At 40.9% G+C, this 57,250-nt stretch carries 65 protein-coding genes and 1 riboswitch (2 of these 66 only partly in view); of the genes, 4 read left to right on the forward strand and 61 right to left on the reverse strand.

Annotated elements, in window-relative coordinates:
• The 5 genes in view from bshA to NST24_RS10510 are tightly spaced (at most 17 nt apart) and all read right to left on the reverse strand, a layout consistent with a single transcriptional unit that may run on beyond the window.
• Window positions 1-1,026 carry the 5' portion of an N-acetyl-alpha-D-glucosaminyl L-malate synthase BshA gene (bshA, locus tag NST24_RS10490; protein ID WP_135009193.1) on the reverse strand. 120 nt of this gene lie to the left of the window's left edge, so only the first 1,026 of its 1,146 coding nucleotides appear in the window; the start codon lies at window positions 1,024-1,026; the stop codon falls past the left edge of the window.
• A gap of 2 nt (window positions 1,027-1,028) precedes the next feature.
• Complete coding sequence (bshB1, locus tag NST24_RS10495) at window positions 1,029-1,733, reverse strand: bacillithiol biosynthesis deacetylase BshB1 (RefSeq protein ID WP_024718519.1); 705 nt, start codon at window positions 1,731-1,733, stop codon at window positions 1,029-1,031.
• Window positions 1,720-2,139, reverse strand: coding sequence for a methylglyoxal synthase (gene mgsA, locus NST24_RS10500; protein ID WP_035702930.1), 420 nt, complete (start codon window positions 2,137-2,139; stop codon window positions 1,720-1,722). Before mgsA ends, bshB1 begins: the two co-directional genes overlap by 14 nt.
• A gap of 17 nt (window positions 2,140-2,156) precedes the next feature.
• The gene (dapB, locus tag NST24_RS10505; RefSeq protein ID WP_058336705.1) at window positions 2,157-2,960 is read right to left on the reverse strand and encodes a 4-hydroxy-tetrahydrodipicolinate reductase; all 804 of its coding nucleotides are present in this window, start codon (window positions 2,958-2,960) and stop codon (window positions 2,157-2,159) included.
• Window positions 2,961-2,965: 5 nt separating this feature from the next.
• Window positions 2,966-3,301, reverse strand: a complete 336-nt coding sequence (locus NST24_RS10510) for a nucleotide pyrophosphohydrolase (protein ID WP_008344575.1) — start codon at window positions 3,299-3,301, stop codon at window positions 2,966-2,968.
• A gap of 137 nt (window positions 3,302-3,438) precedes the next feature.
• Between NST24_RS10510 and NST24_RS10515 the strand changes: the two genes are divergently transcribed.
• Entirely contained in the window at window positions 3,439-4,311 is an 873-nt protein-coding gene (locus NST24_RS10515) for a YitT family protein (RefSeq protein WP_003215598.1), read from the forward strand.
• A gap of 30 nt (window positions 4,312-4,341) precedes the next feature.
• Here NST24_RS10515 and ypjB read toward each other — a convergent pair whose 3' ends face one another.
• The 36 genes from ypjB to NST24_RS10695 all read right to left on the reverse strand — a co-directional run bounded on the left by ypjB (window position 4,342) and on the right by NST24_RS10695 (window position 36,040).
• Window positions 4,342-5,148, reverse strand: a complete 807-nt coding sequence (gene ypjB / locus NST24_RS10520) for a sporulation protein YpjB (protein ID WP_342461754.1) — start codon at window positions 5,146-5,148, stop codon at window positions 4,342-4,344.
• Between the two features lie 65 nt (window positions 5,149-5,213).
• Window positions 5,214-5,807: a DUF1405 domain-containing protein gene (locus tag NST24_RS10525; RefSeq protein ID WP_058214026.1), complete on the reverse strand. Its 594-nt coding sequence runs from the start codon at window positions 5,805-5,807 to the stop codon at window positions 5,214-5,216.
• 102 nt (window positions 5,808-5,909) lie between these two features.
• Window positions 5,910-6,677 carry a menaquinol-cytochrome c reductase cytochrome b/c subunit gene (locus tag NST24_RS10530; RefSeq protein ID WP_008344567.1) on the reverse strand — a complete coding sequence of 256 codons (768 nt, stop codon included), beginning with the start codon at window positions 6,675-6,677 and terminating at the stop codon, window positions 5,910-5,912.
• Between the two features lie 41 nt (window positions 6,678-6,718).
• Window positions 6,719-7,393, reverse strand: a complete 675-nt coding sequence (gene qcrB / locus NST24_RS10535) for a menaquinol-cytochrome c reductase cytochrome b subunit (RefSeq protein ID WP_003215804.1) — start codon at window positions 7,391-7,393, stop codon at window positions 6,719-6,721.
• A 2-nt stretch (window positions 7,394-7,395) separates the two neighbouring features.
• Window positions 7,396-7,902, reverse strand: coding sequence for a ubiquinol-cytochrome c reductase iron-sulfur subunit (locus NST24_RS10540; RefSeq protein ID WP_007500911.1), 507 nt, complete (start codon window positions 7,900-7,902; stop codon window positions 7,396-7,398).
• 144 nt (window positions 7,903-8,046) lie between these two features.
• Window positions 8,047-8,493 (reverse strand): YpiF family protein, encoded by a 447-nt coding sequence (locus tag NST24_RS10545; RefSeq protein ID WP_024718515.1) that lies wholly within the window; start codon window positions 8,491-8,493, stop codon window positions 8,047-8,049.
• Between the two features lie 61 nt (window positions 8,494-8,554).
• A complete protein-coding gene (locus NST24_RS10550) occupies window positions 8,555-9,094 on the reverse strand; it encodes a ReoY family proteolytic degradation factor (RefSeq protein WP_008344562.1) in 540 nt (179 codons plus the stop codon).
• A 75-nt stretch (window positions 9,095-9,169) separates the two neighbouring features.
• A complete protein-coding gene (locus NST24_RS10555; RefSeq protein WP_024718514.1) occupies window positions 9,170-10,441 on the reverse strand; it encodes a tetratricopeptide repeat protein in 1,272 nt (423 codons plus the stop codon).
• Between the two features lie 289 nt (window positions 10,442-10,730).
• Window positions 10,731-12,017, reverse strand: coding sequence for a 3-phosphoshikimate 1-carboxyvinyltransferase (aroA, locus tag NST24_RS10560; RefSeq protein ID WP_047945938.1), 1,287 nt, complete (start codon window positions 12,015-12,017; stop codon window positions 10,731-10,733).
• Between the two features lie 10 nt (window positions 12,018-12,027).
• On the reverse strand, window positions 12,028-13,143 hold the full coding sequence (locus NST24_RS10565) for a prephenate dehydrogenase (protein WP_342461755.1): 1,116 nt from the start codon (window positions 13,141-13,143) through the stop codon (window positions 12,028-12,030).
• 117 nt (window positions 13,144-13,260) lie between these two features.
• A complete protein-coding gene (gene hisC, locus NST24_RS10570) occupies window positions 13,261-14,358 on the reverse strand; it encodes a histidinol-phosphate transaminase (RefSeq protein ID WP_342461756.1) in 1,098 nt (365 codons plus the stop codon).
• An 11-nt stretch (window positions 14,359-14,369) separates the two neighbouring features.
• Window positions 14,370-15,173 carry a tryptophan synthase subunit alpha gene (gene trpA, locus NST24_RS10575; RefSeq protein ID WP_159145780.1) on the reverse strand — a complete coding sequence of 268 codons (804 nt, stop codon included), beginning with the start codon at window positions 15,171-15,173 and terminating at the stop codon, window positions 14,370-14,372.
• On the reverse strand, window positions 15,170-16,369 hold the full coding sequence (trpB, locus tag NST24_RS10580; RefSeq protein ID WP_007500937.1) for a tryptophan synthase subunit beta: 1,200 nt from the start codon (window positions 16,367-16,369) through the stop codon (window positions 15,170-15,172). The genes trpA and trpB overlap by 4 nt, the downstream gene beginning before the upstream one ends.
• Window positions 16,350-17,018 (reverse strand): phosphoribosylanthranilate isomerase, encoded by a 669-nt coding sequence (locus NST24_RS10585; protein WP_159145781.1) that lies wholly within the window; start codon window positions 17,016-17,018, stop codon window positions 16,350-16,352. Before NST24_RS10585 ends, trpB begins: the two co-directional genes overlap by 20 nt.
• Entirely contained in the window at window positions 17,015-17,767 is a 753-nt protein-coding gene (gene trpC / locus NST24_RS10590) for an indole-3-glycerol phosphate synthase TrpC (RefSeq protein ID WP_159145782.1), read from the reverse strand. Before trpC ends, NST24_RS10585 begins: the two co-directional genes overlap by 4 nt.
• Complete coding sequence (gene trpD / locus NST24_RS10595) at window positions 17,760-18,782, reverse strand: anthranilate phosphoribosyltransferase (protein ID WP_342461757.1); 1,023 nt, start codon at window positions 18,780-18,782, stop codon at window positions 17,760-17,762. The genes trpC and trpD overlap by 8 nt, the downstream gene beginning before the upstream one ends.
• Window positions 18,754-20,301 carry an anthranilate synthase component I gene (trpE, locus tag NST24_RS10600; RefSeq protein WP_342461758.1) on the reverse strand — a complete coding sequence of 516 codons (1,548 nt, stop codon included), beginning with the start codon at window positions 20,299-20,301 and terminating at the stop codon, window positions 18,754-18,756. Before trpE ends, trpD begins: the two co-directional genes overlap by 29 nt.
• A 232-nt stretch (window positions 20,302-20,533) precedes the next feature.
• Entirely contained in the window at window positions 20,534-20,917 is a 384-nt protein-coding gene (aroH, locus tag NST24_RS10605; protein ID WP_008344549.1) for a chorismate mutase, read from the reverse strand.
• On the reverse strand, window positions 20,914-22,005 hold the full coding sequence (aroB, locus tag NST24_RS10610) for a 3-dehydroquinate synthase (RefSeq protein ID WP_342461759.1): 1,092 nt from the start codon (window positions 22,003-22,005) through the stop codon (window positions 20,914-20,916). Before aroB ends, aroH begins: the two co-directional genes overlap by 4 nt.
• The gene (gene aroC / locus NST24_RS10615; protein WP_007500947.1) at window positions 22,005-23,177 is read right to left on the reverse strand and encodes a chorismate synthase; all 1,173 of its coding nucleotides are present in this window, start codon (window positions 23,175-23,177) and stop codon (window positions 22,005-22,007) included. The genes aroB and aroC overlap by 1 nt, the downstream gene beginning before the upstream one ends.
• A gap of 76 nt (window positions 23,178-23,253) precedes the next feature.
• A complete protein-coding gene (locus NST24_RS10620; RefSeq protein ID WP_342461760.1) occupies window positions 23,254-24,030 on the reverse strand; it encodes a protein-glutamate O-methyltransferase CheR in 777 nt (258 codons plus the stop codon).
• 144 nt (window positions 24,031-24,174) lie between these two features.
• Entirely contained in the window at window positions 24,175-24,621 is a 447-nt protein-coding gene (gene ndk / locus NST24_RS10625; RefSeq protein ID WP_003216015.1) for a nucleoside-diphosphate kinase, read from the reverse strand.
• A 129-nt stretch (window positions 24,622-24,750) separates the two neighbouring features.
• On the reverse strand, window positions 24,751-25,713 hold the full coding sequence (gene hepT, locus NST24_RS10630; RefSeq protein WP_007500951.1) for a heptaprenyl diphosphate synthase component II: 963 nt from the start codon (window positions 25,711-25,713) through the stop codon (window positions 24,751-24,753).
• 24 nt (window positions 25,714-25,737) lie between these two features.
• Window positions 25,738-26,442: a demethylmenaquinone methyltransferase gene (locus NST24_RS10635; RefSeq protein ID WP_007500957.1), complete on the reverse strand. Its 705-nt coding sequence runs from the start codon at window positions 26,440-26,442 to the stop codon at window positions 25,738-25,740.
• A gap of 3 nt (window positions 26,443-26,445) precedes the next feature.
• The gene (locus NST24_RS10640; RefSeq protein ID WP_024718505.1) at window positions 26,446-27,213 is read right to left on the reverse strand and encodes a heptaprenyl diphosphate synthase component 1; all 768 of its coding nucleotides are present in this window, start codon (window positions 27,211-27,213) and stop codon (window positions 26,446-26,448) included.
• Window positions 27,214-27,328: 115 nt separating this feature from the next.
• Window positions 27,329-27,559: a trp RNA-binding attenuation protein MtrB gene (gene mtrB, locus NST24_RS10645; protein ID WP_008344541.1), complete on the reverse strand. Its 231-nt coding sequence runs from the start codon at window positions 27,557-27,559 to the stop codon at window positions 27,329-27,331.
• A 23-nt stretch (window positions 27,560-27,582) separates the two neighbouring features.
• On the reverse strand, window positions 27,583-28,152 hold the full coding sequence (gene folE, locus NST24_RS10650; protein WP_003215789.1) for a GTP cyclohydrolase I FolE: 570 nt from the start codon (window positions 28,150-28,152) through the stop codon (window positions 27,583-27,585).
• Window positions 28,153-28,342: 190 nt separating this feature from the next.
• Window positions 28,343-28,621, reverse strand: a complete 279-nt coding sequence (gene hbs / locus NST24_RS10655; protein WP_003215863.1) for a non-specific DNA-binding protein Hbs — start codon at window positions 28,619-28,621, stop codon at window positions 28,343-28,345.
• A 374-nt stretch (window positions 28,622-28,995) separates the two neighbouring features.
• A complete protein-coding gene (gene spoIVA / locus NST24_RS10660; protein WP_008344534.1) occupies window positions 28,996-30,474 on the reverse strand; it encodes a stage IV sporulation protein A in 1,479 nt (492 codons plus the stop codon).
• 205 nt (window positions 30,475-30,679) lie between these two features.
• Complete coding sequence (locus NST24_RS10665) at window positions 30,680-31,405, reverse strand: hypothetical protein (protein WP_007500961.1); 726 nt, start codon at window positions 31,403-31,405, stop codon at window positions 30,680-30,682.
• A gap of 18 nt (window positions 31,406-31,423) precedes the next feature.
• Window positions 31,424-31,627, reverse strand: a complete 204-nt coding sequence (locus NST24_RS10670; protein WP_024718503.1) for a DUF2768 domain-containing protein — start codon at window positions 31,625-31,627, stop codon at window positions 31,424-31,426.
• Between the two features lie 266 nt (window positions 31,628-31,893).
• Complete coding sequence (locus NST24_RS10675) at window positions 31,894-32,931, reverse strand: NAD(P)H-dependent glycerol-3-phosphate dehydrogenase (RefSeq protein WP_178930300.1); 1,038 nt, start codon at window positions 32,929-32,931, stop codon at window positions 31,894-31,896.
• A gap of 14 nt (window positions 32,932-32,945) precedes the next feature.
• Window positions 32,946-34,256, reverse strand: a complete 1,311-nt coding sequence (gene der / locus NST24_RS10680; RefSeq protein WP_008344528.1) for a ribosome biogenesis GTPase Der — start codon at window positions 34,254-34,256, stop codon at window positions 32,946-32,948.
• 159 nt (window positions 34,257-34,415) lie between these two features.
• Window positions 34,416-34,610: a hypothetical protein gene (locus NST24_RS10685; RefSeq protein ID WP_008344527.1), complete on the reverse strand. Its 195-nt coding sequence runs from the start codon at window positions 34,608-34,610 to the stop codon at window positions 34,416-34,418.
• 6 nt (window positions 34,611-34,616) lie between these two features.
• The gene (locus tag NST24_RS10690; RefSeq protein WP_007500964.1) at window positions 34,617-35,501 is read right to left on the reverse strand and encodes a YIEGIA family protein; all 885 of its coding nucleotides are present in this window, start codon (window positions 35,499-35,501) and stop codon (window positions 34,617-34,619) included.
• Window positions 35,498-36,040 (reverse strand): hypothetical protein, encoded by a 543-nt coding sequence (locus tag NST24_RS10695; protein WP_160757557.1) that lies wholly within the window; start codon window positions 36,038-36,040, stop codon window positions 35,498-35,500. The genes NST24_RS10690 and NST24_RS10695 overlap by 4 nt, the downstream gene beginning before the upstream one ends.
• Window positions 36,041-36,218: 178 nt before the next feature.
• Between NST24_RS10695 and NST24_RS10700 the strand changes: the two genes are divergently transcribed.
• Window positions 36,219-36,350, forward strand: a complete 132-nt coding sequence (locus tag NST24_RS10700) for a YpzI family protein (RefSeq protein WP_008344525.1) — start codon at window positions 36,219-36,221, stop codon at window positions 36,348-36,350.
• A 175-nt stretch (window positions 36,351-36,525) separates the two neighbouring features.
• Here NST24_RS10700 and fni read toward each other — a convergent pair whose 3' ends face one another.
• From fni to NST24_RS10785, 17 genes are all read right to left on the reverse strand, one after another.
• Entirely contained in the window at window positions 36,526-37,593 is a 1,068-nt protein-coding gene (gene fni, locus NST24_RS10705) for a type 2 isopentenyl-diphosphate Delta-isomerase (RefSeq protein ID WP_046527082.1), read from the reverse strand.
• A gap of 14 nt (window positions 37,594-37,607) precedes the next feature.
• Window positions 37,608-38,759: a 30S ribosomal protein S1 gene (rpsA, locus tag NST24_RS10710; protein WP_008344519.1), complete on the reverse strand. Its 1,152-nt coding sequence runs from the start codon at window positions 38,757-38,759 to the stop codon at window positions 37,608-37,610.
• A gap of 223 nt (window positions 38,760-38,982) precedes the next feature.
• On the reverse strand, window positions 38,983-39,660 hold the full coding sequence (gene cmk / locus NST24_RS10715; protein WP_017359766.1) for a (d)CMP kinase: 678 nt from the start codon (window positions 39,658-39,660) through the stop codon (window positions 38,983-38,985).
• A gap of 71 nt (window positions 39,661-39,731) precedes the next feature.
• Entirely contained in the window at window positions 39,732-39,914 is a 183-nt protein-coding gene (locus tag NST24_RS10720) for a YpfB family protein (RefSeq protein ID WP_008344514.1), read from the reverse strand.
• A 63-nt stretch (window positions 39,915-39,977) separates the two neighbouring features.
• The gene (locus tag NST24_RS10725; RefSeq protein ID WP_007500975.1) at window positions 39,978-40,625 is read right to left on the reverse strand and encodes a flagellar brake domain-containing protein; all 648 of its coding nucleotides are present in this window, start codon (window positions 40,623-40,625) and stop codon (window positions 39,978-39,980) included.
• A gap of 102 nt (window positions 40,626-40,727) precedes the next feature.
• The gene (gene ypeB, locus NST24_RS10730; RefSeq protein WP_008344510.1) at window positions 40,728-42,077 is read right to left on the reverse strand and encodes a germination protein YpeB; all 1,350 of its coding nucleotides are present in this window, start codon (window positions 42,075-42,077) and stop codon (window positions 40,728-40,730) included.
• A 16-nt stretch (window positions 42,078-42,093) separates the two neighbouring features.
• Window positions 42,094-43,005: a spore cortex-lytic enzyme gene (gene sleB, locus NST24_RS10735; protein ID WP_008344509.1), complete on the reverse strand. Its 912-nt coding sequence runs from the start codon at window positions 43,003-43,005 to the stop codon at window positions 42,094-42,096.
• Between the two features lie 132 nt (window positions 43,006-43,137).
• A complete protein-coding gene (prsW, locus tag NST24_RS10740; protein ID WP_342461761.1) occupies window positions 43,138-43,794 on the reverse strand; it encodes a glutamic-type intramembrane protease PrsW in 657 nt (218 codons plus the stop codon).
• Between the two features lie 155 nt (window positions 43,795-43,949).
• Window positions 43,950-44,921, reverse strand: coding sequence for a YpdA family putative bacillithiol disulfide reductase (locus NST24_RS10745; protein ID WP_024718498.1), 972 nt, complete (start codon window positions 44,919-44,921; stop codon window positions 43,950-43,952).
• A gap of 124 nt (window positions 44,922-45,045) precedes the next feature.
• Window positions 45,046-46,320: a Glu/Leu/Phe/Val dehydrogenase gene (locus NST24_RS10750; protein ID WP_007500982.1), complete on the reverse strand. Its 1,275-nt coding sequence runs from the start codon at window positions 46,318-46,320 to the stop codon at window positions 45,046-45,048.
• A 196-nt stretch (window positions 46,321-46,516) separates the two neighbouring features.
• Window positions 46,517-47,095, reverse strand: coding sequence for a genetic competence negative regulator (locus tag NST24_RS10755; RefSeq protein WP_007500984.1), 579 nt, complete (start codon window positions 47,093-47,095; stop codon window positions 46,517-46,519).
• A gap of 164 nt (window positions 47,096-47,259) precedes the next feature.
• A complete protein-coding gene (locus NST24_RS10760) occupies window positions 47,260-48,048 on the reverse strand; it encodes a metallophosphoesterase (protein ID WP_007500986.1) in 789 nt (262 codons plus the stop codon).
• An 87-nt stretch (window positions 48,049-48,135) separates the two neighbouring features.
• Window positions 48,136-48,588 carry a DUF2663 family protein gene (locus NST24_RS10765; RefSeq protein ID WP_007500988.1) on the reverse strand — a complete coding sequence of 151 codons (453 nt, stop codon included), beginning with the start codon at window positions 48,586-48,588 and terminating at the stop codon, window positions 48,136-48,138.
• A gap of 64 nt (window positions 48,589-48,652) precedes the next feature.
• Entirely contained in the window at window positions 48,653-49,417 is a 765-nt protein-coding gene (locus tag NST24_RS10770) for a LysM peptidoglycan-binding domain-containing protein (RefSeq protein WP_342461762.1), read from the reverse strand.
• On the reverse strand, window positions 49,362-50,003 hold the full coding sequence (locus NST24_RS10775; protein WP_017359770.1) for a CPBP family intramembrane glutamic endopeptidase: 642 nt from the start codon (window positions 50,001-50,003) through the stop codon (window positions 49,362-49,364). The genes NST24_RS10770 and NST24_RS10775 overlap by 56 nt, the downstream gene beginning before the upstream one ends.
• Window positions 50,000-51,508, reverse strand: coding sequence for an ATP-dependent DNA helicase RecQ (locus tag NST24_RS10780; RefSeq protein WP_024718496.1), 1,509 nt, complete (start codon window positions 51,506-51,508; stop codon window positions 50,000-50,002). Before NST24_RS10780 ends, NST24_RS10775 begins: the two co-directional genes overlap by 4 nt.
• Window positions 51,501-52,553 carry a helix-turn-helix domain-containing protein gene (locus NST24_RS10785; protein WP_335352218.1) on the reverse strand — a complete coding sequence of 351 codons (1,053 nt, stop codon included), beginning with the start codon at window positions 52,551-52,553 and terminating at the stop codon, window positions 51,501-51,503. The genes NST24_RS10780 and NST24_RS10785 overlap by 8 nt, the downstream gene beginning before the upstream one ends.
• Before the next feature lie 268 nt (window positions 52,554-52,821).
• Between NST24_RS10785 and NST24_RS10790 the strand changes: the two genes are divergently transcribed.
• Window positions 52,822-53,070 (forward strand): ferredoxin, encoded by a 249-nt coding sequence (locus tag NST24_RS10790; RefSeq protein WP_008344492.1) that lies wholly within the window; start codon window positions 52,822-52,824, stop codon window positions 53,068-53,070.
• Window positions 53,071-53,104: 34 nt separating this feature from the next.
• Here the strand turns inward: NST24_RS10790 and NST24_RS10795 are convergent, their stop codons facing one another.
• Window positions 53,105-53,686, reverse strand: coding sequence for an ECF transporter S component (locus tag NST24_RS10795; protein ID WP_008344490.1), 582 nt, complete (start codon window positions 53,684-53,686; stop codon window positions 53,105-53,107).
• Between the two features lie 149 nt (window positions 53,687-53,835).
• Window positions 53,836-53,968, reverse strand: a riboswitch (FMN riboswitch).
• Window positions 53,969-54,255: 287 nt separating this feature from the next.
• On the opposite strand from NST24_RS10795, the gene serA reads away from it, so the two are divergent.
• The gene (serA, locus tag NST24_RS10800; RefSeq protein WP_039165785.1) at window positions 54,256-55,830 is read left to right on the forward strand and encodes a phosphoglycerate dehydrogenase; all 1,575 of its coding nucleotides are present in this window, start codon (window positions 54,256-54,258) and stop codon (window positions 55,828-55,830) included.
• Window positions 55,831-55,862: 32 nt separating this feature from the next.
• On the opposite strand, the gene NST24_RS10805 is transcribed toward serA, so the two are convergent.
• Both NST24_RS10805 and NST24_RS10810 read right to left on the reverse strand, forming a co-directional pair.
• A complete protein-coding gene (locus NST24_RS10805) occupies window positions 55,863-56,510 on the reverse strand; it encodes a M23 family metallopeptidase (RefSeq protein WP_039165787.1) in 648 nt (215 codons plus the stop codon).
• 100 nt (window positions 56,511-56,610) lie between these two features.
• A protein-coding gene (locus NST24_RS10810) for a sigma X negative regulator (protein WP_342461763.1) crosses the window boundary here: on the reverse strand, window positions 56,611-57,250 show its 3' portion. The gene runs 467 nt beyond the window's last position; only the last 640 of its 1,107 coding nucleotides appear in the window; its start codon lies beyond the right edge, outside the window; it ends in the stop codon at window positions 56,611-56,613.

Consider the following 57,250-nt stretch of genomic DNA (forward strand, 5'->3'; position numbering starts at 1 on the left):
ATGGAGCGCATTGTCTTTCAGAATAGAGATGGCATGTTTTGCTGCTCCATCTACATCACCAAGCGGAACAAGGAATCCTGTCTCTCCATGTGCAATCACCTCTGGAATTCCTCCAACGTCTGTTCCTATACAAGGTACTCCGCATGCCATTGCTTCAAGTAGTACAAGACCAAAACTCTCTTTCTCAGAAAGCAGCAGCTTCAAATCACTAATCGAATAGAGCTCCTCCACCTTCTCTTGCTTTCCTAAAAATAACACGCGGTCCGTTAATCCAAGCTTTTTCACAAGCTCGCAAACAACCGATTTTTCAGGGCCGTCCCCAATCAGTAGCAGTTTTGCATTCACCTGTTCAGAAATCTGTTTAAACACATGGATTACGTCATACACCCGCTTCACTTTACGGAAATTTGATACATGGATGACGACCTTCTCATCCTGCAGAAGACCATAATGCGTCTTCAGCACTTCGTGATCTTCACGCAAATATACGCGCTCATCGACGAAATTATGGATCGTATCAATTTTTTTATTCGGTTTAATCAGATCGTATGTCTGCGCAGCTAATGAATGTGATACAGCCGTTACGCGGTCAGATGATTCGATCGCAAACCGGATGACTTCCTTTAAAGATGGGTCATAGCCTAAAACCGTAATATCCGTCCCGTGAAGGGTGGTGACGACTTTGACAGACTGTCCAGTCATTTGTTTGGCTAAGAACGCACAGACGGCGTGAGGGACCGCATAATGCGCATGAATAATATCAAGCTTCTCTCGTTTTGCGACTTCTGCGAGTTTACTTGCCAGTGCAAGGTCATAAGGCGGATATTGAAATACAGCATATTGATTGACATCCACCTCATGAAAATAAATATTCGGATACACTTTATTGAGTCTAAACGGAATACTTGAGGTAATGAAATGAACATCGTGCCCTTTTTCAGCTAAACGTTTTCCAAGCTCTGTGGCAATAATGCCCGAACCGCCAACACTCGGATAACAAGTGATTCCGATCTTCAATTTTTTCATAATTACCCCCCAAGTAAGTCATCGTCCATCAAAAGTGGCTTCTTTGTCAAAAACCCTTCTGCAAAAGGTTTATTGACTTCCCTTCCATACATCGACTCTCTCATTTTGACAAAATCGATATAACCATTTACAAGCGGTGTCTCCACTGAACTCTCTGTTTTGACAAATTGGCTTTTATACGCATGTAAGCTATCAATTTTTTGCTTCATCTCGTCTGAAATATCAATCACAAAATCTGGACGATGGTGGCCATTAATCATGTAATAATACATCTGGCTTATTTTATGCGCTGGCTGCTTGTATGAATCTTCAAATTTATGTATACCTGCAGAAAAAGCGGCCTCTTCTACAAGTGAACCCGCATGACCATGATCAGGATGCCGATCTTGGTGGTGCGGGGCAAAAATAAGTCTCGGTTTGTATGTTCGGATGACACCTGCAATTTCTTTCATCGCTTCGTCATTCAGATAAAGTCCTCTATCTGGCAGCGTGAGCTGGATTCGAGTCGTGACGCCTAAAATGGCAGCGGCTGCTCTGGCCTCTTCTTTTCGGCTTTCAACCGTTCCATTTGAAGATAATTCAGCCTGAGTCAAGTCACAAATCCCAACACGTGCCCCTTTTTTTACGTATTTTGCAATCGTTCCACCCATACCGATCTCTACATCATCGCTATGGGCACCGAATGCAAGGATATCAAGTGGTTTCATGCGTTCCTCCGTTTTTTGCTACATCTCGAAAATCAAACGTACCTTTATTTAAATTCCTGACTAAAATTTCAGCAGTCCCCATATTGGTTGCTAATGGGATGGCATACACATCGCAAAGCCGGATGAGTGCAGATACATCCGGTTCATGCGGCTGTGCAGTGAGAGGGTCTCTAAAAAAGAGCACAAGATCCATTGCATTATCAGCAATCATAGCACCGATCTGCTGATCTCCTCCAAGTGGTCCTGATTGGAAACGATGAATGGGCAGCCCAGTCGCTTCTTTCACTCTTAAACCTGTGGTTCCTGTTGCATAAAGTGTATGATCTGCCAAAAGATCTCGATACGCAATGGCGAATTGAATCATATCACTTTTTTTCTTATCGTGAGCGATTAAAGCAATGTTCATCAGGGGTCCACTCCTTATTAGTCGATAATATTTTCTAAGCCATAAACGAGTTGATCAATATGCATCACCTGTTCAACAGAAAGCTTCACACCTGACATAAAGGATGCACGGTTATAAGAATCATGACGGATCGTGAGCGTCTGCCCGTCCATTCCAAACAGCACTTCTTGATGAGCAATCATGCCTGGAAGCCTTACGCTGTGAAGGCGGATGCCATCATAATCTGCTCCTCGTGCACCTTCGATTAGTTCTTTTTCTTCAGGGTGCCCCTGCTTTTTGCTTTCTCTTACTTCAGCAATCATTTCAGCCGTTTTTAGTCCTGTACCGCTCGGAGCGTCCAATTTTTTATCATGATGAAGCTCAATGATTTCAACATCAGGAAAATAATTTGCTGCCATTTTGGCAAACTTCATCATTAAAACAGCACCAACAGCAAAGTTAGGCGCAATAATACAGCCTATCCCTTTTTCTTCTGTTAATTGCTGAAGTTCTTTTAGGTCGTCTTCTGAAAAACCTGTTGTGCCTACGACTGGACGTACGCCATGTTCAAGGGCTTTTTTTGTATGTACTTTCCCGATTTCTGGGGTCGTCAAATCAATTAATACATCCGGTGCTGTTTCTGAAAGACACACGTCAATATCCGTATAAATGGGCGCATCAGATGTTGTAAGAAGCACATCTGATAACTTTTTCCCCTCATGTGTGTGATCAAGTGCTGCTACTAGTTCAAAATGGCTTGTTTCTTCTGCCAGCTTGACAGCCTCTATCCCCATTCTTCCTCTTGCTCCAGCGATTACAACTTTGATGGTTTGATTCGTCATCTTCTCTACTTCCCTTCTTTTTTCGTCCAGCGGTCTTTGTCTCTTGTATTGAATTTATGCATCACACGATCATGGGCTTCTTCAAGTGATATATTGAGTGAATTGGCAAGGCATGTTAACACAAACAGCACATCGCCAATTTCTTCTTCCATGCTTTTTTCTGTTTCTGTTGTTTTTTTCGGCTTTTCTCCATAGTAATGGTTAACCTCTCTTGCCAGCTCACCTAATTCTTCTGTCAGACGGGCCATCATGGCAAGCGGGCTGAAATAGCCTTCTTTAAATTGTCCTATGTAATCATCGACTTCTTGCTGCACGTGACGCAGCGTTTTTTCATTCGTCATGAAGCTCATCCTCCTATCCATCTCTTACATGTTAGCGAAATCATAAATATTTGACAAATGTTTAAAACTCAGTTTGCTTGTTTCTCTTCCATACCATATAATATTATCGCTGTCTAAGCAAAAAAAGGAGTGATCTTTTGCTAAAAGAAATTCGTCTTAAAAATATCGTATTTATTTTAATAGGATCTGCGATTTTTTCTTTCGGCCTTGTTCATTTTAATATGCAGAACAACTTGGCGGAAGGCGGATTTACAGGTATCACACTGCTTTTATATTTTCTATTTCACATTGACCCATCTATTTCAAACCTTGTGTTAAACATTCCGATCTTTTTTATCGGCTGGAAAATGCTTGGAAGAACCATGTTTACATATACAATTGTCGGAACCGTCAGTCTTTCTGTCTTTCTAGCCATCTTCCAGCGCTTTCAAATACATATGCCTCTTCAGCATGATTTAGCCTTAGCCGCACTCTTTGCAGGTGTGTTTATCGGAACAGGCCTCGGAATCATCTTTAAATTCGGCGGGACAACAGGCGGCGTGGACATTATTGCAAGACTGATCAACAAACATTATCAAGTCGCAATGGGAAGAACGATGTTTATCTTCGACGCATGCGTCATTACCATCTCTCTCACCTATTTAAATTACAAAGAAGCCATGTATACACTTGTTGCCGTATTTGTTGCTGCAAAAGTCATCGACTTCATGCAAGAAGGCGCTTACGCTGCCAAAGGAGCGATGATTATTTCTGAAAAGGATGACATCATTCAAAAGAAAATCACAGAGGAAATGGAGCGCGGAGTGACCATTTTAAAGGGTGTCGGCTCCTATACGAAACAGGAACGCAACGTCCTTTACTGCGTCGTTCCAAAAAATGAGCTTGTCCACCTCAAGAGTGTCGTAACTTCCGTCGATCCTCATGCCTTTGTATCAGTGAGTGACGTGCATGACGTACTTGGTGAAGGCTTCACATTAGATGAACATAAAAAGCCGCTCAATCCCCACTAAAAAAGAAGCCCGATAACGGTGCTTCTTTTTTTATGACTTTGGATAATCGGCTTGTCGCTTTTGCTTTTTTTCTTTTTCAGCACGGTATTTCCTAAACCCAACATACGTTAAAGTGAGTAAAATCATACTTCCTGTTGTTAAGATGACCCATAAAAGCGATGGATCCGCTTCATCTTGATCAACGTTCGCAAACACACTTGATAAATCTTCTTCGAGTTTCGTGAGACGCTCAAGCTTTGTCCCACTCGATGCTTTTAAAAATTCACCTTGTTCAATTACTTCCATGTGCTGCTTAATCGTTTGCAGCTTTTCAGGCGAGATATCAATGGTTAAACTCGGATAAATCATATCATACAATGAAACCAGCTCATTCCAAGTTTCATAGAACGTCGTCGATTCTGGATCTTTTACTTCTTTCTTTAATGTGGGAAAAGACCCCATAATCGGCTTCTCGAGCGAACCCCAAAGAGGTTCCGAATTTGATTGTATCGCATCAAGAAGCATTCTAAACTGAGAGGCATACCGAAGTTTTTCGCGCTCATTTAAGTCTTCCTGCGGGAGTCCTTTAATGATATCTTGATAGCCAAGTGTAATTTGCCGAACCTGCGTATTCGTCAGAGTTCCACGCCAATTCTCAGCTTTAAATGTCTTTTCAGCATACAATGTGACTTGTAATGCCTCATCATATTTAGCTTGTCTCGTTAATTGAAAGATTGAATCTGATAGTTCCGTTAATTCTTGCAGCGCTTTAGCAGCTGTTGTTTCCTCACCTTTTGCAGCAGCTGGATGCAAGACGAGAAATAATAATAGAATCATCGCGATTGACTTTCGTTTCATGCAAGTCCCTCCTAGCCTTTCTCCATACAGCGTATGAAGAAAAGGACAAGGTTAGACCAACATTGTTAAGGGAGCTCAAGCTTGACCGATTTTTTCGAGAGGACAAGATAATACGAAACAAGAAGAACGGCAATACTTAACCAAAACGTCACGTAGCCGATCTCATTTGAATAGGCAGAAAGCATAGAATAACGCGGCATCATTCCAAATACATAATCAATCACATCATTATGTAAAATCCATATGCCTGCTACAACCAAATGACGCATGTGAAAACGATAATACGGCGCAAATAACACAGCCTGTACCGCCATCGCAAAGTGCGAACCAATTAGCATATATCCTTCCCACGGAAAATCATCAACAGAAACGAGCACGAAAAGATTCATCCCTACAGCCCATAATCCATATTTGATCAAGGTGACAAGGGCCAGTGCTTCAAAATAAGGAGCATGGCGTTTCATTAGAAAGGCTAGTAATACAAATAAAAAGAAAAAGCTTGCCGTCGGACTGTCTGGAACAAAAGGTAAAAAGATAGCCGGCGTCTCAACGAGCTGCGGGATATACCAGTAGTAGCCGTACACAGTGCCAAGAAAGTTGACAATGAGCACCAGCACAAGCATGTAGCGTGTGGCTAGCAGATATTGAATCCATCTCATATTTCTCTTCACTCACGATCTGTTAAAATCAGAAAAAAGCTGACAGCGCCAGCTTTTTTCTCCTTTTGAGTATATCCTTGTACTTGCATTTAAACAACTGAATTATTTAGATTTGACCTCAGATAAATATTTCGAGAGCTTTTCAAGTTCTTCATCGCTGCCTTTAAAAATGCCCTTAGGCATGTTGCCTTTTCCTTCTACAGCGATTTTCGCAATTTCCTCTGGTGCTAAGCCATTGTCAACAAGTGACGGTCCAGCTGCCCCGCCTTGCATATTATCTCCGTGACAGGAGATACATGTCTGCTCTTGATAGATTTTATACTCTTCAGCTGAGGTATCAATCTCTGCTTCTTTCTTGATTTCACCTTGCTTCGCTGCTGCTTCCCAGTCATGAGTAGCAACAGACTCCCATGTTAAATAGGTTGCTGCACCAACTGCAAGAATCATCATTCCAACTGCAATTGGTCTTCGATATGGCCTGCGTTCAGGACCAGAATCAAGAAATGGTGCGAGTAAAAGAGCACCAAACGCAATTCCAGGCATAATCATTGCGCCAACTACCGTATAGCTCCCTGCAGCAAACTCATATTTTAACAACTGGTACAAAAATAGGAAATACCAGTCTGGCAGCGGAATATAGCCCGTATCTGTCGGATCAGCCATCCGCTCAAGCGGAGGTGCATGAACAACAGTTAGGACAAGAAATCCAATTAAAAAAACAGCACCTACAAGCCATTCCTTTAAAAGAAAGTTCGGCCAAAAGGCTTCGGTTTTTCCCGGATATTCGGAATAGTCTTTAGGTATGTTAGGTTTTCTTTCTGCCGGTATTCTGGAATCTCCGACAAACTTCATCCCTTTTCCCCTATGCAAAGTCATCCCCTCCTCATTGAACATTCATCAAACGCAAAATTTTACAGCGGTCCAGAAATTCCTTGCTTACGAATCATAATAAAGTGGGCAGCCATCAGCCCAAATAATGCCGCTGGCAAGAAAAAGACATGGATAGCGAAAAATCTCGTCAGCGTTTGTGCACCTACAATGTCAGGATGACCTGCAAGCAGCGTTTTAATCTCTTTCCCAATGAAAGGTGTCGCCTCTGCAATTTGAAGACCAACCTTCGTCGCAAATAGCGCCTTCATATCCCACGGTAAAAGATATCCTGTAAAACCAAGTCCAAGCATCACAAAGAAAATGAGCACACCGACAATCCAGTTTAGCTCTCTAGGCTTTTTATACGCCCCTTGGAAAAAGACCCTCAGCGTATGTAAAAACATCATAACAATGACTAGACTCGCACCCCAGTGGTGCATCCCTCTAACAATCTGTCCGAATGCCACTTCATTTTGCAAATAATAGACAGATTCCCATGCGTTTTTAATATCCGGTACATAATACATCGTTAAAAACATGCCCGAAAGGACTTGAATGACCGTCACAAAAAACGTTAAACCGCCAAAACAATACACAAAAGCAGAGAAATGATGTGCTGGATTGACGTGCTCAGGCACTTCATGATCCGCAATGTCTCTCCATATCGGTGTGATGTCCAGCCGCTCATCTACCCAATCGTAAATCTTGTTAAGCATCGTTACCCTTCCCCTTTCGGCACAGCTTTTCCAAGATAGAGGTATCCGTCCTTCACTTGCTGCTTATAATGGTCAAGCGGAGCAAGCGGCGGAGTTCCGGGTACGTTTGTACCATCCTTGTCGTACAGCCCATAATGGCATGGGCAGAAAAATTTGTTTGGATTTTTCGGATCACTGTTCCAGTTCACTGTACATCCTAAATGTTTACAGATTGGCGATAAAGCGACAATTTCATCCCCTTCTTTGTACACCCATGCAGACCTAGATTCCTTTGACTCATACCATGCATCTACTTGATCAATTTTAAAGTCAAAGCGCTTCGGTTCTTTTGTCAGTTCATCTACACTGACAACTTGAACCATATCCTGATCCTCTGTTCCTTTTAGCACAGGGTCAAGCGCAAAGCGAACCATAGGCATGAGCATTCCAGCGGCCATAAATCCCCCCACGCCGGTCAACGTGTAATTCAAAAATTGACGCCTGGACACTCCATGTCTCTTCTCGCTCATTTTTTTCTCCCCCCCTCAGGTCGTCAGCTACTTTATAACTGAATTAGAAAAAATTTCATAAAACTAGGACACCCTCATAATATATCAATCTATTCACAAGGTCAACAGCCTAAAAAGCTATGTACAATGCAAATGTAAGGGTTTTTATGATGGGTTCCATTTTTGTAACAAAAAGTTCAAAATTTGTTCTACACTGTCTTGAATGACTTTTTGCTTTAAATTGACCTTTAAATGCTCAAGCGGAACAGACTGCAATATAAATGCCGATTCGCTCACTTCTAGCTGTTCTTTCCATTTGTTATCAGATGTGATAAACACAACATGCTGAAAATGTTCTTGCAATGATTGTTTTAGTGCAAGTATGTCTTCTTGCTTACGATTATTTACTTCTAAATATGTATATGGAGGAAAAAGAAACACTCTGCCTTTCAGTTGCCTTTCAAGATCCTCTGCCACAAGCATTGTAAACTCACCTAAAGACACGGTTTGTTTGATATGGCTTGCATTTATCCCAACCAATGGAATGATAGCGGTATCAATGTAATCTTTAGATTGTAAAAAGAGATCCGCGTCCTCCGCCTGAAACTTCATCTAGTTCCCCTCTTTCATCACATAAGCCCTGCCTGTATAGGGCAAGGCTTATTGGCTTGGTTTATGATAATAGGCTTAATTCTTTTGCTAACTTATTAAATGTTTCTTGATCATGACGGTCAAGCGCTTCATCGATTTCTTTCATCAGCCGTTCTTTTTGGAAAGTAGCGATAGAATGCTCTAGCACTTTCTCAGCAAGATCTTTATCTTTTTCATTTTCATAAAGATCTTTAGGAATATGAGGATTTGTTTCAAGTACAGCGGCATATTCCGGCGAACGATATGCAGATCGGAAATTCAATTGAATAAACAAATCTTGCTGTTTATTCAAACGAATATCATGAAATGATTTTTCTGCATCTGTCGTCATGATATTTTCTTTATAAAATCTAAAGGGAACTTCATCCACACAGTGTGTTGACATAATAATTCCCCTTGGGCAAAATTCTGCTTGCTCTACAAAATGAACCTTTTCCATCAAAGAGTCGTGACTCATTAAATAATTTAATATCCAAACACACTCTCTTCGCTTTAACTGATAATGGTTTAAGAACCACCGGATAAATTCCTTCTTTTCATTGACAGAAACAGGGGTCTGCATGTTATTCCCTCCTCTATCGTAAATTAAATTGCTATACATGAATTATTCAACAAACCAGTTCTTCATTCCTGCAAACTATAAGGAAATTTCGTCTTCAATTCTTAAAATCGTTTCTTCAATTTCTTCATTCGTGCCATCTTTCTGAAGAACTTTTCGTAATAACGGCAAGGCTTCTTTTTGTCTGCCTTCTTCTAAAAGGAACGAAGCATATTCATATAAAAAGTCACGTTCCTCATCAAAATCAGGCAGAGCAAGTTTGAAATACTCAGCGGCTTCATCGTATTCTTCTCGTCCGACAGAAGCAGAAGCAGCATACCAATTCCATTTTGGATCTTCTTCCCCAAAGCTTTTAACCTCTTTAATCACATCCAGAATTTCATCAAACAGCTCTTCATTTAAATAGATCGCAAGCAGCGTTTGAACCGCTTCAATATATCCTGGATCAAGAGCAAGTGCTTCTTGAAGCAATTTTTTCGCATCTTCCGAATGGCCATTTTTCAAATCAATCTTTGCCCCATATAAATATAACTCTTTGTTATACTCATCCACTTTAATTCCTTCTTTTACTATCTCTAAAGCTTCATGATATAGTCCTTCTTCCTCATAGCTTTTGGCTAAAGGCATATAAAGTGACGAATACGAAGGATCAATATCTTTTAGTTCAGAGAGCTGCTGAATAGCCGTTTTCGTTCTGCCAGCCCTCATCGCTGTAAATCCGTAGCCAAAAAGTGTATTTGGATCCGCTTGATCTTTTACAGCCTTTTCATACCATTCAAGGGCATCTTCAAATTCTCCAGCTGTGCTTAATGATTCAGCGAGCCGCTGATATACATTGACACCACCAATTTCATTTTGTTGATCGGCCACTTTGTAGAAATAGTCGGCTGCTTTCTTTGAAAGACCTTGGGAAAAATACAATTCCCCTAAAGCAAAATCAATGACGGCTTCATGAGGTAGTAACTCTTTCGCTTTTAAAAGCTTTTGTTCACTAACTTCAAATAGTCCTTGCATTTGATACAAATCTGCCATTAACAATAAACTCTCTGGATACGCATCGTCATCTTCAGGAATCGTTTCAAGAACTGCTATTGCCTTCTCTTCTTCATCAGAGTCTATTAACAGCTCTGCATAAAAACAGGTTAATCCTGTTTCTTCTGGATATAAATCATGTAAATCACTAATGAGATTCCGTGCTTTATCAATATCTCCCCAGTCATAATATAACTGAGCTGCCTGCGCTTTTTCTTCATCATGAAGATGCTTCTCTGCTTGAGCAAGTGTTTGGAGTCCCTTTTCAGTCTCACCCGCCTCAACTAATTTTATGGCTTCTTGTAATGAACTATTCAAATCAAACCGTTCCTTTCTGTTTCCAAAAACCTAAACTGTTGTTACTTCATATCATAATCGACAGCTGCATATCCAGCAAATATGTTGCTCTTTTAACATGAAGCCATTTTTGTGTTTTGAAGACTCTTTTTCAATCAATACTTTACTAAACTGATGATTTGTAAACCGAATACGCTAAAAAATTGTTTTTGAATCAGCAAAATGCTCTTTTTCAAGGTTTCACCTTGAGACAAGCTATGCTATAGTTCTTTCAAATATGCAAAAGGAAAGAAAAAGCCTGAGGAAATCCTCAGACTGTTTGCGTTAAGTATTCAATGTGTTCAAAGAAATTTGGGTAAGATACACGTACTGCATCTGTATCTTCAATCTCGATTGCTTGCTCTGTTATACATGCCGCAATTCCTAACATCATACCAATTCGATGATCTCCGTAGCTTGAGACGACTGCGCCGCCTTTAAGGCTCGTTTTACCATGAATCTTCATTCCATCATCTGTTGCTTCAATATGAGCACCTAGTTTTTTAAGTTCTGAAACGACTGTATCAATCCGATTGGTTTCTTTCACTTTTAATTCAGCGGCATCTTTAATGATCGTTGTTCCTTCTGCTTGAGTAGCTAGGAGCGCAATAATAGGAATTTCGTCGATGAGTCTAGAGATCATATCACCTGAAATGTCGATCCCTTTTAATGAAGAGGTAGAGATCGTTAAATCACCGTACGGTTCTCCGCCTTTAGCATCCACTTCTTGAATGTTGAGGTCTGCACCCATTTGTTTTAGCACATCTATTATACCAGTTCTCGTTTTGTTCAAACCGACATTTCTCAATACAATCCGGCTGTTTGGAACGATAGATCCAGCCACTAAGAAAAATGCAGCTGAAGAAATATCTCCAGGGACAAATACATCTGTTGCTTTTAACGTTTGTCCACCTTCAATTGAAACATTTTGTGCATCTTCATGTAGCGAGACACCAAACATTGATAACATTCTTTCGGTATGGTCTCTTGATTTATGCGGTTCAGTTAACGTCGTTGTTCCTTCTGCCTGCAGTCCAGCTAAAAGGACAGCCGATTTAATTTGCGCACTTGCAACCGGAGACTCATAAGAGATAGCTTTTAAATTGCCCCCACGTATAGAAAGCGGTGTATACTCGCCACTTGCTCTACCATCTATCTTGGCTCCTAATTGTCTTAGCGGACCTGTTACCCGTTTCATCGGTCTTTTGGCAATACTTTCGTCTCCAATCAGCGTACTGTGGAACTCACAGCCAGCCAAGATTCCCATCATTAAACGAATGGTCGTGCCAGAGTTGCCAACATCGAGAATATCACTCGGCTCTTTAAGTCCTTTTAGTCCCTTACCATGAATGACAACATCTGTACCTTTTTGTTCGATGTCGACACCCATCTTTCTAAAACAATCGATCGTGCTTAAACAATCAGCGCCAGGAAGAAAGTTTTTTACTACTGTAGTCCCGTCAGCAATAGCGCCAAACATCACAGATCTATGAGAAATGGATTTATCTCCTGGAATATGAATTTCTCCATTCATAGGAGCACTTTTATGAATTTTCATGTTCCTCACCTCAATCAGCATAAAATGTATCGTAATTTGCTCTATTTTTTATACAGAGTTCTGCCCTCTTTCGATCGTCATCTGTTTGAAAACTGATGCGTAAAATCCCGTTAATGTCTTCTCGCGTTTCAATAATACGGATATTTGTAATACTGATGTTTTCATTTGCTAGATATCCAGTAATTTCCGAAATAACACCTGGATGATCCGGCACATCGACATAAAGATCATAAAAAGCAGGGATCGCTCCTTTTTTCCTCAGAGGCAGGCCGTCGCGATATTCCTTGGCCTCTTGGAAATAAGAGAATAACCCCTCAGCATCTTCTTGTTGCACAAAGGATTCAATGCGGTCAATCTCTTTTTTCCATTCATGAAATCGGTCTAAAATCTTGTTTTTATTGTGCAAAAGGATATCGCGCCACATTGCAGGATTACTTGATGCAATACGGGTAATATCTCGAAAACCTCCAGCAGCAAACCGTTTTACAAGAGGAAATTCTTCTTCAAAATGATGCGCTTGATGCACAAGACTGGCAGCGACGATGTGTGGAAAGTGACTAATCACACTTGTCACAGCATCATGTTCTTCGGGTGTCATTTCAATGAAATGAGCATTGGTTCCCTTCAGTAGATCCTTCAAGCGGTCAACAGCTTGACGACTTGTTACCTTTGCTGGCGTTAAAATGTAGAATGCATTTTCAAATAAAAAGTCTTTTGCTGCAATGACACCTGACTTATGAGACCCTGCCATCGGATGCCCGCCAATAAATTGGTAATGATCAGGCAACGTTTTTTCAGCAAAGTGAACGACCTTTTGCTTTGTGCTCCCTACATCCGTAATCGTGAGCTCTCTTTCAATACCAGATTCTGCAATATCACTTAACATTTTGACGGTTTGTTGTACTGGCGTTGCCAAAATAATCGTTGCTGATGCTTTTAAGCCTTCCATCAAGGACTCGGCAGTCGCGTCGATGATTCCTAGTTTTGTTGCAGCAATCATTTGTTCTTTAGAGACATCATAGCCTACAATTTTTTTATGTGGAAATTCTTTTTTAATCGACAGTGCAATAGAACCACCAATTAAACCAAGCCCAGCGATTAATATGGTTTCGTTTGCTTCATTCATGTTCATCACCTGATTTTTCGCGTAAATTAAACAAGCTGTTTCAATAACTTATATGTATATTGGATGAGTTACAACGAAAGCCATATCCGATAAACAGGATATGACTTCATTGTTATGCTACGCACGAATGCCTTGTAATAAATCGGCAAGTGTAGTTAGGATTTCTTCATTTTGCTCCTTTGTTCCAACAGTAATACGTAAAGAAGTTGGGAATCCGAGAGCTTGACCAGATCGAACGATATAGCCCTTTTTCAAAAGTGCATTGAACAGCTCATCTGCATCTCTTTTAAAATCAATCAGCACAAAGTTTGTTTGAGATGGATAGATAAACAATCCAAAACGGTCTGCAAATTCTTGATATTGTTTAAGACCTGCTTCATTTTTTTGTCTGCACGATTGAATGAAGTCTTGATCTTTAATGGCTGCACGTGCAGCTGCCTGAGCGATACGACTTGTATTAAAAGGCTCTCTCGCAGGTTCAATGGCAGTAATCAACTCCTCTGAGGCAATCCCATAACCTACTCGAAGTGCCGCAAGTCCATATGCTTTAGAGAACGTGCGCAGTACAATGACATTTTGATAGGCTTTTAATAGAGATAAACTGTTCGGAAAGTCTTCAGCGCGAACATATTCAAAATATGCTTCATCTAGAACGACAAGCACGTGAGCAGGCACTTGATCTAAAAACGATACGAGCTCAGACTCTGACAAATGATTTCCTGTCGGATTGTTCGGGTTACACACCCAAACGACTTTTGTGTTGTCATCCATCGCATCCAGCATTCCCTTTAGATCATGAGCTCCACCATTTAGAAGTGGTACTTCTCTAATCTCTGCATGCTCAATCACTGCATTGTGACGGTATTGCGGGAATGACGGGGATGGGATCACCGTATTTGTATGTTGATCAAGGAATGCCCTAGCAATAATTTGCACAAGTTCATCTGAGCCATTCCCGAATATTAATTGTTTTTCATTTACTTGAAGAAACTCAGCCAGTTCCGTTCTTAAACTTGCGCTGTATCCGTCTGGATAAATCGCTAAATGTTCAAGTTCAGCTTGTATGGCCTCTCTTGCATGTGTGGAACATCCAAAAGGGTTTTCATTTGAAGCCAATTTCACAATTTTGTCTAATTGATATTCTTTTTTGACCTCTTCAATTGGTTTCCCAGGTTGATACGGTTTTAGCTGTTTTAATTGATCTTTGATTTGCAAAATGTTTCACCTCATTTGAATGAATAGAGGGGACTAAATGTTTTTGCATATGTTTCAAATTCTCTTAAAGCCTCTTGGCGTGTATCACTTGCTACTAATTGTTCTTGAAGCTCTTCAATTTTTTTGACAAGCGCACTGCCGACAACGACACCATCACTCATTTTATTCATTGAGTCTACTTGTTCTCTTGTTGAAATACCAAAACCTACAGCAACTGGTATTTGACTCAACTGTTTCACTTGTTGAATAAAATCTGTAATCGATGCGTCGAAAGATTGTCTAACACCTGTGACGCCGAGAGATGAAACACAATACACAAAACCTTCTGCCTGCTCTACAATTTTTTCTAATCGTTCCTTGCTTGTTGGTGCAACGAGTGATATATATGAAATGTCGTGTGCTTGACAGTTCTTCTGCAGCTCGCTGCTCTCTTCAAAAGGCAAGTCGGGTGTTAAGAGCCCCGAAATATGATTTTTGCGCAGTAAAGCGAAAAAGTATTCTGTGTCTAATTGTAACACAGGATTATAATACGTAAATAGAATTACAGGAATTTTTATGCCGTTTTTTTTCATCTTTCCTGCTAATTCTATCGCTTTTACGATATTCATACCATGATGAAGTGCTCTTTTAGAAGCTCTTTGAATGACAGGGCCGTCCGCTAACGGATCGGAATACGGAACACCTAGTTCAATCGCATGTGCCCCTGCTGCTTGAAGCGCGAGGGCTAAATCAATGGTGATCTCTTCTGATGGATCACCCGCTGTAATAAATGGAATAAATAATTTCTGATCTTGCTCTAATTGAAATGTGATCATTTTGTTTCACCCTCACTTTCAAGCACATTCATTAATGTATGCACGTCCTTATCTCCTCTGCCTGACAAGCAGACAAGGACAATGTCGTCTTCACTCATGTTCTGGCTCATTTCAAACGCTTTTGCTAAAGCATGTGCAGATTCGATCGCTGGCAGGATTCCTTCTTTTTCTGTGAGCAGCTTTAACGCATCTAGTGCTTCTTGATCTGTCGCACTCACATATTGAACCCGGCCGCTCGCATGCAAATACGCATGCTCTGGTCCGATCCCCGGATAGTCTAATCCAGCTGAAATCGAATAAGGCTCAATAATTTGACCAAATTCGTCTTGGATCAAGTATGTCAAAGATCCATGTATGACACCTTTTGTCCCTTTCGTGATGGTCGCTGCATGAAGCGGAGTGTCGATTCCTTTCCCAGCAGCTTCTACACCAATGATATCGACTTCTTCATCTAAGAACGCCCGGTACATTCCTATCGCATTGCTCCCGCCGCCAACACAGGCAACGACTTTATGAGGAAGCTGCCCTTCCTTTTCAAGTATCTGGGCTTTTGCCTCATCTCCGATCATCCGCTGAAATTCACTGACGATTTGAGGATACGGATGAGGTCCAACGACTGAGCCGATCATATAAAAGTGGTCACTGCAATGCTGGACCCAATAGCGGATGGCTTCATTGGTTGCATCCTTTAATGTTCCGTTCCCGCTTGTGACAGGTATGACTTCAGCGCCAAGCAGTTTCATTCGGAACACATTGAGTGATTGTCTTTCCACATCTTCTTTTCCCATAAATACAGTGCAGGATAAACCGAATTTTGCGGCCACCGTTGCAGCAGCTACACCGTGCTGACCTGCTCCTGTTTCGGCGATGATATTTGATTTTCCCATTTTTTTCGCTAGCAGTGCCTGCCCAAGCGCATTGTTAATTTTATGAGCGCCTGTATGGTTTAAATCTTCTCTTTTTAAATAGATTTTAGCACCACCGAGATATGCCGATAATTGATCAGCGTATGTGAGTGCAGTTGGTCTGCCTGAATAGTTTTTCAAAAGCGATATATATTCCTTTTGAAAAGCAGGGTCTTCTTTTAATTCACGAAAAGCTTGTTCGATCTCTTCTAGTGGCTGCATGAGCGTTTCAGGAACGAATTTCCCTCCAAATTCTCCGTATCTGCCAATCTCATTTGGATATGCGTACATGGTTCAACATCCTTTCTTCGAGCACTTTCATCTTTGTACTGCTTTTCTTCCCGTTTTCTTCTATACCGCTTGAAAGGTCTATGGCGTCTGGACCAAAAGCAAGCAGATCTATTATGGTATCTGGCGTGATCCCGCCAGCAATGGCGCAAGTTTTTCCCAGTTGTTTTGCGTGCTGAACATATGAAGGCACCGCCTCCCATGCAAAAGCTGTTCCAGAACCGCCTCTCATGCCTTTTACTTTCGCATCAATGAGAAAACCGTCGACACTTGGAGCAAATGCCGTCATATGTTCAAATGTGTCGTTTACATCGGGCTCGTGATGGAACACTTTCCAAACGAGCGCCTTCGTTTGTTGTTTGATGTCGCTTGCAACTTCTGGCGTCTCATCGCCATGAAGCTGCACAATATCTAAGGGGAGGTTGTTTGTGATCTCGCACACTTTTGGTGTTTTTTCATTCACAAATACCCCCACTATCTCTTTTTTGCATTTTACTTGTGACAGCCAGTGTTTCACTTGATCTGGATCAACTCGTCTTTTACTCGGCGCAAAAATAAAACCGATGGCATCCGCTTGAGATTGCGAGATGCATGCGACATCCTCTTGTGAGACAGCCCCGCAATATTTTAAGTAAGGCTTACTTTTCTTCATTCTCCGAACAATGCCTGAACGGCTTTCTCCTGTGATTGTTCCCTCATTAAAGATTCACCAACAAGAACGGCGTTTGCTCCGTGCTGTTTCACAAAGGTCAGATCATCAAATGTCTTTATCCCGCTTTCACTTACTAGTAATACGTCTTTTGGAACAAGTGGCGCGATCTCTTTTGTTTGTTCAACAGTTGTTGTAAACGTATTGAGATTCCGGTTGTTCACACCGATAATCTCAGGAGTGAATAGGTGTAAAATCTTTTCTAGTGTATGTGCTGCATGTACTTCAACGAGGACATCCAGTCCTTTTTCTTTCGCTTCTGTATAGAGCGCATACAGCTTTTGCGGCTCAAGCACCTCTCCAATTAATAAAATGGCATCTGCCCCTATCCGTTTCGATTCTTCTACTTGTATAGAGTCAATAATGAAATCTTTTCTTAAAATAGGACGTGTGATGTGTTCTTTAATAAGAGACAAATATTCGTTTTTCCCTTGGAAAAACGGTTCATCCGTTAAGACAGATAAACAATCTGCATTTGATGCTTCGTATGCTTTTGCTGTCTGTAAAGGATCAAAATGAGGCTGAATGATTCCTTTGGAAGGAGACGCTTTTTTCACCTCAGCAATCAGTCCGATCGAGCGGTGAGGATTCATAAGGGCTTCTTTAAATGATTGTCTTTCATAATGTCCTTCCTCAGGTAATTGCAAGGTTTGCACATGTTCTTTTTTACGGGCGATAATTTGATTAAGCATAGATCTCTTCCTCTTTCGTTTTTTGTTTTAGACGGGCTAATTGTTCTTTAGCTGATCCGTTTTTAATCGTTTCTACTGCTTTCATTGTGCCTGCCATCAGACTCTCTGCTTTTCCTGCCACATATAATGCGGCCCCAGCATTAAGCGCTGTAATATGAAGCGGTGCTCCACCCGCTTGATAATTCAATATATTCTGAATCAATTTGGCGCTTTCTTCTGGTGATTGAACCTGAATGTCTGATAAATGCCCTTTTTCAAGTCCGAAGTCTTCTGGGTTTAACGTATATTCTGTCATGACACCTTTTTTGAGTTCAATGATGTATGAATTTGCTGTAATGGTTAATTCATCCAGCCCATCATCTCCGCAAACAAACAGGACATGTTCTGGCTCTAAAGGAGCAAGAGCTTTCGCCATGAGCTTTGCCTTTTCCTTTGCATACACACCGATGATTTGCTTTTTGGCCTGCATCGGGTGGCAAAGCGGTCCTAATAAGTTAAATACCGTCCGAAATCCGAGCTGTTTGCGTACAGCGGCTACTTGTTTCATAGAAGAATGATAGAGCGGTGCAAATAAAAAGCCCATGTTTTTCTGCTGTATTTGCCGTCTTGTTTCTTCAGGTGTGGATTGAATTTGAATACCAAGACATTCTAGCACGTCAGCACTCCCGCTTTTAGAGGAGACAGAACGATTTCCGTGCTTGGCGATTTTCGCCCCAGCAGCCGAAGCAACGATGGCAGCGGCTGTTGATATATTAAATGTTGATAAACCGTCGCCTCCTGTCCCGCACGTATCAACGACATCAAGTGACCTTTCTACTGGTGCGGCATGCTGCCTCATGGCTTTCACGAAGCCTGTCATTTCTTCGGCAGTTTCTCCTCGATGCGCTAAAATAGATAGACTAGCAGCGACTTCAGCATCTGTTAACGAGCCGCTCATCATATCTTGCATCAGGCCATTCGCTTCTTTTTCTGATAGTTTTCCTCCATTAACAAGAGCTGATAGTCGTTGATTCATTTGGCACACTCTCCTTTTCTGAGAAAATATGTTCAGCAAGCTGAATGGCTTTTAGAAGTGCTCCTGCCTTATTACATGTCTCTTCCCATTCGTTTTCTGGAACGGAATCAGCGACAATGCCGGCACCTGCTTGTATTGAAGCAGTCTGCTGTTTGACGCTCATTGTGCGAATGGTAATACAGGAATCGATATTGCCGTGGAAACCAATATAGGCAATACAGCCGCCATACGTCTCTCTTGGCTCAGGCTCCATTTCGTTTAATAATTGCATCGCCCTAATTTTTGGGGCGCCTGTCAATGTGCCTGCTGGAAAAGCGGACATAAGTGCGTCTACTGGATGTGTATCCTGCTTCAGCTTCCCTGTCACAATAGAAATAATGTGCATGACGTGCGAAAAATTCACGACTTTTGTAAAAGTTGGGACAGACACACTGCCGTATTCTGCTACACGCCCCACATCATTTCGAGCCAGATCCACTAGCATGTAATGTTCTGCTTTTTCTTTTTCATCATCGAGCAACTCTCTTGCTAGTGCATCATCTTCTTCTTTTGTCATTCCTCGTTTTCTTGTACCAGCAATTGGATGGATTTCTAAGTGACCGTTTTTCGCATGGATTAATCGTTCTGGCGAGCTTCCGACTAAGTCTCGATCTTTTAATTTCATAAAATACATATACGGTGATGGATTGACAATCCGAAGCACACGATACAATTCAAATGAGCTCACTGTCACTGGAATATCAAAACGCTGAGAAAGTACACCCTGGAAGATATCACCCGCTCGAATATACTCCTTGATTTTTTCGACATCCTTTAAAAATTTTGCTTTTTCATAGGTAGACGTCACCTGTTCAAACGAAGGGGGTTCATTCATATTCCCTGAGATAATCAGTTCTTTCATATCAATTTTTGTATGAAGCTGCTGTACCATCAGTTCAAGCTGCTTTTGATTTTCTCGATAAACCAAAATTTTTTCTTCCTCTGTTTCATGACCGTTCAGCTGCGTGTACTGAATAAAATGAACTTGGTTTGTTTCGTGATCAAATGCGATCATTGTTTGGCAAACAAATAATGTGCAATTATCTGTTGTTGATGCATTCGGATGCGGCTTGACAGACGGCTCAATGTTTGGAATGAGGTCGTAACTTAAGTACCCTACGGCTCCGCCAGTAAATGGGATATCAATTTCAGGTGTCTTGATTTGATATTGCTCTTTCATCCAGTCAAGCAACTCTTTTAGCTCCGCTTTTTGCATCACTGACTTTCCCGCAGCGTCACGAGCAATATAATGGTCTTGCTCGTCATGTAATGTTAAAAAAGGATGTAATCCGATAAAGGAATATCTCGACCAGCTAGAAGATTCGTCTTTGCTTTCTAGCAAATACACAATATCCTGTTTCAGTTTCTCAACAATTTGAATAGGTGAGAGCGTATCAACTGTAATGGTTTCAACAATCGGGATGGTTTTGTAAAACTGACTGTCTCTTAAAAATTGGGTAAGATTTGATTGGGATTTCATAAGCACACTCCTTAAATGGATTTAAGGAGAATGAGGGGACATCTTGAGGATTTGTTTGAGTATACGAAATAAGCCTAAAAGAGGCTTCGCTCTTTTAGGCAGTATGATTAAATAGAAGTATCGTATCTCTGCTCAACTCTACTCATCTCAACTACCCTAGTCTCATTCTCATCTTCTCTAAGCTTGCAATGCCGTTCACACCTGTGTGTAAACTTCGGCTGTTCATATCGTATTATAATTCCTTGTTTTTTGTCAACTGTAAATCAGGCCGAAGCGTGACAGCCTCTTCCAAGTATACGTGCTGGATGTCTTCCTGCTTGACATCTGTCTGAACGGTCATTAAAACGCGAATACACTTCTTTAGACCTCCATCAATGTCAAGCTCTTGCATACAAGTAACAGGCACATAGGTCCATCCTTCAAACTGCCTGAGTGCTTTTGCTGGAAAAACAGAGTGAATATCTTGTGTAGCTGAAATCAAGATCTGCACGACACGCTCTGGATCTACTTGATTTTTTGAAATGATCGCTTCTAGCAGCTGCTTCGTTTTGGTTAACACTTCTGTTTCTGTATCTTCTGTCACAGTTGTAGCCCCGCGTATCCCGCGAAACATCATAGACAGCCCTCCTCCCGTTTCCATTCTTCGAGCCAGTGATACAGCTCATCTTTTGTGAAAGATTGCAGGGTGACGTCTCCAACTTGTTTTAGCAAAACAAACTGAACACTCCCGCCTCTTGCCTTCTTATCACCAATCATGCGATCGACAAATGTTTTGGTTGAAATCGTTTGTGTGACTTGTACTGGAAACCCTAGTTCTTTCATCCACACTTTAAGTTTCTCGCGATCTAGGCTGAGTCCTTGCTCTTTTTCACTGACATATAAAGCAAACTGCATGCCAATTGCAATGGCGTCTCCATGCGTGATCGCACCGTATCCATACTCCGCTTCAATGGCATGCCCTAGTGTATGACCTAAATTCAAGTATGCCCGCACACCTTGTTCTTTTTCATCTTCTTGTACAATGGATGCTTTCACTTGAATCCCTTGATAAAGCATATGTGCCAGTTCATCCTTTGATAATTCTGTCAACGAACGAATGGACATCAGTTCTGATAAAAAGACTTCACTTGAAATCAGTGCATGTTTTATCACTTCTGCAAAGCCTGATCTCAGCTCTATTGGTGAGAGTGTCTCTAGCATACTTGTATCATAGATGACAGCAGCCGGTTGATGAAACGCACCAATTAAATTTTTGCCGAGCGGATGATTGATTCCGGTTTTTCCGCCGACTGCACTATCATGTGCAAGCAGCGTGGTCGGCACTTGAATAAAATCAATGCCTCTCATATAAGTGGCAGCAGCAAAGCCAGCCAAGTCTCCAATCACCCCGCCGCCTAATGCAATGATGCATGAGGAGCGGTCGAGTTGAAATTGGATGGCTTTCGTATGAATCTGCTCAAACTGCGCAAAAGATTTTGATTGTTCTCCGTTTGGCACCACTACTTTTTGTACAGACCATTTCTGTTTAAGTAATTGAACCATTTCATCTCCATAAAGGGCATCGACGGCTGAATCTGTCACGATAAAGAGCTTCGTGTAGGATCGCCCAGTGGAAGTAATCAAGTCTACGATATTTTGTATAATCCCATCACCGATATATACAGGATAAGTGGCTGAAGACGTCTTCACTTCCAGTGTTTTCATTAAAACTCCCTCTGAAGCTGGCGCATTTTGTCCACATTTTCTTTAATGCGGTCAATTTGATCAAGACCAAACTGCTCAACCACTGCATTGGCGATTTCCCATGCAACGACTGCTTCTGCTACAACACTTGCGGCTGGAACAGCACAGCTGTCAGAACGCTCAATACTTGCAGAGAAAGGTTCTTTTGTTTCAATATCCACGCTTTGCAATGGTTTGTATAAGGTTGGGATTGGTTTCATAACTCCTCTTACGACGATTGGCATGCCAGTTGACATTCCGCCTTCAAGACCACCTAAGCGATTTGTTTTTCTCGTATAGCCTTTTTCTTCATCCCAGATGATTTCATCATGAACTTCACTGCCATTTTTAGAAGCCGCCTCAAAGCCAATACCGAATTCAACTCCTTTAAAAGCGTTGATACTCAGTACTGCGCCCGCAAGCTTGCTATCCAGTTTGCGGTCATAGTGCACATAGCTGCCGACCCCAACTGGCATCCCTTCAACGATGACTTCGACAATACCACCAATTGAATCGCCGTTTTTCTTCGCTTCGTCAATGGCATCCATCATTTTTTGACCAGCTTCACTGTCATAGCAGCGAACAGGTGATTCTTCTGTTACTTTTTGCAAATCTTCAATAGATTCATAAGCGGTATGGGAAGCTTTTACTCCACCAATTTCAAGGACGTGACCAGCCACTTTGATTCCAAGGTGAGCCAAAATTTGTTTCGCTACTGCACCTGCTGCTACACGAACCGTTGTCTCGCGTGCTGATGAGCGCTCTAATACGTTTCTCATATCACGGTGACCATATTTAATCGCACCATTTAAATCCGCATGCCCTGGTCTTGGACGAGAGATTTGACGCTTCATTTCACTCTCTTCTTCTTCAGTAATTGGCTCTGCACCCATGACCTTTGTCCAGTGCTTCCAATCATTATTTTCAACAACAAGTGCAATAGGAGAACCTAATGTTTTCCCGTGGCGGACACCACTTAACACTTTCGCTTGGTCTTTTTCAATCTGCATTCTTCTTCCGCGGCCATGACCTTTTTGTCTTCTAGCCAGTTCATAATTGATGTCATCCTGCTCTATGTAAAGTCCCGCTGGAACTCCTTCAATAATTGTGGTCAGTTGTGGACCATGTGATTCACCTGCTGTTAAGTACCTCATGACTTATTCTCCCTTCATCGCATTAACGCTTTTAAGTAAAACTATAATAACACACTTCCTACTAAAAAGTCAGCTACTACCCCTTCTTTTGATAAAAGAAAGTATCAGCAGAGGTTAGTCCAAACTTTTCTGGGTGAAAAATTTGTTCTGTAGAACCAACAAATAATACGCCGTTTTGCTTTAAACTGCTGCTCATTTTTAAGTAAATTTCTTCTTTCGCCTCTTCTGTAAAGTAGATGAGGACATTTCTGCACACGATGAGATCCAGCTGTTTTTCATATGGATCTGCTAAAAGGTTGTGTTTCTTAAATTGAATGTGCTTTCGAATCTCATCCTTCACCGTGTAAAATGAAGAATCTTCTTTGGTGAAATATTTTTGCTTGATTTGATCTGGCACCTCTTGCAAAGATCGTTCATGATATCTTCCTTTTTGCGCGGATTGCAGGACTTTATCATCTATATCTGTTGCAATAATTTGGAAGTCCTTCACAAGCGGATGGCTTGATAGCAACATTGAGAGTGTATACGGTTCTTCTCCAGTAGAGCAAGCTGCACTCCATATTTTTAGGGTGCCGCTGTTTTTTGAAAGCAGCGGCAGGATTTTTTGATCAAGTACTTCCCAGCGCTGATAGTTTCGGTAAAATTCTGACACATTGATCGTCATTCGATCCATCGTTTCATCTAATAGCCCTTTGTCCTTTTCAAGAGCAGACGCAAATGCCTCAAAATCTTTATATCCTTTTTTATCATAAAGAGATGTTAATCTTCGTTTCATTTGTGCTTCTTTATATAAATTCAGATCTACCCCAGTTAGTTTTTTCCATTTTCTAACAAATACTTGATACTGATCCATCAATGTCCTCTCCTGTCTCATCTATCTTTGTCCTAGTATAGCTGTTTTTATCATAAATTTGTATCATCTCATGCGAAAAATCGTATAGAAATCTCAATATAAAAAAGCCAAAGTGATCATTTGATGAACACTTTGGCTTGAACATTAATAAATCCAGCTTGAGATCGTTTGATCCCAGTTTGTCAGTTCTTCTTGTTTGAAGAAAAGGTTGATTTCTCTTTCGGCACTTTCTGGTGAGTCTGAGCCATGGATAATGTTTTTGCCAACAGTTAATCCATAGTCGCCTCTTATTGTTCCTGGAAGCGCTTCCTTCGGATTTGTCTTTCCAATTATCTGCCTTGTTACGTCTACGACTTGTTCACCTTGCCATACCATCGCAAATACAGGTCCTGACGTAATAAAGTCAACCAATTCACCGAAAAATGGTTTTTCTTTATGCTCTCCGTAATGTGTTTCTGCTACTTCTTTTGGAATGCTCATGAGCTTTGCTCCAACAAGCTGAAGCCCCTTTTTTTCGAATCTTGACACAATTTCACCGATTAATTGTCTTTCCACACCATCAGGCTTGACCATAAGAAATGTTTTGTCCATATACGTTTTCCACCCCGTCGTTATGTATGTATAGGCTTACATTGTTACAAAGTGATCGTATCATTTTTTTTTATAATAATCAATTTTTGACAAAAAATTTCACAAAAAAACCAATCAACGAAACGTTGATCAGAATTTTCGTTTACCTATATATTTTGCAATCGACGCTAATGAAGATTTAGCCCGCCCGCGCGGAAGTTGATCGAGCTGTTCAAATGCTTTTTTCAAATACATTTCACTCACTCGAATGGAACGGTCGATCGCATCTGTTTGCTTGAGATGTTCAATCACAGGTTTCAGCTGCTTTTCCGTCGTTTCACTATTGATCAGCTTCAACTGACCTTCTAACGTCGGGTTCTGAAGCGCATATAAAACAGGAAGAGTGACATTTCCTTGTAAAAGGTCCCCGCCAACAGGTTTGCCTAATTCTTCTTCAGTTGATGTAAAATCAAGGACATCATCAATGATCTGGTACGACATACCAACATAGTACCCAAACCAGTAAAGGGCTTTATGTGTTTTTTCATCTGTTCCAGCTGCAATCGCACCTAATTGGCAGCTACCTGCAATAAGCAAGGCTGTTTTTCGTTTAATTCTTCTTAAATATGTACGAAGGTTTTGGTCCATGTTGTATTTATCTTTGACTTGTTCTATTTCCCCAAGACAGAGCTCGACGACCATTTTTGACAAAATTTCATGTGCCATTGGGTGATTGATTTTCGTCATGTACTCGAGTGATCTTGCAAATAAGTAATCCCCCGTGTACATCGCAATTCTGTTGTCCCATTTTGCTTTAATCGTCGGTTTTCCTCTTCTCAGTTCTGCATCATCAATGACATCATCATGGACAAGTGATGCCATGTGGATTAATTCAAGCGCTACGGCTACATATTTAATTTTATTAATATCATAGTCACCAAACATGCCTGAAAGGAGAACAAAAACGGGGCGGATTCGTTTTCCGCCCGCTTGCAGCAAATGAAGACCGGCTTCACTTAATAATGCATAATCAGAGCGAACGGTTTGTTCAAGCTCTTTTTCAATTATATCGATATCATGATTTAGAAAAGAAATCATTGCTTTTAGTTTCATTATTTTCACCCAAATATCGTTTATTCAAAGCTTCTTTCCGATATGTGTTGCTGCTACACCGCCTGTAAATGGATGATACGAGACATCAGATAGACCGGCCTCTTCAAAAAGAGACGCCAATTCTTTCATGCCAGGGAACGTTTTGGCTGATTCTTGAAGCCATGAATACTCCTGATAGCTTTTGGCAAACAGCTTGCCAAAGAGCGGCATGATGTATTTGAAATAGACATAATACCCTTGTTTAAACCCAATCATCTCAGGCTGTGATGTTTCAAGGCAGACAACCATTCCCCCGGGTTTTACCACTCGTGTCATTTCCTTTAGCACTGTTAAGTAATCAGGGACATTTCGAAGGCCAAAACCGATTGTGACATAATCAAATGAGTTGTCCTCAAAAGGAAGCTCCATTGCATTGCCGTGGAGCAGCTCAATTTGATTGTAGCCGCCTGTTTTCACCTTCGTTTCGCCAACACTCAGCATATTTTTACTGAAGTCAAGGCCTTTGACCTCGCCTGTTTCTCCAACAGCGTCTGCAAGCGCAATCGTCCAATCGGCAGTTCCGCAGCATACATCTAGCGCTTTGGCTCCTTTTTGAACATTCATGAGCTTCATTGTTTTATCGCGCCATTTTTTATGCTGTTTAAAGCTAATGACAGAGTTCATTTGATCATAGTTTTTATAAATTTTTTCAAATACACCGTGTACTCGCTGTTCTTTTGATTGCTGCATGACTTACCCTTCTTCCACTTTCTGATGGTACGCAGGTTCATTTTTCATATGATCCAAGCGATTTAATAGCTCTTTTTGAACGATCGGAGATGAAACTAGATGCTCCTTGATTGATCGTTTGGCCTTTTCATAGCCTTCACTTTCAAAGTTGTCAAAACATGTATAGGCGTCCGTATAGCTATCGTTCAAAAAAAGTTTTAAATGTTTGTCGTCTTCTGCTTGTTTCATAAAACGTTTATAAACAAGGAAGCGACTTGCAATTTCATTCCAATGCGTCAATTGAAAGTGCTCAGAAATTCTTTGGAATAGCGCAGATTCTACTGTAGCAACACTTTTATAAAAGTGGGCTGCATCTTGAATGGATCGATCATATAGTCTAATTTTATGTTCATTAATCTCTTTGATCGCCGTGGCGAGAGTACGGATCATGTAAATATCTTTCATGTCAGAGAGAAGAGAGTAATAGAGACCGCTGAAATAGTCTCCTGCTAGGATGGTCAACTGACGATTTTTGAACTCGTCTTGTTTGATGGCTGCAGCAGTTGTGACTTCGTCATGGGTATCAAGGGCAATTTGCACAAGCATCGCCGTTAAAATATAATTTTCTTTTTTCTCAGCATCGATTTGAGCTTCATCAAACATTGCATGAAAAAGAAGGAGCTTATCTTCATCGATGAGCGGCGCACGCAAATGCTTCGCCAAATAAGGATGAGAAAGCTTTTTGTTTAATTTTATATTCAGATTAGATAAAATTCCGTAGATGTCTTGCAAAGATATCACCCTTGTCCCAAAAATTACAGTTTCATATGTAGCTCTCTACATTGTATAGAGATTTATTATACCATATCAGGCCTGACTTTCATGCTATCAAGTGCATAGTCGTGCGTTATTTCTTTGCTTCGCTTTGAATTTCACCGAAGCTTGTTTGAATGACAGCATCGCCCCGCACTTTGATGGCTGATGTGTGCTCAGTAAATTGTGCGATAATGACTTCACCTTTATCGAGCTTTTCGGAATGGTGAAATCTTGTATCGGAACCTCTAGTTAAGCCGATCACATTGACACCATTATCAATGGCTTTAATCACCACAAAATCAGATGCTTTATTTTCACTCAATCTGTTCACCTTCCATCTATGGATTAGTCGTTTTTAATAAATGAAAGCACTTCTGCTCTTGCTGCCGCATCATTTGCAAATGTACCGCGTACGGCTGAAGTGACTGTTTTAGCGCCGGGCTTCTTCACTCCGCGCATCGTCATACACATATGCTCTGCTTCAACGACAATCATCACACCATGTGGATTTAAAGTTTCCACCATACTATCTGCAATCGTTGATGTAATGCGCTCCTGAAGCTGCGGGCGCTTTGCCACGGCTTCTACTGCTCTCGCTAGCTTGCTGAGTCCAGTTACTTTTCCGCCGCGCGGAATATAAGCGACATGGGCTTTGCCATAGAATGGCACAAGATGGTGTTCACACATTGAATGAAAAGCAATATCTTTCACAAGAACAAGTTCTTCATGATCTTCACCAAAAATGGTTTTAAAATGTTCTTTTGGATCTTCATTTAATCCCGAGAACACTTCTTCATACATTTTTGCTACTCGTTTTGGGGTATCAAGAAGTCCCTCACGATCTGGATCTTCTCCGATTGCTTTTAATATATCGCGTACCGCGTGTTCGATTAATTCTTTATTTATTTCACTCATGTATTATATCCTCCAAAGGCGATTACATTTCATTCAGATTCTAGCACACTTCAGATCCTAAAAGCAAAGGAGAGCGTTCTAAACAAACCATTTGATTCAAAAGGAAAAGCCCCTTATCAAAGGGGCTTTTCTAGACCAGTGTGAAACTGTATATGTATAACTCCTTCAATAGGATCATTACACATAACGATTATTTACCTGCCACCGCGTCTTTAAGTGCTTTACCTGGTTTGAAAGCAGGTACTTTGCTTGCAGGGATTTCGATCTCTGCACCAGTTTGTGGGTTACGTCCTTTACGAGCTGAACGCTCACGTACTTCAAAGTTACCAAAACCAATAAGTTGGATTTTGTCACCATTTTTAAGTGCATCTAAAATTGTATCAAAAACAGAATCAACTGCTTTTGTCGCGTCTTTTTTAGATAACTCGCTTGCTTCAGCAACCGCGTTAATAAGTTCTGTCTTGTTCATGCCTTTCACCTCCTCCCAAAAATATGCATTCAATAGATTGTTATCATTTCTTCACAATTCATCTTCTTTCTATACACTTTTTTTGAAAAAAAGAGCGTCTAGAAAGCGTCATACATGGCTTTTCATTAGAAAACTTCTCTTTGAAGGAATGTTTGTCCAACAAAGTGAAGATTTTCTGTAAGTAGATTAACACATATGAAATACCATATCAAGCATTTTAAAGGGAAGAATCCTTATTCGTCAAGGATTAAGGGCACTTTTGCGAACGAATATTCCTAATTTCAGCCTGAATCTGACTAATCTTTATACAATTGTCTTTTTATGACTTCACCCGCACGTAAAAAAAGACCCCCATCAATGAGAGGTCTCACATCCTATAGAATAATCGCGATCAGACCGCCTGATCCTTCGTTAATAATTCGTTCAAGCGTTTCCTTTAGTTTATACCTTGCATTTTCCGGCATCAGCGAGAGTTTTGCTTGAATGCCTTCTCTGACAAGCGAGCTGAGTGAGCGTCCAAATATATCGGAATTCCAGATAGAAAGCGGATCATCCTCAAAGTCTTGCATTAAGTATCGGACGAGCTCTTCACTTTGTTTTTCTGTTCCGATAATCGGCGCAAACTCACTTTCTACATCTACCTTAATCATATGAATAGATGGCGCGACTGCTTTTAATCTGACGCCGAATCTTGATCCTTGCCTAATGATTTCCGGCTCATCTAAACTCATATCCGACAAAGCTGGTGCCGCAATTCCATAACCAGTCTGCTTCACCATTTTTAAAGCGTCAGACACTTGATCATACTCCGTTTTCGCATGTGCAAAATCTTGCATGAGCTCAAGAAGGTGATCTTTGCCCCTAATTTCCACACCAACCACTTCTTTTAGGATATGATCATATAGATCATCCGGCGCATACAGATCAATTTCTGCGATCCCCTGACCCATTTCAATGCCCGCTAAGCCCGCTCTTTCGATAAAATCGAATTCACTGAACTGACCTACCACTCGGTCAACATCTCTTAATCTCTTAATATCCTTGACGGTTTCTTTCACTGAATCCTGATAACTCTCTCTTAGCCAATGATCTTCTTTTAGTACCATAACCCAGCTTGGCAGGTTCACATTCACCTCAAGCACTGGGAATTCATATAATGCTTCACGAAGTACACTGAGGACGTCTTGTTCTCTCATACTTTCGACACTCATCGCGAGTACAGGAATATCATATTTTTGACTAAGTTCCTGCCGCAGTGCTTCTGTTTCAGGGTGATAAGGTCTCACAGAGTTGATCACCATAATAAAAGGCTTTCCAACTTCTTTGAGTTCGTCAATGACACGTTCTTCTGATTCAATATAGTCATGTCTTGGGATTTCCCCAATAGATCCATCTGTTGTAATCACAACACCAATGGTTGAATGCTCTTGAATGACCTTGCGTGTACCAATTTCCGCTGCTTCATGAAACGGGATTGGCTCTTCATACCACGGAGTATTAATCATTCTCGGACCATTTTCATCTTCATATCCGCGTGCACCAGGCACGGTGTAGCCTACACAATCGACAAGCCTAATGTTGACATCCAGGCCGTCACTCACGTGAATGGATGCCGCTTGATTTGGCACAAATTTTGGCTCTGTGGTCATAATGGTTTTTCCTGCTGCGCTTTGCGGCAATTCATCCTGTGCTCTTGCACGGTCTGCCTCATTATTGATATTCGGGAGCACCACGAGCTCCATAAACTTTTTAATAAACGTAGATTTCCCTGTACGAACAGCTCCAACGACTCCTAAATATATATCGCCTCCTGTTCGTTCAGCGATATCCTTGAAAATATCGACTTTTTCCAAGTGATCCCCTCCCGGACTTGCTATCCTCGTTTTCAAATAAAATACTCTATACTTCAATCAAACGGTGCTTGAAAGGTGTCAGGACAATATATGTGTATGACGTTGTCCTATTTGAATATGACACCTTTTTTGTTTTGAGAGTATGTTTAGCCATAAAAAAACCTTTCTCCTCATTTATATGCAGAGGAGAAAGGTTCATTCTTGTTTATGACGTCTTTTTTTCTAAAAAAGCCGGCTCACCTTTTTTGTTGATCGTATATGGAACAGAAAACGCTGGTACAAACGGGGTTTCCTGCCAATAGACATCTTGAATATTTTCACCTGGTTTCAGCTTTTGTTTCGTATTTTTCAAAATCTGGGCAAAATCACTGCGATAGTCAACATAGATTTCGCCATTTGAGGAAATCAGTAATGGAAGTGATTCACCCGTGACAGGGCTCGTCACTGTAGGCGGTGCTTTTAACCCTAGTTTTTTTTCATTTAACGTATATAAATCTTTGGATACTACTTTGCCATATGGCGGATATGTATGTTCATCTTGATATATTTTGATCCTTAGACGTAATTCACTGATCGTTTGTGTCATTTTGACATCAAGCAGTTTCACCGTTGGATTTTGTTCGACGTCTGTGAGGACATAGATATATTCGCCCCCGCCTTCAAAAGATGTCGACGGTACATCATGTAAATATCTTGGTGACAGACGCTTAAAGTCAATGACATACTTCTGATAAATCGGTGTGTCGCCTTCTTTTGTTTCAATCGGTAAAAGGCCATTTGTCGCTTTTTGAAAATCTTCAATCGCTGTCTGCACACTTTGCAGCTGCTCTTTATATGGCACGCGGTTTTCAGCTTTGCGATTCTCTGGATAGAGGCACCCCGTAAGTAAAATAAGTGTTAACAGCATGACACTGATTTTTGCTTTGATCATCACATTCTTCCTTTTTCTTTATTCATTGACCGGCCCGCTAACTACAACTAAAAACACAATGATACCTGATATGAGCATTAAGCTGTACGCGACAGTTGAGGCTGTTATTTTCAGAAATCGGCTCTTCAACTTAAACCTACTCAAATAAATGGTTACAACGGCTAAAAACATGAGCCCCATTGAACCAAGCGCAAACCACATCTTGATTAAAGCAAAACTCATCGTGCCTGTCCCCCTTTAATATAAACGAATTGTAAGCGTTTATATTTCATTCTAAACCAAAATTAAGTAAAATATCAATCATTTTTCCAATCATTCAGAAAAAAGTGAATAAAAAAACTGAAGCAAAGAGGGGGACTCTGCTTCAGTCATTAGGTCGACTATTTTTCCTCATTCTGTAGAGGCAAAGCTCTATTCAAACTTCATTGTTATGTTATGCAAGTCTTCCCCTTCTTGCATCCTCTACACGCCTAAGTTCAGTCTTCCAATTACTTTGTTTGGTTTTCGAACATGTTCACAAGGTCTTCCATCTCATGTGTTTTCACACGTGCCATCAAGGATTCTACAGCATCGTCAACCTTTTTCCCATCAAATAGGACGCCGTAAAGAGCCTCTGTAATCGGCATGCTGACCTTGTATTCTTTGGAGAGCTGATAAGCGCCTTTTGTTGTGCGGACGCCTTCGACAACCATCCCCATTTTTTCAAGCACTTCTTCGAGCTTATATCCTTTACCGAGTAAATTCCCGCAGCGCCAGTTACGCGAATGAACACTTGTACATGTGACAATCAAATCTCCAACACCTGTTAATCCGGCGAACGTAAGAGGGTTTCCTCCCATTTTTGTGCCGAGGCGGGCGATTTCAGCAAGCCCCCTTGTGATGAGCGCTGCTTTCGCATTATCGCCATATCCGAGTCCATCTGTGATCCCTGCCGCAAGAGCGATGATGTTTTTCAGCGCCCCGCCAATTTCCACCCCAATCACATCAGGGTTGGTGTACACTCTAAAATTATTGTTCATGAACAAATCTTGAACAAATTGAGCTGCTTCAATATTTTCTGACGAGACAGTCACAGTTGTCGGATGACGCAAGCCAACTTCTTCAGCGTGACTTGGTCCTGACAGGACAACCACTGCTTCCCTTTTCGCTTCTGGGACTTCTTGTTCAATCATTTGAGAAATTCTAAGAAGCGTATCTGGTTCAATTCCTTTACTGACATGAACAAATGGCACCTTTGACGTAATGAACTCATTGGCCTGTTTCAATACTTCTCGAATAGCCTTTGTTGGCACAGCGACAATAATCGCATCTGTCCCTTCTAGTGCCTGTTTCATATCTGTTGTCGCTTGAATAGACGCTGGCAATGCAACATTAGGCAAGTAATCATGATTTTCATGTTTCTCGTTGATTTGATCAATTAATTCTTGTCTATGTCCCCACATGTGTACATCATGATGATTATCAGCTAATACAAGCGCAAGAGCTGTTCCCCAGCTCCCTGCTCCAAGTACTGAAATTTTCTTCATCCTGCTCACCCTTTTTATTTTCTCGCTCTCGCAAATATTTTAATTGGTGTTCCTTCAAAACCAAATGCATCTCGAATTCGGTTTTCTAGGAAACGCTCATAAGAAAAGTGCATAAGTTCTGGATCATTTACAAACACAACAAAGGACGGCGGTTTGATCGCCACTTGTGTTGCATAGTAAATTTTCAGACGCTGTCCGTTATGGGTCGGCGTTGGGTTCATTGCTACGGCATCCATGATAATATCATTTAGAATGTTAGTTTGAACGCGCATCGCATGATTTTCACTAGCGGTAATAATTGTTGGCATTAACGTGTGAATTCTCTTTTTCGTAAGAGCAGACATGAATAAGACAGGTGCATAATCAAGGAATTGAAAATGCTCGCGAATGTTTTGCTCAAATTCCTTCATTGTACGCTCGTCTTTTTCAACAGCATCCCACTTGTTCACAATGATCACAACGGCTTTACCCGCTTCGTGTGCGTAGCCGGCAATACGTTTATCCTGTTCAATAATGCCTTCTTCACCATCAAGAACAACAGCGACAACATCCGATCGATCAATGGCTTTCAACGCACGGAGTACACTGTATTTCTCTGTTGTTTCATATACTTTCCCTTTTTTTCTCATACCGGCTGTGTCGACAATGACAAAGTCACGTTGATTGTACGTAAACATTGTATCTACAGCGTCTCTTGTTGTACCAGCGATGTTGCTGACAATGACACGTTCTTCACCGAGCATCGCATTCACCAAAGAGGATTTCCCTACATTTGGGCGGCCGATTAAGCAGAACTGGACCACTTCTTCATCATACTGTGTATCTGGTAAGTTTTTGAAATGCTCTGCGACAGCATCAAGCAGATCACCTAGACCGAGCCCGTGCGTTCCAGAAATCGGATACGGTTCGCCAAATCCAAGTGCATAAAAGTCATACACGTCGCTTCTCATTTCAGGGTTGTCCAATTTATTGACAGCAAGTACGACAGGTTTTTTCGTGCGATATAAAATTTTTGCGACTTCTTCATCCGCAGATGTGACGCCATCTCTTCCATTGACCATAAAGATAATAACATCCGCTTCATCCATTGCGATTTCAGCCTGATGGCGAATTTGCGCCAAAAACGGCTCATCTCCAATATCAATTCCACCAGTATCTATTAAATTAAAGTCATAATTTAACCATTCAGCAGAGCTATAGATTCGATCTCTTGTTACACCAGGTGTGTCTTCTACAATCGATATTCTTTCGCCTGCGATTCGATTAAAAATTGTAGATTTTCCAACGTTGGGCCTTCCAACAATGGCTACGACAGGTTTACCCATAGTACCCTTCCTTTCAATCCAGCCGCGATTCAATATGTTCATCATCATGTTTCAACCGGGATTTATAATTTTCATTCAGTTTTATGAAATAAACCCTTCAAACATGAAGGGTTCAACTTATATATTATATCAATTTTTAATCAGACCACAATGAATAACTTAAAAATGTTTGACGATCAAGTAAAGATCTTCTCCAATGCCGTGTGCAATTCCATCTAAAATGGCCTCTAAATTCATGGCATACATGTCGAGCTCTTCTTTATTTTCACAGAAAAAAACGGCTGTTCCGCCAATGACCCGCTCTTTATTTGTTGTCGCCACAGCCAATATAAATTGTTCAATGGTGTTCGCCATGCCCTATTACCTCACTTTCTTTTTAATGAAATCTGTCGGCATTCTAATGGCATTTTCTAAAATAGGCACCTCTTCTAATACACGGACAGCTAAATCTTCACGCTGCCATTGCGGTAAAATGAATACGCCAAGTGTGCCATTATTCAGATCACGTTTTGCGAGCGGACAAAGCGATGGTTCACCAGAATCTCGGTATACACCAAGCACGTTGGATAAATCAAATAAGATAGCTTGCCGCTGCCCAAGGTTTGCGATGGTTGTGGCCGAGTTAAAATTCTTCGGAGTCAAGATGAACCCCATTCCATGCTCTAAAATCAATTTTTGCTTTTCAGGCAGCCCAATATTCATAATGTAAATATCATTTACGTAAAGTCCTGCGCCGTCAAAGCGAAGTTCCCCTTTTTGAATATTCACGATATCCTTTAATTGGCTCCCTGACATTAATAGTTTTGCCATGAAAAAACAAAGAATACCGACCACGGTCCCAACGACGAGCGAAAAGAAAATACAGGCGGTCGTTGTAATAAGGGCAGTAAGAATGGCAATATAATTTCGACTTTCAAAGGCGATCGCAATGCCTTCGATATATGTACTGCCTCGTGAGACAAGCTCATACGAATCCATTTGGGTCAATGTATTTCTTTCCATATTACGCACATCACGAAATTGCGTGGCTGCAAGCGTCAGAAAGGTAATGGCAGTGAATTCTTCCTGGATCAGCGCAGGCATAATAATAGCACCAAGCCCTGATGCGATAAAACCTAGCGCAATGTGAATCACTTGTCCATGAATATATGTGGGATATTGCCGATAATCAGTTCTTAGCATATAAAGCCTAGCCGCCATCCCAAAGATGACACCAATAATCACAGGAAACGTGTAATCCGTCATGTTGATTTTGCAGCCCCTTTTACTGGTTTTCTAGATGAACGGGTGTTCAAGAGTTTTTCAAGCTGACCTATACCTAATAGAAAGACAGCTCCTTGAACAGCCATGGAAAGAAACGAGAGATCTCCTATGACAATGGAAGATGTGAGGCGATGAATCGTAAGCGCATAAAGGGCTTCCCCCAGACATATAGCCATCATCCATAAAGTGATCCGTTCCGTTAACTGATGCCCATATGTTAAACACATCAAGATCAGCAAGGCAAATACAACCCAGTCCACCTTTATTATCGTGAACCAAACTGGATCATATAATGCAAAAATCATAAAAAAGGCATACGCACTGACCATGGAACCTAATTGCATGATTCGCATGATTCGATGAGCAGGCCGAAAGATCACGAATGACATGCAAGCATATAAAAAGGTCATCAAAAATCCTGCATTGATCCTAATGTCTAAAATAGAAACCATGACATGACTGCATATAATATGAATGAGAACACATACGCCCAGCACATTGCGCCACGTGCTTTTCTCCATGATAAATGTCACCATAATCCAAACGAACCATATTGACCAATAATAGTACAATGCCTCCAACCCTCATCACCTCAATTACATTATGGGAAAATCTCCAATTTTTAAACATATGAGAAGGTGCGGGATTTGCATGAAATAAACAAGAGGTGACACCCTAATAGTTGAGGAGGGATGTATGATGGGTAAGGATAGACAGGAAAAACGCCTAAAGGCATCAAGAAGAGTTGAATCTGATCGCGATCAATCCATTCATCACAAAGGGGCAACAACTTTAGAAGGCCCGGAAGACGCTCGCAAAAGAAATCAATAAAAAAAGACATGTGATTACCACATGTCTCAGCGTGCAGACAAACCCTCGCATTCAGTGTCAGTCCTGCGCATTGGTGCTCACGAATGTCAAATTCGCTCCGCAAAAAGTAGCTGTCTTTCATAGACAAAAAAAGTTTTCTTTCACGCTGAAAAGAAGACAAAGGGCTACATTTCATTTAGTCCTTTGTCTTCTTATTTCTTAAACTATAGTACGTAGTATCCACGCCTCTTTCTTTTAGCCAATGACTTGTTTCCCCTGTAAGCACAATCGGAGCTTGCCTTAGCTCCTCCATTGTTTTCATGCCAAGTACTGTCATCAACATCTTCACATCATCTTGTAGATCAATGATATCAGAGATGAGGCCCTTTTCTCCTCCACTCGTCAGGGATTTTAAGAAAAAGCCGGCTAATCCAACGGCAGACGCACCAAGAGCAATTGATTTTGTCACATCAAGTGCATCTTGAATGCCTCCAGAAGCTAGGACGGTTTGATCTGGAAAGGCTGTATGTACTTCAGCCAGACTCGCTGCAGTTGGAATTCCCCACTGGTCAAAATAGCGAAGTGCTTTTTGACGGCGCAAGTTCTCGATTTTAGAAAAATTCGTTCCCCCAAATCCACCTACATCAACAGCAGCAACTCCAGCATCAAATAATTTCTTTGCTGTTTCCTTACTCATCCCAAATCCAACTTCTTTGACGACAACAGGCACCTCAATTGATTCAGCAATGGCTGAGATCCGCTCAACAGCACCTCTGAAATCACGATCTCCTTCAGGCATGACAATCTCTTGAATCACGTTTAAGTGAATTTGAAGCATGTTTGCCCCCAGCATGTCAACGGCATCCCGTGCTTGCTGAATTGTCGCCTCACTGCCCAAATTGGCAAAAACGAGTCCATCTGGATTCACCTTTCGAACCACTTCATACGTACGACGTTCGTCTGCATCTTTCAGTGCAGCCATTTGTGATCCGACTGCTACTGGAATATTGGTTTCCTTCGCTGCGATAGATAAAGAGCGATTAATCTCATAGGTCGATTCTCCGCCTCCACCAGTCATTGCATTGATAAAAATTGGCGAACCGAAAGTCAGTCCGCCAATTGTCGTATGTGTATCAATTTGTGATGTCGCAAGATCTGGTAAACTGGCGTGAACGAAGGAAACATCTTGTAAACCTGTTGCTGCATGCTGGCCAGTCGACAAAGCATGCTCAATATGCTGTTTCTTTCTTTCTGCTCGCGTCAATTTTGATCACCAAATTATTTTAGTTTATTGAGTTTATCACCAATCAGGTCACCAAGCTGGAATCCGCTTGTATTTTCTTCTTTCGCCTGATATTGACGGTAATCCTCTTCGATTTGTTTTTCAGGATTCTCTTCTAATTCACGAATGCTAAGTGAAATGCGCTCTTCATCTTCATTGACATCAAGCACTTTCACTTTCACAGTCTGCCCTTCTTCAAGGACTTCTTGAGGAGTACCGATATGCTTGTGTGAAATTTGGGAAATATGCACAAGTCCTTCTACACCTGGCAGAATTTCAACAAATGCTCCAAAGCTCACAAGGCGTTGAACGGTTCCTTCAAGAACATCACCTTGTTTTACCTTTTCACCAATTTGGCTCCAAGGTCCTGGTAATGTTTCTTTAATAGATAGTGAGATACGTTCGTTATCGCGGTCAACAGCAAGAACTTTGACTTTCACTTCCTGTCCTTCTTCAACAACGTCAGATGGCTTTTCGACATGCGCATGGGATAGTTGAGAAATGTGAACTAATCCATCAATGCCGCCAATGTCAACAAATGCACCAAAGTCAGTCAGGCGCTGCACTTTTCCATCAATCACACTGCCTACTGCAAGCTTTTGCAGGAAGTCTTGCTTCTTGTCTAATTGTTCTTGCTCAACGACTGCACGATGCGATAGAATCACGCGGTTTTTTTCGCGGTCAAGCTCTACCACAACAAGCGAGAGTGTTTTTCCTTTGTAGTCAGTGAAGTCTTCTACATAGTGTGCCTCAACAAGAGACGCAGGAATAAATCCGCGAACACCAATGTCGACCACTAGACCACCTTTGACAACGTCTTTTACTTCTGCTTCAAATACTTCTTTTGTTTCAAACTTTTTCTCTAGGTCTTCCCAAGCGCGGTCTGCATCAACAGCACGTTTCGATAAAATCAAAGCATCGTCTTCGACTTTTGTTACTTTAAGCTCTAACTCGTCGCCATCTTTCACGACATCTGATGCTTTTTCAACGTGAAGACTTGATAATTCACTGATTGGGATGATCCCAGGTTGTTTCACATTGACGATATCTACATTGACATGCTTGTCCTCAACTTTAGAAACAATCCCTTTCACTACATCTCCAACCTCTGGTACCTGAACATCGATTTGATTCATTTCCTCTGTCATTTCGATAACCTCCTTGGTCCAAACCTACACAGCTTAGTTAAAACGACTGGGTGAATATGTGTCCTTAGCATGATGATTGCCAGCCGAATATGTATTATAGAAACATTCAAATCAACAGAATTGCTTGAATGATCAATAAAAATAGTATTAGTATAAACTTCTAATAAAAGACCTTGTTTGTCAAGAGATAAACCTCTAACTTATAAAAGTTTTCTAAAATTTCTTACTGTTTTTCTACACGCTCTGCTGCATCTAAAATTTTACCTGCAACCTCTTGAATAGAAAGGGAAGTCGTGTCAATTTCAATGGCATCATCTGCTTTCTTCAGCGGTGATACCTCCCGCTCAGAATCAAGCTTGTCACGTCTTGCAATCTCTTCGATCAGTTGATCGTAATTGACATCATAGCCTTTTTTCTGATTTTCTTCAAAACGACGTTTTGCTCTTTCCTCTACTGACGCAAGCAAGAAAATTTTCACTTCTGCATCTGGAAGAACATGCGTGCCAATGTCTCTTCCATCCATGACGACACCGCCTCGGTTCCCCAGCTCTTGCTGCCTGCGGACCATTTCTTCCCGGACAGCTCTATGCTTTGCAACAACAGAGACTTGATTGCTTACGCGGTCTGTTCTGATGTCTTCTGTGACATCGATCGTGTCTAAATGTACTTTTTGACCTTCGTCAGTTGACACAAGTTCAATGACTGTGTTTTTCAATAACGCATCAAGTGCCTGTTCGTCTTCAAGGTCTACGCCTTGATTGAGTGCTGCAAGTGTAATTGCGCGGTACATCGCACCTGTATCGATATAAATATATGATTTTTTCGCTGCGACAATTTTTGCCACAGTGCTTTTTCCTGCTGCAGCAGGACCGTCAATTGCGATAGATAATTTCTTTTTCATAATACCTCTCCTTGATTGAATCTCCCTTATGAATTGTAACACGATCACCGCTCAAACGGGGGAATTTTCTATCAATCCTTTTGCTTAAATGTCTCAATCCAATCTTCAATGCTCATGTTATTCACACCCTCGTATTGTACGACTTTTGACAAAAATAGTTCTCCTTTCGTCAAGTGAAGGGTGACCTGAACCGCCAAAAGCAGAATGAGCTGAATGAGCACTGCTTTGAATAGCCATCTTTCCATTGTTTTCATACAAAAAGCCTCCTACGCTAGATTCTTTCTCTCTAGTATGGAAGCTTTTGACAACCTTTATTCTTATACTTTTTTCACACGTGTTAGAAGCTGCTGCTGGAAGCAATACTTCATGATGTGTTGCTGGTGGTCGTTTGTGATTTCAGTAAATTCCATGATCGCTCTTGTTTTCCCCGTCTGTTCATCTTGATAAACACGATTCATTTCTGCAATCGCTTTAATTTTCACTGGTTCTTTAAGTGAAAGTTCAAACTCTGTGACGACCTCGCCATATTCTTTTAGTGAGACACCTTCTGGAACAGCAATTGCTACACCGCCAGCACTCATATTGACAATAAATGTGTCGAAGGTTTCTTCACCATTTTGCGTAATGGACGCTTTCACCATCGTATCCACTCGAAGATATTCTCTTCGCTGAAGCCGAATCATTTCTTCTTTTGGCGGAATCGAAACGACAATCATCGGGATATCTTCTTTTCTTTTCCCAATGACTTTGCTTGTACATTTGTATGGAATTTGATTTTCATCGAAAAAGAAGACGGTGATTTCTGTTTCTTGATTTAAATAGATCGTGCGCCCCGTTTCTTTATCAGCTGGATAATTAATGCAAATATCATCGTTATTATTTTCCAAAACTTTCGATTTTGCGGTTTTCACTTCTTTGTTCTCATTGACATACTCAATTGTGATTGCATCCCCTATTTGTAACATTCCTCATCACTCTTTTCATCTGTGAAATCGTATCCTCTCTTATATTAAACCATGTATAAAACAAAAGGAAAAGGCTTATTCGCCTTTTCCTCGCTCCCTTTTCTATAGGTCTTTATATATAGGTTCTGCATTTTTTAGTTTATCTACTCTTTCTTCTTTTCCAGTATCTGCATTAATGAACATTCGATACGTGTCGTTTTTAATGGTTCCTAAAAACTCATAGCAGAGAACTTCCTCTGACATATCATTTTGAACAAGAGCTACATGTGTATCCTCGATCTTCACATGTTTATTTAAGGTCTTTTCAGCTTCTTTTCGAGAAATCTTTGGTGCTTTTATGTCACGTTTTCTGTGATTCATTAAATAGTCTTTCGCTGAGAATCCCACAACCTCACCATCATCTAAAGCGACTTTCATTCGAATACTATCTGGATAAAGCAATACGTTATTCTGTAAAGGTACATAGGTAAATACGCCGATATTATCAAATTGCGCACTCTCATCTAAATGAAATGATTCGGTATCGAATCCATGCTTCTTTAAGAAACTTAGTGCTTTTTCTGAGGCATCATTTAAACTGATTTTTTGTTTTTTCACTTCACGGTTCTGAAGAAGATAGACAGGATGGCCGCCTTTTTCAGTCAAGTCTAAATAAAAGTTTGCCCGGTTGTCTGGGTCAGACATTGACAGGCTGTAGACATCACGGTTCGTTTTACTCCCACTTTTTCTCACCTTGAAATCTTTGTTATGGTCAGGCGCAAATTGCTGGGCGATACGGATCGCTTCTTTTTTTGAAATCTTTTGCCCTTTTAAGTGATTGTAGCCTTGCGTTTCTGATTCAGTTGACACATTTGTAGGGCCAAGATCAACATCTGCAAACGCATCAGCATTTCTCTCAACGGTTTTTAATCCGTCAATGATGGTGTTGTCGTTTTTTCGATCTCCATCAGCCAGTGCCATCTCAACATCCATCCATTTTAAATTTTTGTTGAGTACGAGATGCTGCACTTGTCTAAGTTCGTTTTGAATATCTGCCGCTTGATCATATAAAGTGGTAATGGTTTTGTGTGTATCTTTGTTTAATGGTTCATCTGATAAAGATTTAAGTGACGATTTGTAGCTAAAGTCACCGACATTCGCTAGAAACTCTTCTGTTTTGTTAAAAGGCATCAATGTGAGCGGGAGCTGACTGACATTGTTATGCGCTTCTGATGACATTCTCCATACATCTGCCAGTGCTGGAGATATAGATGTTTGGCTATTCATCGCAAGTGTTGCGCCAAGTTTATCGTGCAGCTGATCGACTTGATACGTTAAATCATGGAAGGCTCTTTGATAGTTGTTCTCTGCATGAAGCAGTACTGCATCTTTTTCTTGATGCTCTTTATAGCCCCAGTATCCTGTTGAGATGACAGCAATTCCTAAAATAGCAATCAATATTCCTCTGATCATTTATTTACACCTCTTTTTATTCACAGAAAATATGTTTCCCGATTCGTTTAATTTGTGGTCTTCCCCAAATCCATGGGCTTGTCGCTGTATCAGGATTAAAGTAATAAACGGCGCTTTCAGATGGGTCCCAGCCATTAATGGCATCAAATACTGCCTTTTTAGCGGTTTCATTTGGCGCCATATAAAATTGTCCATCTGCTACAGCAGTAAACGCAAGCGGTTCAAAAATGACACCAGCAATCGTGTTTGGAAAGGTCGGGTTGTTTAAACGGTTTAAGATGACGGCTGCGATCGCTACCTGTCCTTCATAAGGTTCACCTCTCGCTTCACTATAAACAGCTTGTGAAAGAAGCTGTATGTCATTGCTTGAAAAACCACCTGGCATGTTGGCTGCTGTTTGTTTCGGCGTTTGATTTGCTTGACCATTTCCTGACTGCTTTCCAGACGAGCTGTTTCCTCCGCTTTGACTTTTTTGATTCTCTTTTGCACCTTGTGCTGTCTTTTTTTGCGTGTTTCTTTGCGCAGGAGCCTTTGTTTGCTGATCAAGAGGTTTCCCGCCATAGTGCGTAAACTGATTCCCTTTTTGCAGCTGCTGCTGCACAAACTCTTTATAGTATTTCGTCTTTTGAACTAATAGGCTTTTTGTTTTTTCCCCTACGAGTCCATCAACTTTCTTTACACCAAACTGGCTTTGAAAATTGCGCACGGCCCAGTAAGTTCCCCAGCCATACACCCCGTCTATTTTTCCATTGTAAAAACCATTGTATTGGAGCCTTGCCTGGAGCTCGACGACATCTTCTCCTGTAGCTCCCCGCTGAATCACTTGATTCGTGAAAGCTTCACTTTTTTCAGCTGTCATCAATGAAGACGCGAGCAGAACAATTGAGAAGATAAGGACGATTTGTTTCATAAAACGAGCTTTGTCCATATTTGATCCTCCTGTACTTTTGATGTTTGAATATATGTTTCTTCCGATCCCTATTTTTATACATTCATCACAGGAGGGAATTGGATGGAAAAGACAAAAAACGCCCTAAAGACGTATAGGACGTTTTCCAATTTAAATTTGTACCATCTTCACCGCACGGGCTTTTTTGGCTTTCCGCAGACCAAACCACCATAAAAAAATCATGAACGGCAACATAATATATCCCCAATTTTTCATGCCAAGAAGAATGAAATCATATAAGCCATGAAAAAGGATAGGAAGTATTAAAGAGAGAATCAGCCATTTTCGCTGCTCTTTTTTATCAGAGAAGCGAGCTTTACCTATATAAAATCCCATCACCACACCAAATAAAGCGTGGCTTGATACAGGCAGCAAGGCACGTGTAAACGCGTACTCTACCCCATGACCCACTAAGTACAAAATATTTTCAAGTGTCGCAAATCCAAGCGAGACACTTGTTCCATAGACAATCCCGTCATAGTGTTCATCAAACTGTACGTGCGCATAGACACTGACCATTAAAATAAACCACTTTAATGATTCTTCTAAAAATCCCGATGTCACAAATGAAATCATGATAGGATTCGTAGCGATATTTTCCTCTTGGAGGACATACTGAATAAACATGGTTGGAAACACAAGTATGACACCTAGCATAAAAGATCTGATGACCATATGAACCGGCTCATTGTCGTATTGATCTTTCAAATAAAAATAACTTAAAAGTGCGATGCCGGGAGCTAAACCTGCTGAAATGATTGCGATCATAATCAGACCTCTTTCCCTACATTATCCTTTATTATCGTACCACGAATCACCCCTTTTTTATATGACTCGAGCCCATTTTCCCAAAAATAATCTTCTATATAATCCCAATTTACATAAAAAAGAACTGAATCCCTTAGAAGGACCCAGTTCTTTTTTTACCCGTTGATTCTTTTGTTGATTTCTTCTGCAATTAACCCACCATGAAATCTTCCATTTTCAATGAAAATTTCGTTGGCGTTGTTACCAGCTGCAATGACCCCTGCAATGAAAATACCTTCTACATTTGTTTCCATTGTTTGTTCATCAAATGCTGGGCGGCCTGATTCTGGATCGATTGTTACACCCATTTTTTCTAAAAATGAATGATCAGGATGATAACCTGTCATCGCAAACACATAATCACTTTTCACTCGATCCGTTTGGCCCTGCTGGTTTGTAAAGACAATATCCTGTTCTGTGATTTCCTTCACCTCTGCACCGAACTCCATTCGAATGGTGCCATTTCGAACAAGCGCTTCAAACTCTGGTAAAATCCAAGGTTTGATGCTGGATGAATATTCAGTTCCTCTATATAAAACCGTCACCCTGCTTCCGCATTTCACAAGTTCCAGGGCAGCATCAACACTAGAGTTCTTCCCGCCGATCACCGTCACATCTTTATCAAAGTAGGGGTGTCCTTCTTTAAAATAATGATACACATGAGGAAGGTCTTCCCCTTTTACATTCATATAGTTAGGATGATCATAGTAGCCAGTCGCAATCACAACATAGTCACATGTATAGTCGTCTTTTGATGTATTTACCGTAAAACGGCCATCTTTTTTCGTCACAGCGTTTACCTTTTCAAAAGCATTCACACGAAGGCTTTTTCGTCTGACTACCTCTCGGTAATAGGAAAGCGCCTGAATACGAACGGGTTTCCGATTTTCAGTGATAAAAGCGACGTCACCGATCTCAAGCTTTTCACTTGTACTGAAGAAGGTTTGGTGTGTAGGGTAATGATAAATACTGTTGACCACATTGCCCTTTTCAATCACAAGTGCATCAATCCCAATTTGCTTGAATGCAATGGCAGCTGATAGACCGCACGGGCCGCCTCCTATTATGATCGCTTTTTCTTGTTTCATTTGTTCCACTCCTGTCGTTTCACTGCAATAACAATTGCTGGGCTGTTTGATTCTTTGCATGATTCCATAAAAAAATCTCCTATTTAAGGATAGGAGATTTTAAGGCGCGATGCAAATAAGTCGCTTAAATCCAGCCTCTGAATCGAGAAGCTTCAGCCATTTTACGTACACCGACCATATATGCTGCTAGTCGCATATCAATACGGCGGTTTTGCGCCATTTCATAAATATTATTAAATGATTTCACCATCATATCTTCTAAACGAGTTTCTACTTCTTCTTCTGTCCAGTAGAACCCTTGGTTATTCTGAACCCATTCAAAGTAAGAAACAGTCACTCCACCCGCACTTGCAAGTACGTCTGGAACAAGCAGTACACCACGATCTGAAAGAATTTTTGTCCCTTCCAATGTCGTTGGTCCATTTGCTGCTTCTACGACAATTTTGGCTTTAATGTTCGCCGCATTATCTTCTGTAATTTGATTTTCAATGGCTGCAGGTACTAAGATATCACAATCTAGCTCAAGCAGCTCTTGGTTTGTAATTGTATCATTAAATAATTTAGTGACGGTTCCAAAGCTGTCACGTCGGTCAAGCAAGTAGTCAATATCGAGACCATCTTCATCATACAAACCGCCGTAAGCATCTGAAATTCCTACGATTTTCGCTCCGGCATCATACATAAATTTAGCCAAGTAACTTCCTGCATTTCCGAATCCCTGAACGACAACACGAGCCCCATTGATGTCAATTCCTTTTTTCTTCGCCGCTTCTTTAATACAGATCGTTACACCTTTTGCCGTTGCAGTATCACGTCCATGTGAGCCTCCAAGAACAATTGGTTTTCCTGTAATAAATCCTGGCGAGTTAAATTCATCAATTCTAGAATACTCATCCATCATCCATGCCATGATTTGAGAGTTTGTAAACACATCTGGTGCTGGAACATCTTTTGTTGGTCCAACGATTTGACTAATTGCGCGTACATAGCCGCGGCTTAGTTTTTCAAGCTCCCTAAATGACATTTCTCTTGGATCACAGATAATACCGCCTTTTCCTCCGCCATAAGGAAGATCCACAATACCACATTTTAAACTCATCCAAATTGAAAGCGCTTTTACTTCTTTTTCAGTAACGTTCGGGTGGAATCGAATTCCGCCTTTTGTTGGACCGACAGCATCATTATGCTGCGCACGATAACCAGTGAAAATTTTCACCGATCCATCATCCATACGTACTGGAATTTTGACCGTTAATAGGCGAATTGGCTCCTTCAGCAATTCATACACTTCTTGCGGATAGCCCAATTTATCAAGCGCTTTATGTATGACGGTTTGAGTTGACTTTAAAACATCTAGCTTATCTTCTGCGTTATGAGCGGCGTTTTGATCGGCTGCCATTAAAATAAACCCCCTAGAAATCTTTCATGATCTACTGCTCCCTTTCAAGCAATAGTATACACCTTCGTACTGGTAAAGCAAAGGTAAAAAGCGTTTTTTATCAAAATAAAATATCAGCGTTTATAAATATAAAAATGGATATAAAAAAATACTGTTGTTTCATCACAACAGTATTAAATATAATAGAAAAAAGTGATTAAAAATACAGTTGAATCGTTTTCACTGCATCTTCCTGCATGATCACTTTTCCGTATTCTTTTAACCGGTGAATGGTTAATGTCGTCGGTGAACCGAACTCCGCTAAAATAGAAATGACCGTATCTGCAGACAGTTCTTCGAAATCATCTAGGCTGAGAAAATATTGACCTTCATAATGGTAAACTGTACCCCCTAAAAGTCCAATACGACTTAAACTATGGGACAGTTGAATCACATCTTCAAACGAGGCAAATTGATAGAGCACATGCTTGCTCTCGTCGAGCTTGACTTGCATCTCAATGTAATCTTCATCAAACTCATCATCAGCATCTTCCTGCTGACTCTTTGTCACAATGACGACCATCCCCTGCGCCTGAAGAGAAAATACTTCAACAGCAATCGGTCCATTCGCTTCAAAACCGAGCTCCTGATTCGCTTCGTTCATCATGTCTTTAAACAGCTGATGAACTTTGAACGAATCTTTCCAAAGGTCTTCTTTCGTAAGACCTCGGTCTGTCAGATCATCTAGTGTGAGAAAAATTTTGATTTTATTATAATTCAGACGCTCTAGCCGCATAACGTTCCCTCCTGCCTCTTCTAACACACATCATACTGTAGTATATGAGATGATGAGTCATAGGTTCTTAATTTTGTATTCAGTTTACACTGTGTCAAGACGGAAGACAAGCATGAAGCTATGCTTACGGTGACTTTTATGGAAAATATTGATGGAGCATTAACTTAGCGCGTTTTTAGCGGCATTAAATAGATCAGATGGGTTTCTGGTTCTGCTCCAAGACGCATCGGAATCTTTGTTGTTCCGTAACCATTACTAATCAGAAAGAAAGCACCTTTGACTTGGCCTGTTCTTCCTTTTTCATACGGACCAAATTTCCCAATGCGAATTTGACCCCCATGGGTATGACCGCTCAAAACGAGGTCAATTCCCTCTTCTTCACTCATCAAGTGATGCACATCTGGGTTGTGTGATAAAAGGATATTCACGTCTTCTTTGACAAACTCCGGCCGTATCGCTTCATAATCTGCTTTTTCAAGCCGGATATCATCGATTCCGCCTATTTTAATGGGCTGTCCTTCAAAATCCCACACAGCCGTCTCATTTTGCAATGTCGTCACCTGATAGGTATGGAGGATGTCTTTAAGTTTTTGCTGATGCAGCTCATGGTCGTTATTCCCCCACACAAAATACACCGGGGCAATCCTTGCTAAACGTTTCACATTTTCTTCGACTCTGGCATAAGGGACTCCCTTTTCAGCTAAGTCCCCGCCGATCATAATGACATCAGGCTGCTGCTCTTTTACTTCCGCTAATAAAGTATCACTAATTAGACGGCGATGTGTATCAGAAATAAAGAAAATGACAGCAGGTCGATCTGACTGAAGTCCTTCTATTGTAAAGTAATGCTTTTTGATGTTGTTTTGTTTTGCCGTTTTCACCATTTTCGCTGTTACACACACACCTGTTGTCACAGCCGCTATGGCAGCAGTAAATCCGATGGCATATTTCATTATGAATGACTCCCTTGTATCAGCTTTCTTTTATAGGACGCTTGAATGAAAAAAGACGTTTCAACTGTTTAAACGTCTTTTGCTCATTTATTTACTTTCATAATAGAGGTTGATGTCATATTGCGTCTGCATGAAGTGAAAAACGGCCTCGCGCTCTTTCCACTGATTTGATTGAGGCCATAAATCTGTGCTTTTCTGTATAATTTCACATCTGAGCTTATGATATTCATCCTCAGCCTTTTCTTCTTTTTTCTTATAATAATACGATGCGTAAAAAGCAAACACTTCAGCCATGATCCAAAACAGAAACACCTCATGGCCAAGCAATGTGGCAATCATCGCTTCCGGCTGCAGGGAGCCCCCGCTATTAGCTGTTATCACAAAATAAAACAGAAGAATCGCAAGTGATAAAAGGGCTGTCCATTGCCACCTTTTGCATTGTTTTGCAAACCCCTCGTATTTGCGCTTCCTTTTGATCAATGTTTCAATCATTTTCTGTGTCGGCTGATCCATATAGCGGCTGATTGCGTGCAATGTCATCACATACACCCTTGTCCCTTTTTTCTACATATGTATGTGCTTTTCGATTCATTCATGTCAAATATTAATTTTCTAATGGGATATTCAATACTTGTCCGCTGTACACGCTATTTCCTTTTAAATGATTGTAAGCTCGAATTTTCTCTTCCCCTGATCGGTTTTGATAATACTTCATGGAAATTCGATACAAGTTTTCCTCTGGTCCAACAGTATGCTGCACGACACGAACAGGCTTTTCTTCCTGCTTCTTCTTCTCTTCTGCTTCTTTTCGCTTTTTCTCTTCCTGCTGTTTTTGAAGAGTGAGCTGTTGCTGCTCACGCTTTTTTGCAGCTTCGACCTTTTCACGCTCAGCCTTCTTTTTAGCGGCTTGTACTTTTTTCTTTTGCTCTGCTTTTTCTTTTGAACGCTGCTTTTCTTTATCAGCATCTTTCTTTTTCTTCTCATCATCAGACGCATCCGCTTTGTCAGCGCTTGAATCATTTTTTGTGTCAACAAGTGCTGACGGGACTGGATCTGTGTCAGCACTCGATGTTTTATCAATATAAACACCTTGATTGTTGTTATCGTTAATTTCCTTTGATGTGTAATAAATCAACAGGAAGAAAACCGTGACGACAATAATAGGAAAGATAATAGCCAGTGTCGTAAACAATGGATTACGCACCTTTTTGGTTCGCTGCTTTTTATATTCATGAAAATCTTCTCGTGTAGGAAAGTGAGAGTCATCTGAAGGATGCACTTTTTCTTCTTCAAGATTTTCCTCTACATCATCATCATGGATGTTTGTCAGCTGCTGCTTTTTTCTCTTCATTCTCGACATTTCTTCCATGTTCATCCCTCCCCCAATATTTAAAACGAATTTGACATGCAAAGACTAGGTCAATGACAAAGTGTGTCATGACAGGAACGAATAAATTCCCTGTCCACTCGTATAAAAGTCCTAAAAAAATACTAATAGAAACCACAAGGATAAACAAGAGTATTTTTGACAAATAGCGAAAGTGAAGAAGTGCAAACACAATGCTTGCAATCTCCAGTCCAAATTGCTGCTGAACGATCCCGCGAAATAAAATTTCTTCTGAAAAGGCAATGAGCAGCGTTAACCAAACAATATGCAGAATGCTGCGGTTTTTGAACATTTTTTCATTTAATCCGCCATCATCATACATATGAGCCGGAAACACCTTCATGACAATAGCGTCGACAATAATCACAAGCAAAGCGCCGCCAATTCCGTAAGTCAGGATACGCATATCTCGGATCTGCCATAAGGCTGTAAAATCAGTCCAATGATCAAACATAAACATCCCTAGTAAAAAAGAGACAATCAGCATGAGCAGCTGTGTGAAATACAACTGTTCTACTACTTGTCGATCGGTTAATTTTTCAATAATACGGCGATGTTGTTCAATCAATGCTGCGCCTCTTTTGTCAGGTGAAACAGACGATCCAGCTCGGTCTTCCAGTGTTTCATTTCATTCAGCTCCAATGGTTGATCTTTTTTTTCGTAATCAGACAGGTCAAGTCCGCATGAAGAGCAGCAGTTCCCAAAGGAAGCGTCCTCCGTTAGATCAAGCTGCTCATCAAAGTATGATAACAGAGATTGCCTAAAGCAGCGATGGCCAGTGATATGCTCTTTAAACTGCCACACTTTTTTTAGCTTTTCTGTTTGTCTATCCTGCAGCTTTTCTTTCAGCTTCTTCATGAGCAAACGGGGCTGTTCAGTTTGGTACATCGTGTAATAATGCGAGAACATTCGCGCGCGCGTCTCTTGAAGCCCTGCTTCCATCAATTGTTCACGTAATTTCTTTTCATCATTTATCGGCATATGTGATAATCGGGCTAAGAAAAAATCAATTTCTGGATCATCAAAACCTTCTGCTTGAATCAAATGACTTTGAATATCCGCATCCTCTTCTGTATATAAAAGAACGCTCACACTATTTTTCCCGTCCCGTCCAGCTCTTCCAATTTCCTGCATAAATGCTTCAATTGACTGAGGCGGACTCATATGAATCACAAAGCGTATATTTGCTTTATCAATTCCCATTCCAAAAGCACTTGTACAGCAAATGAGATCAATTTGACCACTGATAAATTGCTGCTGGATCAGCATGCGGTCTCCTGACTCCATTCCGCCATGATAAAACTCTACACGTTGATGCGTTTTTTGTTTCACCAAACGTGAAATATCTTCTGTCATTTGCCGGGTCGGACAATAAATCAGCCCAGGCCCTTGAAGGGTTTCCACAAGCTCCAGTGCTCGTTTCTCTTTTGCTTCTTTCGTTTCATGCGCCTCTTTTAATAGTGCAATATTCGGCCGGTTGACTGAATGAATATGAACATCTGGATGCTCTAGCCGCAACGTTTGCACAGTATCTTTTAAGGTTTGTTTCGTTGCAGTTGCCGTTAGTGCTAAGGCGACAGGATTGCCGAGCGCTTCCCTCCATTCCCCAAGCTTGGAGTATTCCGGGCGGAAATCATGTCCCCATTCCGATATACAGTGAGCTTCATCTACAACGAATAGACCCACATGCATCGCTTTGAGTTGCTCTAACAACACCTCTGACATAAGCGCCTCAGGTGCGACAAATAAGAATTTATATGATGGCAAATGTCGAATAATATGTCTTCTTTCCTGAAAGGACAGTGTACTGTTAAGCGCAGCCACTCGCTTTTCACCGCGCATTTTCATGCGTTCCACTTGATCTTCCATGAGTGATAAAAGAGGTGAAATGATCAGCACTAACCCGTCTGTCAAATAGCCCGGAATTTGATAACAAAGTGACTTCCCGCCACCAGTAGGAAGCATGGCAACCGTATCTTTTTGTTGAAGTACACTTCGAATAATGTCCTCCTGACCTGTTTTGAAGGCATCATAACCAAAGTATCGCATCAGCGTCTGATGAAGCTTATCCACTTGCTTTCACCATCCTTGTCAATGCCAATCGTATTTGAAAATAAGTAAATGAATGCTCGAGACTTTCTTTGATCAGCTTCATCTTGTTGGTTTGGAGCTGACCGGCTACCTCATGTATCGCCTTTTGAGCTTCACTGCTGACATATGGTTCGATCGAGAAGCTCGGCTCATGTATCGAGAGCTCCACAATATGATCTTCAATTGTCGCTTTTTTTAATGAACGAATATGAGCAATTTGATCAATACTGAACCCTTTTTGTACAAGCTCAAGCGTTTTATGGGTAGAGGTGGTCAGCACACGTTTGAATTGAAGATCATCTATCATTCGCTGGATGATCGGTGCCTCACCTTTTTGCGCACATTGAATAAAATAATGGAGCACATTCCAAAAAAGCAAGTAAACATACCATACATCTTCTTTCATCCATTCCGCCATTTGCTGGTACGTCCGTCCGATTCTTTCATTGGAAGTCAATGAATAAACAAAAAGCAGTGCCTCTTGATCAGTTAAATGAGCAAGAAGTGTTTCAAGCTCACGATGGATATCTTCAGAAAGCTTTTTCTTCTGATGATATTGCGAGAAGAAGGTTTTCGTCCAGTTTTGAACCGATATATCTCTTTGAATCGGCACATAGTGTTGTGACCGCGCTGCATGATGTGAAAGGACCTGCACAAGTAAAGACAGCCTCATCCATAATACCTTTGCTTTATCCTGATACTTGGCACCATCAAAATAAACTGGCATCGGTTTTTCAGTGAAACACTGCCTGAGCATACTTATTCCTTCATCTGTGGCAATGAATGTATCCCCTGTCTTTCTGATTAAGTGCTGCTCTTTTAGCCTTTGTACAGAGCGGTTCAACTGATCCCTCGTAAAAGCTGGATAGCAGCCGAAGTAGCTAGAAAGCTGAAACAAACTTGCATCCTGTATCGTTTGTGATGATTTTTTTCCTTTAAAAAGATGGTAGACAGCACTAATGGAGCGTTCGCCGTTCAATTTATGTACGCTGTCCATCAACATGACATCCAAGTAATGAATCGTCATTGACCAAAGCACCTGTCTTCCTGACAAAATTCGAATATTTTCTCCCTTTATTTTAACAGATTTCATTGAAGAAGAAATGTTTAAACTCAATTAATGGGGGAAAGTTATGAACAAACCCTTATGTGATAAGCATTCTCAATCACTTTACAGTTGAAATGTGAATTTAAAATCATTACAATAAGGTTTGAGGAAATTGGTTTTTTATCGGTGAAACTAAAAAGGTTAAACCATTTGTTCCATCGAACAATCTGGGAGGTATTTTTTTAACATGGCAAAATATACAATTGTAGACAAAGACACATGTATTGCTTGCGGCGCATGCGGTGCAGCTGCTCCAGACATTTATGATTATGATGATGAAGGCATTGCATTTGTCACGCTTGATGACAATCAGGGGACTGTAGAAGTTCCAGAAGTACTTGAAGAAGATATGCTTGATGCATTTGAAGGTTGCCCAACTGACTCAATTAAAGTTGCGGACGAAACTTTCGATGGTGATCCACTTAAGCATGAATAGGATAAAAGCCCCTTTAAAAGGGGCTTTTTTTATATTAACTATTTTGAAGTCGGCGTTTATTTTCAAACCATGGACGCATTTTGACAAAAATGAAACTAAAGACGATGGTGATGATGATTCCTTTAATCAGGTTAAAAGGCAAGATCCCTGCTGTAATGGTTGCCTTTAGCACATGATCTGACAGGACGGGTGCATTCAAAAACCATGTATAAGCAGGAAGGAACAAGAAATAGTTTAAGATGCTCATCATGACTGTCATGAGTAATGTTCCGAGAATCATGGACCACGCTAACCCTCTTGCTGATTTAATCTTTTTAAAAATAAAAGCCACCGGTAAGATGAATAGTACACCTGCTGTAAAATTCGCTACTTGATCCACAGGAACACCGGACATGCTACCATGAATGAGGTAGTGCAGTAGATTCTTTAAAGCTTCAACAGCAATCCCAGCACCTGGCCCATAAATTAAAATCGCAATAATCGCAGGAATGTCACTAAAATCAATTTTTAAATACCCAGGAAGCCCAGGGAAAGGGAAATTCAATAACATTAATACAAATGCGATACTGCTAAGCATGCTGATGACAACTAAACGTTTTACTTTACTTTGATTCAATATTCTCTCTCCTTTTCGATCAAATCTTTCGAAAAGAGGATTGTTCAATTTTAGCCACAAAAAAACCGCTCTGAATACATACACAGGAGCGGGAAATTTAGGCTACACAAATAAACGTATAAACAGACATGTTTTCAACGTTTACGAACCTCCATCTTCTCCCATCCAGACTATACTGTCGGCTTCGGAATCACACCGAATCCTGCCAAAAAAGGCTCGCGGGCTTAGAGACTATGCCTCATCACCGCCGGTAGGGAATTACACCCTGCCCCGAAGATTGATCATTATTCAATTCGACATCATTATATATGATATATGAGCATTTGTACAGATAAAAATCCTGAGCAAATTCATCAGTTTTAAGAAATCGTAAAAAACCTAAAATTTATAATGACAAATGCGTAAAAATTGGTTATCTTTTGTTTAAAGGTGTCCATTCTCGATCAAGACACTAAAAAATGTTCGTGTTTTCTTTTTCGCTTTACTGCTTTAATTTGATTGACACAGTGAAAAGGAATATGGTAAATTATCAGATATTTATGACGTTTATTTTAGGAGGAAATCTTACGATGTTTCGAGTATTAGTCTCAGATAAGATGAGCAATGATGGTCTTTTACCACTATTAGAATCAGATTTTGTTGAAATTGTTCAAAAAAATGTAACAGAAGCAGAAGATGAATTACACACGTTTGATGCCTTACTTGTCAGAAGTGCCACAAAAGTGACAAAAGAACTTTATGAAAAAATGACTTCATTAAAAATTGTTGGCCGTGCCGGTGTGGGAGTCGACAACATTGACATTGATGAAGCGACAAAACATGGTGTGATTGTCATCAATGCGCCAAATGGGAATACGATTTCAACGGCAGAGCATACGTTTGCGATGATCTCATCTCTCATGCGTCATATTCCTCAAGCCAATATTTCTGTGAAATCAAAAGAATGGAACAGAGGCGCATATGTTGGTGCTGAGCTTTACGGAAAATCTCTTGGGATTGTTGGCTTAGGCAGAATTGGAAGTGAAATCGCCCAGCGTGCAAGAGCATTTGGCATGACGGTCAACGTATTTGACCCTTTCCTCACAAAAGAACGTGCCGAAAAAATTGGTGTCAATGCAAAATCACTTGATGAAGTGCTTGAAGTATCAGATATTATTACGGTACATACACCTTTAACAAAAGAAACTAGAGGACTTCTCAATAAAGAAACAATCGCAAAAACGAAAAAAGGTGTTCGTCTAGTGAACTGTGCACGCGGCGGCATCATTGACGAACGAGACCTTCTTGAAGCACTTGAAAATGGTCATGTCGCAGGGGCTGCACTCGATGTATTTGAAGTAGAACCACCTACTGATAATCCACTTGTGGATCATCCAAACGTCATTGCCACTCCGCATCTTGGTGCATCTACAAAAGAAGCACAATTAAATGTGGCGGCACAAGTCTCTGAAGAAGTTCTTCAATTTGCAAAAGGACTCCCGGTCATGTCATCTATTAATCTACCAGCGATGACAAAAGACGAGTTCAAAAAAATCCAGCCTTATCATCAATTTGCGGGAAAACTTGGACGTCTTGTTTCTCAATCGATGAGAGAACCTGTAAAAGAAGTCAGCATTTCATATGAAGGATCTATCGCAAAACTCGAAACATCATTTATTACTAAAAGTCTGCTTTCTGGCTTTTTGAAAGAGCGCGTCGATTCGACTGTAAATGAAGTCAATGCAGGTATGGTGGCAAAAGAACGCGGCATTAGCTTTAGCGAGAAAATTTCTTCAAGCGAATCTGGCTATGAGAACAGCATTTCCATTGAAGTCAAAGGTGACCTTTCCACCTTTACATTAAAAGCAACGTATATCCCGCATCTAGGTGAACGTGTCGTTTCTATTAATGGTTTCAATATTGACTTTTACCCAGATGGGCACCTTGTCTATATTCAGCATACTGACGCACCTGGTGTGATCGGTCAAGTTGGAAAGATTTTAGGCGACCACGATGTGAACATTGCGACAATGCAAGTAGGCCGTAAAGAAAAAGGCGGCGAAGCCATCATGATGCTTTCTTTTGACAAGCACCTTGAAGATGAAATTGTCCAAACGTTAACTGAAGTAAGCGATATTCTTTCTGTGCGTCTGATTGACCTATAAAAAATGGTAAACCTCATGCAAAAGCATGAGGTTTATTTTGTTGAAACGATTAAACGTTCACCTGTACGTATGAGATGCGTTGTCAGTGCATTGATTTTCTTCAATTGATCAACGGTCATTTGATGTGCTTTAGCAATGGACCAGAGCGTGTCCCCTTGTTGTATGACATATGTATGTTTCTCATATCCATCTACATGAAGGGCTGGCTCTTGGAAACGATCTCTTGCAATGATTGTGAGCGGATCTACTGCATCTTCTTTACTGACTGACCAATTACCCCTGTGCACCTCAAAATGCAAATGAGTGCCCCTAGAAGCGCCTGTGTTGCCTATGATGCCGATCGGCTGTCCTGTTTGTACATGGTCACCATTCTTCACAAAACGCGCATTTAAATGCGCATAGACGGTTTCATATCCATTTGGATGCCGAATAAATACAACTTCACCATATGTAGCAGATACATAGGAACGAGTGACCACACCTTCGCTAGCAGCCAAAATGGATTCTCCTTCCGGTGCAGCAATGTCTAACCCCTTATGCGAACCCCCTCTTGTCCCAAACAAATCAGTGACTTCACCTCTGATTGGTTCCACCCACTCGGTTGTTTTCTCTGCACGGGCAAACGGTGATAAGGTCAAGAACAAGAAACAGCTAGCACATATGTAGCAATACCTTTTCATCAGTGACTTCCCTTCTTTGAAGTTCTTTTCATGACAGCATAGTATACCTCAAGGAAGCCCTTTTCTATACATGAAAAAAGAACGCAATAAGTTGCGTCCTTTAGCGTTCTTTGATAACAACTGGGTTTGGCAGTGCCGGTACCTCTAGCGGTTCTTTTAATTCATATGGGCCTACTTGATCTGTTCCTGCATTTTGTATCGTGACATCTGTAAAACCGAAATCTTTCGCTGTGAGCAGCAGTCCTTCAATAAGTAAAATATGATCAATTGAGTCCGTTAATTGTGCTGATGCTCCAAACGTGATGGTTGCATGTTTTCCTTTTGATGTCACCTTTTGAATAGGCTCTTCTTTAATGAGTGGATCGAGTCCTGCATCATTCGCCCGCTTCATCGCCTCTACCGCATCTTTATAAGAAGGGTAATCATCTTTTGACGGCACCAAAAATGTCCCGCTCTTATTTTCTAAAACGTAGTAAGCGTGCTTTGTTTGTTTATTAATTGAAATGGTACCAAGACGGCCATTCGTCCCTAATTGAAGGTGCGAGCCATTGACAGACTTGACCTGTACTTGTTTATATTGGCTCCATTTTAACGTTTCTTTGACCATGTCTTTAAAACGATTGGCTTCTTTTAATGTATCAAGAGACAAATCATTTTTCAGCTGAAAAATCAGCGTGTCCCCTTTTTCACTCACATCCACCATATCCATATAGGCTTGAAGAGGTTTTGTCATTTCAGGC

This window comes from Bacillus sp. FSL R5-0286 (assembly GCF_038593245.1).
In the GTDB taxonomy this organism is placed as follows: domain Bacteria; phylum Bacillota; class Bacilli; order Bacillales; family Bacillaceae; genus Bacillus; species Bacillus altitudinis.

What these genes read in the sequence shown, in the direction of transcription:
- bshB1 (WP_024718519.1), bottom strand. Translation starts at nt 1,733, where the DNA reads ATGAAACCACTTGATATCCTTGCATTCGGTGCCCATAGCGATGATGTA.
- mgsA (WP_035702930.1), bottom strand. Translation starts at nt 2,139, where the DNA reads ATGAACATTGCTTTAATCGCTCACGATAAGAAAAAAAGTGATATGATT.
- dapB (WP_058336705.1), bottom strand. Translation starts at nt 2,960, where the DNA reads ATGACGAATCAAACCATCAAAGTTGTAATCGCTGGAGCAAGAGGAAGA.
- NST24_RS10510 (WP_008344575.1), bottom strand. Translation starts at nt 3,301, where the DNA reads ATGACGAATGAAAAAACGCTGCGTCACGTGCAGCAAGAAGTCGATGAT.
- ypjB (WP_342461754.1), bottom strand. Translation starts at nt 5,148, where the DNA reads ATGAAACGAAAGTCAATCGCGATGATTCTATTATTATTTCTCGTCTTG.
- NST24_RS10525 (WP_058214026.1), bottom strand. Translation starts at nt 5,807, where the DNA reads ATGAGATGGATTCAATATCTGCTAGCCACACGCTACATGCTTGTGCTG.
- qcrB (WP_003215804.1), bottom strand. Translation starts at nt 7,393, where the DNA reads ATGCTTAACAAGATTTACGATTGGGTAGATGAGCGGCTGGACATCACA.
- NST24_RS10540 (WP_007500911.1), bottom strand. Translation starts at nt 7,902, where the DNA reads ATGAGCGAGAAGAGACATGGAGTGTCCAGGCGTCAATTTTTGAATTAC.
- NST24_RS10545 (WP_024718515.1), bottom strand. Translation starts at nt 8,493, where the DNA reads ATGAAGTTTCAGGCGGAGGACGCGGATCTCTTTTTACAATCTAAAGAT.
- NST24_RS10550 (WP_008344562.1), bottom strand. Translation starts at nt 9,094, where the DNA reads ATGCAGACCCCTGTTTCTGTCAATGAAAAGAAGGAATTTATCCGGTGG.
- aroA (WP_047945938.1), bottom strand. Translation starts at nt 12,017, where the DNA reads ATGAAAATTCATAAAAGTGCTCCTATGAATGGAGAAATTCATATTCCA.
- NST24_RS10565 (WP_342461755.1), bottom strand. Translation starts at nt 13,143, where the DNA reads ATGAATGAAGCAAACGAAACCATATTAATCGCTGGGCTTGGTTTAATT.
- trpA (WP_159145780.1), bottom strand. Translation starts at nt 15,173, where the DNA reads ATGATCACATTTCAATTAGAGCAAGATCAGAAATTATTTATTCCATTT.
- trpB (WP_007500937.1), bottom strand. Translation starts at nt 16,369, where the DNA reads ATGTACGCATATCCAAATGAGATTGGCAGATACGGAGAATTTGGAGGG.
- NST24_RS10585 (WP_159145781.1), bottom strand. Translation starts at nt 17,018, where the DNA reads ATGAAGAAAAGTAAGCCTTACTTAAAATATTGCGGGGCTGTCTCACAA.
- trpC (WP_159145782.1), bottom strand. Translation starts at nt 17,767, where the DNA reads ATGCTTAATCAAATTATCGCCCGTAAAAAAGAACATGTGCAAACCTTG.
- trpD (WP_342461757.1), bottom strand. Translation starts at nt 18,782, where the DNA reads ATGAATCAACGACTATCAGCTCTTGTTAATGGAGGAAAACTATCAGAA.
- trpE (WP_342461758.1), bottom strand. Translation starts at nt 20,301, where the DNA reads ATGAAATCCCAATCAAATCTTACCCAATTTTTAAGAGACAGTCAGTTT.
- aroH (WP_008344549.1), bottom strand. Translation starts at nt 20,917, where the DNA reads ATGATGTTTCGCGGGATACGCGGGGCTACAACTGTGACAGAAGATACA.
- aroB (WP_342461759.1), bottom strand. Translation starts at nt 22,005, where the DNA reads ATGAAAACACTGGAAGTGAAGACGTCTTCAGCCACTTATCCTGTATAT.
- aroC (WP_007500947.1), bottom strand. Translation starts at nt 23,177, where the DNA reads ATGAGGTACTTAACAGCAGGTGAATCACATGGTCCACAACTGACCACA.
- NST24_RS10620 (WP_342461760.1), bottom strand. Translation starts at nt 24,030, where the DNA reads ATGGATCAGTATCAAGTATTTGTTAGAAAATGGAAAAAACTAACTGGG.
- ndk (WP_003216015.1), bottom strand. Translation starts at nt 24,621, where the DNA reads ATGGACAAAACATTTCTTATGGTCAAGCCTGATGGTGTGGAAAGACAA.
- hepT (WP_007500951.1), bottom strand. Translation starts at nt 25,713, where the DNA reads ATGAAACTAAAAGCAATGATTTCTTTTCTAAATCATGATATCGATATA.
- NST24_RS10635 (WP_007500957.1), bottom strand. Translation starts at nt 26,442, where the DNA reads ATGCAGCAATCAAAAGAACAGCGAGTACACGGTGTATTTGAAAAAATT.
- folE (WP_003215789.1), bottom strand. Translation starts at nt 28,152, where the DNA reads ATGAGTGAAATAAATAAAGAATTAATCGAACACGCGGTACGCGATATA.
- hbs (WP_003215863.1), bottom strand. Translation starts at nt 28,621, where the DNA reads ATGAACAAGACAGAACTTATTAACGCGGTTGCTGAAGCAAGCGAGTTA.
- NST24_RS10665 (WP_007500961.1), bottom strand. Translation starts at nt 31,405, where the DNA reads ATGATCAAAGCAAAAATCAGTGTCATGCTGTTAACACTTATTTTACTT.
- NST24_RS10670 (WP_024718503.1), bottom strand. Translation starts at nt 31,627, where the DNA reads ATGAGTTTTGCTTTAATCAAGATGTGGTTTGCGCTTGGTTCAATGGGG.
- NST24_RS10675 (WP_178930300.1), bottom strand. Translation starts at nt 32,931, where the DNA reads ATGAAGAAAATTTCAGTACTTGGAGCAGGGAGCTGGGGAACAGCTCTT.
- der (WP_008344528.1), bottom strand. Translation starts at nt 34,256, where the DNA reads ATGGGTAAACCTGTCGTAGCCATTGTTGGAAGGCCCAACGTTGGAAAA.
- NST24_RS10685 (WP_008344527.1), bottom strand. Translation starts at nt 34,610, where the DNA reads ATGGCGAACACCATTGAACAATTTATATTGGCTGTGGCGACAACAAAT.
- NST24_RS10690 (WP_007500964.1), bottom strand. Translation starts at nt 35,501, where the DNA reads ATGACGGATTACACGTTTCCTGTGATTATTGGTGTCATCTTTGGGATG.
- NST24_RS10695 (WP_160757557.1), bottom strand. Translation starts at nt 36,040, where the DNA reads ATGGAGAAAAGCACGTGGCGCAATGTGCTGGGCGTATGTGTTCTCATT.
- NST24_RS10700 (WP_008344525.1), top strand. Translation starts at nt 36,219, where the DNA reads ATGGGTAAGGATAGACAGGAAAAACGCCTAAAGGCATCAAGAAGAGTT.
- rpsA (WP_008344519.1), bottom strand. Translation starts at nt 38,759, where the DNA reads ATGACAGAGGAAATGAATCAAATCGATGTTCAGGTACCAGAGGTTGGA.
- cmk (WP_017359766.1), bottom strand. Translation starts at nt 39,660, where the DNA reads ATGAAAAAGAAATTATCTATCGCAATTGACGGTCCTGCTGCAGCAGGA.
- NST24_RS10720 (WP_008344514.1), bottom strand. Translation starts at nt 39,914, where the DNA reads ATGAAAACAATGGAAAGATGGCTATTCAAAGCAGTGCTCATTCAGCTC.
- NST24_RS10725 (WP_007500975.1), bottom strand. Translation starts at nt 40,625, where the DNA reads ATGTTACAAATAGGGGATGCAATCACAATTGAGTATGTCAATGAGAAC.
- ypeB (WP_008344510.1), bottom strand. Translation starts at nt 42,077, where the DNA reads ATGATCAGAGGAATATTGATTGCTATTTTAGGAATTGCTGTCATCTCA.
- sleB (WP_008344509.1), bottom strand. Translation starts at nt 43,005, where the DNA reads ATGGACAAAGCTCGTTTTATGAAACAAATCGTCCTTATCTTCTCAATT.
- prsW (WP_342461761.1), bottom strand. Translation starts at nt 43,794, where the DNA reads ATGATCGCAATCATTTCAGCAGGTTTAGCTCCCGGCATCGCACTTTTA.
- NST24_RS10745 (WP_024718498.1), bottom strand. Translation starts at nt 44,921, where the DNA reads ATGAAACAAGAAAAAGCGATCATAATAGGAGGCGGCCCGTGCGGTCTA.
- NST24_RS10750 (WP_007500982.1), bottom strand. Translation starts at nt 46,320, where the DNA reads ATGGCAGCCGATCAAAACGCCGCTCATAACGCAGAAGATAAGCTAGAT.
- NST24_RS10755 (WP_007500984.1), bottom strand. Translation starts at nt 47,095, where the DNA reads ATGCGGCTAGAGCGTCTGAATTATAATAAAATCAAAATTTTTCTCACA.
- NST24_RS10760 (WP_007500986.1), bottom strand. Translation starts at nt 48,048, where the DNA reads ATGAAATATGCCATCGGATTTACTGCTGCCATAGCGGCTGTGACAACA.
- NST24_RS10765 (WP_007500988.1), bottom strand. Translation starts at nt 48,588, where the DNA reads ATGACATTGCACGCAATCAGCCGCTATATGGATCAGCCGACACAGAAA.
- NST24_RS10770 (WP_342461762.1), bottom strand. Translation starts at nt 49,417, where the DNA reads ATGGAAGAAATGTCGAGAATGAAGAGAAAAAAGCAGCAGCTGACAAAC.
- NST24_RS10785 (WP_335352218.1), bottom strand. Translation starts at nt 52,553, where the DNA reads ATGACGATTCATTACTTGGATGTCATGTTGATGGACAGCGTACATAAA.
- NST24_RS10790 (WP_008344492.1), top strand. Translation starts at nt 52,822, where the DNA reads ATGGCAAAATATACAATTGTAGACAAAGACACATGTATTGCTTGCGGC.
- serA (WP_039165785.1), top strand. Translation starts at nt 54,256, where the DNA reads ATGTTTCGAGTATTAGTCTCAGATAAGATGAGCAATGATGGTCTTTTA.
- NST24_RS10805 (WP_039165787.1), bottom strand. Translation starts at nt 56,510, where the DNA reads ATGAAAAGGTATTGCTACATATGTGCTAGCTGTTTCTTGTTCTTGACC.